This is a genomic window from Endozoicomonas sp. OPT23 (genome assembly GCF_009653635.1).
In the GTDB taxonomy this organism is placed as follows: Bacteria; Pseudomonadota; Gammaproteobacteria; order Pseudomonadales; family Endozoicomonadaceae; genus Endozoicomonas_A.
This window is the reverse complement of the sequence record NZ_PPFD01000008.1, coordinates 1-57671: the sequence shown is the minus strand read 5'-3', so window position 1 is coordinate 57671 and position 57671 is coordinate 1. Positions and strand designations below refer to the sequence as shown.

The following is a 57671-nucleotide window of genomic DNA, read 5'->3' as shown; positions in this document are numbered from 1 at the left end:
TCCTGTTATAACCGGCACTTACCCATACGTTACCGACATTTAACTTGGCGTTCAGGTTGTAGTACTTGGATTTATAGTTGGCGTTACCGTACAATTTACCATTCTCTTTGGCTGTACCGTAACGACCATCAACGGCAACGGCCATCGAGTTATCGAGATCGAAGGTGTAACCAGCCTTGAAAAAATTCTTGGTGAGATAATCTGTTGAAGCTGCCGTTTCTGCTGTCAGGCCTACACCTGCCACAGAATAAGTAGCACCGAATATTCTTACATTATCAATCTTGTCTGTGCCATTGGTCAGGTCACTACTGAACTTAGAATCATTTCGAGCACTGAAACCATCAATTTGTGTCGCGTAAAGCCCCAGACCAGCAACGTTTACGGCCAGATCAATACCATTCGTGCTTGAACTCAACAAACGAGAGCCATTGTCCCCATATTGTTCAAGCGAACGGTTTTTAACACCAATATCCGCCTTCAGTTCAACCTGATCAAAAGTGTACCGGGTCTTCACATAAGCTTGCTGAAATCCTGCTATACCATTGGCTTTACCATCACTTCCCCGTTCAGTGTTAGTAATGCCAATACCTTTGCCGTTCTCTGTACCTTTCTTGACACTCAAAGGACTGACAAAACCTGCAGTGACCACTGCACCAACCATGTCGTTTACATAACCGCTGTCAAAGTCAGCGACTAAACCATGAACCCACTCATCAAGGTTGTAGCCAGAGTCACTTTTATGGTCATCGTCAAAATAGTAGTTTTTGTAGGTTACTTTCAGGCTTGGATCGATGGTCATTGCTTCAGCCTTGACCTGTATAGAAGCACTGGACACTGCAGCAAGGATCGCAGCACTCAGCAGGTGTTTCTTATAGTTATTTTTCACTGAATAATTCCTGGTGTGTGTTTTTATTGTTGTATTGACCAGTTATTCAAACTTCAAAAAGAAGTCGGGCTATTCACTGCTTAAACCGACAAACTCTGATTACTTCTATATTCACATCGACAACAGTCTCAGTCAGGACTGTGACCTGACTCTCTTTACCGAACAACTCTTAATATGATAAAAATTTCTATCAATGAAATAAATATCAGAAGAAGAAATTAATATCGCACAAAAGTTCTGTCAACAATATTTCATAAAACGGTCACTTTTACTTTCCATTCAAAAGAGGAGGAACCACCGACTCAAAACCACCTGACAAAACAATGCACCCACCACTATCCATGGTGTTGAAAGATAAAGACGCTGTTCAAAATCAACCACTGAGAATAAAAATAATGAACCGAAGATGGTTAAAAGCAGCGATGGCATCAGCCATACTCTGCTCTGGATATGCAACGGCTGATGTACAAGGCCCGGGCTTGGGAAACCTGACTTATAGCTCCAGCGAACTGTTCAAACCCATTTCATGGATTGACCGAAACAACGGTATTCCCGCTACCTACCCAAGCCGAAAAGCTTTTGGTGCCAATGTCGGTATCATGCTGAACGGCTACTTTATGACTATGTTTGCTCCGGACAGCGGTAAAGGTCCCGGTGGCTGGCTGGTGTACGACGTCTCTGATCCACGAAATATTTCTTTAAGAAAAACGGTATACGAACCAACGGGGCGTACCCGTGAGTTCCGTGAGCCTCATGCATTCGGTGTCAGTGAAATCAATGGCAAATCATACGTCGCCGTGCAAACAATTAAGGGCGTGGAGTTCTGGGATTTCACCGATGTCGATAACATTCAGCAGGTCTCCAAACTGGTATTGCCGGGTGTTAACGGTGGAGACTATTCCAGCGTTTCCTGGCAGTTATGGTGGCAGGCACCATACCTCTATGTGTCTAACGCCAATCAGGGCATGTATATCGTTGACGCTTCTGACCCGGAGCAACCTTATATAGCGAACCGAGGAAATAATCGCCCCAATCCTGTTCCTCCCGGTGAACTTGGCGGCTTTAGAGTTGGTCCCGTTTTTAGCATAGGTAATCAGCTGGTATTGACCAGTATGGACAACACCAGTGGTTGGGCCAGTCTGGATATTTCAGATCCGTTAAATCCTGTTCTGCTGGACACTGTCAGCAGTCATAATAAGTATTATGCGACCTGTTTCGACGGTACTAAAGTTCATGCTTCTACTCGTGGCTCTAATGCCAAAATGGTGACTTACGATCTGTCTGATCCCAATGAGTTCGTACTGGATAACAACAGTCTGAGAGTTGACCACATGCTCTATTGCGGGACTCAGGACGATTACGTCTTCCAGGGTGCCGAAGACTTCATGCATAAAATTGATATCAGCAATATCAATAACTATGTAGAGCTGGGTAAAGGATTTCTGCCAAGAAGTAATACTGACCATGGTCAGGTAGCCCCAATGGGCAACCTCATCTACATCGGAAACGACCATGGCACAGGTAATGCTTTCATGGTTCACGATGTAAATCCGGACACTACACCGCCTGCTATTAAGCAGGTATCCCCTCGCGACGGAGCTGCCAATCAGGCGATTACTTCCAGAATCGGTATCGCCTTCTCTGATACTGTGCTCTATGAGTCGCTCAATACTAATAGCATCCAGTTACTGGATGACGACAGCAATCAGGTATCAGGTACCTTCAGTGCCCAGCTGGGTATTGTGAATTTTTCACCTGCTGCGCCTTTGAAGGCTAATTCTGAATATACGATTAAGATCGTTCAAGGTGGTGTTTCTGATTATGTTGGCAATACTGTTGCGGCAGAGTTTACTTCTACTTTTACAACAGCATCGTCTTCTACAGTTCCTGTCCAACACTGGCCGCTGGACACGGACACTCAGAATGTCGTGAGTGGTAATCACGGAACTCTTATCGGTGGGCAGTTACAGGCTGCTGGCGGAGTTGCTCAGGACGCTAATGGCGAATGGATCAGTCTGGAGCAGGACATTTCCACTTTGTTAGGCAGTTCTTCCTCTCTGGCCTTTTCCATGAGTACAACACAGGCAGGCAGCAACAATGCCTGGCTGGCACCGGGTATCGCTGGTCGAGATCATGCGGGTGGGACAAATGATGTGTTCTGGGGCTGGATTGATGGCTCAGGAAAACTGAAATTATCCGCAGGTAATGATACTGGTATTACATCACCGGAAGCTGTTAATGATGGTGCTCTTCACCACTATGTTCTGACCCGTGATTCCAGTACTGGCAGCCTTGTTATGTATCAGGATGGCCAGCAACTAGTCAGTGGCTCTGCCAAATCAGGTGTTCTGGGTGGGCAAACCTATAACAGCTATAGGAAGCTGGGCACTATTGACCAGAACCCAACCAATTTTCAGGGTTTCCTGGATGATGTGCGCATCTATAACAAGGTTTTGAATGCCACTCAGGTCAGTGAGCTGTATCAACAACTGAATGCTGGTGTCACTCAGGAGACCCGTGAATCAACACAGGAAACTGGCACTGCATCAGAGTTTACCGCGGTCACTCAAGGTGACAGTTCCACCACTTATAAGTGGAACTTCGGCGACGGTATCAGTACCCAGCCTTCTACCAACCCAATAGCTACACACACCTATACACAGGCCGGACACTATGAAGTGATTCTGACTGTGACCACAGGCAGTGTCAGCCGGAATTACAACTTTGTTCGTACTGTTTCCAACCCTCTGACAACTAATACACCCACGGCTTCATCGAAAATAACCGGCTCTGGCAGCCTTGTGTTTAACGTTAACCCTGACAACAACACGGTTACCGCGATTCACAGGCTTGGCATGAATAAGGTCTGGGAGACCAGTGTCGGTAATCACCCAGCTACTGTCGCCGTGGATAACACTGGTCTTATCTGGATAGCCGTTAAGGAAGATGACAAACTCGTTGCCCTGAACAGCTCCGGCAGTAAGGTTCGCGAAGTACAGTTGAACTATGGCGATGGTCCTTATGGCGTAGCCTTTATTCCGGGCACAGGCACAGGCCTTGTTACTCTGCAAAGCAGCGGTGAAGTGCTCAGCTTCGACGCAGCTACCGGTAATATTCTCCAGCGTCGTGCCGTAAATGCTGAACCCAGAGGTATTGCCATCAGTGGTGATGGGGCTAATGCCTGGATTACACGACTGCGCTCAACAGATCAGGGGTTGATTACTCAGATCAACACCTCTGACCTAAGCACCGTCAAAAACATTCCACTACAGGTAGACAGCTCCACCGTTGATGCGGAAGACCGCGCAAGAGGCATTCCTAATTACCTCACGCACATAGCTGTTTCTCCCGATGGCCTGAAGGCTTTTGTTCCCTCCAAAAAGGACAATATTCTTCGTGGAACCTGGCGGGATGGTGAGGCGTTGACTCACGACTCTGCTGTGAGAGCCATTCTTTCCCAGATCGATCTGAATCAGGGACAGGAGCTGAGTGATCGCCAGTTTGATTTCAACGACCGCGATGCCCCGCATGCTGTAGCCTTCACGCCACTGGGTGATTATGTGTTTGTGGCTATGCAGGGTTCCAACAGTGTCGAAATTGTTGATGCCTACTCGGGCGCTCATATGGGAGCCATCGACAATACCGGTCTTGCTCCTCAGGGTGTCTGGGTTGATGGTGAAACCAAACGAGCCTTTATCTATAACTTCACGACTCGAAGCGTCAGTATTTACGACATTGATGATGTAATCAGTTCCCTGTCTTTCTCACCAAATCGTCTGGCCAACGTAACCACTGTTGGTTTTGAACGTTTTAACAGCGAGAAACTGCTGGGATTGCAGATTTTCTACAATGCCCGTGACCCAAGAATGAGTCGAGACGGCTATCTCAGTTGCGCTAGCTGTCACCTTGAAGGTGATGATGACGGAACCGTCTGGGATTTCACTGATCGTGGCGAAGGTCTGCGAAACACCATTACTCTGAAAGGCCGTAAAGGCATGGGCCATGGCAATGTTCACTGGACAGCGAACTTTGATGAGATTCAGGACTTCGAGAACGACATTCGTAACGGTTTCGGTGGTACCGGATTCCTGACCGACGCTGACTTCAACAATACCTCCAACCCTCTGGGCAATCCAAAGGCCGGACTAAGTTCAGATCTGGATGCGCTGGCGACCTACGTTGCGTCATTGGATGAGTTTGATCGAAGTCCGAGTAAAACAAGCAGTGGCGAGCTGACCATCGAGGCAACTACTGGCGAACAACTGTTCAGTGACGTCGGTTGTGCCACCTGCCACAGTGGCCCGAGCTTCACGGATGGCCAACGTCATGATGTCGGAACCATCAAACCTTCATCCGGACAGGGAATCAGCCAGCCATTGCAGGGCGTTGGCTTTGATACACCAACGCTGCTGGGCGTATGGCGAACAGCGCCTTACTTCCATGATGGCCAGGCTGCAACGCTTGCAGATGTAATATCGTCAGGTCACGGAGCAAACAGAACACTGTCTGTCGTTGAACAGAATGCTCTGGTCGTTTATGTAGGAAGCCTTGATGGTGTCACCCAGCAAAGCCACCTGAAAATCAAACAGGTTCATGAAGACAAGTGCTGGAGCGTAAATGCTGTTGCTGGTGCCGAGATTCAGAGACTGACCTGTAGCGATGCGGCTTCCCAACAATGGAGCGAAGATACTCAGAGTCGTTTCCACCCTCTGGCCAATGAAGCACTCTGCGCAACAGCCCAGGCTGCCAATAACAGTAATTTCACCCTTGAAGCCTGTTCCGACAGTGTGAATCAGCAATGGCAAACTGACGGCAATATCATTCTTTCTTCAGCCAACAGTAACTTCGCGATTGATGCCTATGCAGGGCAACCCAGCAAGATTGGCATCTGGCAGTATCATGGCAACAATAATCAGCAATGGCAGAAGCAAACGGTGAATACCGGTGTTACTTTCAATCAGTACCGTAATGCCCGTTATGGCTGTTTGAGTGCTACAGGGCTGAATCAGGACAGCAATGTTGTCGTGAATAATTGTGACAGTTCTGATTCACAACAATGGAGTCATTACGCAGATGGCAGTATTCATCTGAAAGCTGACACTGGTTTCTGTCTTGATTACAAAGGAGAAGCTAACAACAACGGCCAGGTGGTTCTCGCCAGTTGTAATAGCAGTGACAACCAGAAGTTTGACTTCGATAACGGCCTGCTGAAGACCCGTAAGAATGACAACTATGTTGTTGATGCCTTTGGTTCCACCAACGGCTCCAATGTCGGTATCTGGACACAGAATGACGGTGATAACCAACAATGGATTATTGAGTAAACGTTAGTCGTTTCTGAACAGAAGCCCGATTTTTTTATTCGGGCTTCTTATTGACCTGTCTACAGGTGCAACCTTTAAAATATCCACTCATGACACTGTGAGTGAACTAATGGTCAACGAAATAACAAGCAAACCTGCTTTGCTTTCCCGAGTAAATATCCCATTCATCAACACACTGTCACCGACTTCAAAAGGCGTTCTACTCGCTCTTATCTCTACTGCACTTTTTGTTGCAGTAGGCGTCATTGTTCGAGTATTAAGTGAGCGAATTGACCTGTTTCAGATATTACTGTTTCGACAGCTGATCTTTGTTGCCGTTCTGATGCCTTCCGTCTTGGGATCTCTGGATGTATTGCTAAAACCACAACAAATACAGCTACACCTGTTTCGTATTCTTGGTGCTTTTGCTGCGCTTTATCTGGGATTTGTCACTGTCAGTAATATTCCATTGGCAGATGCTACGGCTCTCGGCTTCCTTCAGGTGCTGTTTGTCGCCGTTATTTCCAGACTGTTTCTTTCAGAAATTATTGGTAAAGTCCGCCTGTTTACTATTCTATCTGGCTTTGCCGGTGTCATTCTGATTGTACGACCAGAGTTTGAAGACCCTTCTGTCGTTTACACTTTGGCGGGAATAGTTGGCTCACTGGGAGCAGCAGTTGCTGTCGTCTGCGTAAGGAGAATGGCGCAAACGCAATCACGAGTGGTTCTACTGACTTATCAAGCGGTGTTCGTAGGTTTTATAGCTTTGGTTCCAAGCCTGTACGCCTGGCAGTGGCCAAACGGTTATGAACTGATGCTCCTTGTGGCAGTGGGCGTTCTCTCTTCCGTCGCACAATGGATTGGAGTTACCGCCTATAAACATGGGGAAGCCAATATCGTTGCCAATGTCGAGTATATGAAAATGATTTACTCGATTGCTTTCGGCTATTGGCTATTTGGTGAGGTACCGGATTCTCTCTCCATGATTGGAGCTGCCATTATTATTGCCAGCGCTCTTTTACCTTTTGCCTTTAATCGCATAAAGCAAAGTCGCAGCTGATGCTACGACTTTAACAAGATTACCCCTGACTGGCTTCATACCAGACAGGAGACGTCCATGCTCTTTCCTGAACGGTTTTCGGAACGCTTGGGTCAGAGCAAGCCGCAGGCTTTTCTTTATCAGACAGCTTATTGCAGTCGTATGTACTCCAGCGGCAGCTTGGGTTCTCAACGACACGAGCGTAATAAACCGCTGAAACATTCGGGTCGAAGTTTTCATCCTGCCATACACCGCAAAGACTTTGATGGCCGGTGCCAGTCTGCTCACAAGTATTAGTGTTTACAGACATGGTTGGCTGCTTATCGCCTACAACATCAATAATCTCCTGATACATTTTGCCGCTCTCATCCGTCCAGCCTTTAATGATCTGGATTTTCTGCAGTGGTGTTGCACCTTCTTTGGCATCCATCAAGGCACTCAAAAGAAACGATGGCCTGGAGCTGGCAGAAGGTGCTTCAGGCAAATCGCCGCCCATGGCAACACCAGACGCATAAGCCCGGGACACCATATCGGGGTTGCCACACATCTCTGGCTTGTAGTCCCAACCAGCAAAGAAACGCGGCAGAATTCGAGGGCCTGAAGTACCGAAGGTTTCCTTTTTCTTCATCGAGGAAAAGAGAGATTCCCGGGTATTCTCTTCGGCCCAGACACCAGCAATACCACCCGGGTTGTAGCGATATGGTTCAGCCTTTACCAGACCAGGGACATTAATTTCTTCACCAATACGATCTTTTGGTGTGGTATCACCACCGTTGTGACCGGGATAGTTGTCTTCCTCAACGGCACCACCAATGGCCAGATGATTATCCGACGCAGCTATAATACCGAACTTCATGGAGTTGGTTCCGACTTCACGCTGTTCGGTAAGGCCTTCCATTAACACTGAACGAACAAAACTGTAACGGGATACACATCCCTGTAGCTTCATATTTCCTTCACCTTTTTTGTCCCCGCAGTCTTCCGTTTCTTCCTGATAATTACGCAGTTTTTCAAAGTCACAGAGTTCATCAGGCATACCCATAATGCCGGACAGACCATTTCGGCACTCGGAATCTCCCTTGATCTGCATGATCTCAACCAGTCTCTCAACCTTGTTTCTCAACATGGCATAGCGCTGTTTATCCTTTTCGCTATATTCAGTCAGACGATATGGATAAAACATACGACCACTGCTCCAGTTACTGTTGTGAGGAATAACCAGCGCATCACAGTTACCATCAGCTTCAAGACAGTTGTTGTCCAGCCATTCCCATAGTTGTTCCGGTTTCTGAACTTCACGGGCACTCAGAGGAATAGGCGGCACAGTACCGTTGGCATAAATTACGTTACGGTGCATATTGCTGGCCTTTTCTTTCAGGCTGTATTCATAGCCAACAAAGCTGGTGAAATTGCAGGCATCACTGCGGTCATAGGCTTCCTCAGCCGCTTGTTGTGTACGCAGCCACTGATGGTTAACACCTTTCAGGCAACCCATACCATTTTCACCACAAAGCAACGCTGAACGTTCATCAAACATCACCATGGAAGCCATACGAATTAAAGGTTGTGCCGCTTCTCCCAAAGGCAGTTGAGTATCGCCACGGAAAACACTGCAAATCAGCGTGTCATAGGCCTGAGTTCCCGGCGTACTGCAAAGGTAAGCTTCCCCCAGATATTCGGCATGGTCAGTTACCGCAGCAAAATCCAGTGGCCGGTCAATAGTGACCTCTGGCGAAGAAAGATCACCAAGTCGAAATTCAGGTTTTATTGTATCGCCACGGGCAAACTTGTAGGCATCAACAGGGGTTGTCTGGTTACCCCATCCTGCGGCATCGCCAGAGAAACCGGTATGAATATGGAGAGCCCCAAAGTAGGCATTCTTATCTTTGTTCTGATCCTGACAACTTACATGCTTTGAATCTGCGTAGGATGGCGGCTTGGCAGGCTGATTAATATAGGCATGGTACTCGTCATCAGGAATCGCTTTCTGCAACTGATGATCGAGCCAGAAAAAGCCCGCAACCGAGCCAAATGCAAGTAGTATAAACGTATACTTCAATAGCCGTTTAACAAGAGTTTTCATGATTAGACTCATTATTATTTTGAGTCAATCAGACAACTTTCTTAACTTGCTAACAAGTTATAACTCTTGAAAGAAATGAAAAGCATATAAAGTTTCGAATATCGTATAAATCCTCCGAAGCTCCTATGCTTCCTGCGCTCCTGTGCACATCAGCCTACCGATCAGAAAACTCAGTCCGGATTTACAAAGGTCACTACTGTTGAGCCTACATCTTCATAAAGGTTCTTCTCTTCCGGCTTTTCACTGAGGTATTGAATGAACTCGAACTCAAACCCTTCCGGATCAATAAAGTAGGCTGTCTTCCTAAACGGGTGACCTTCTCGCATATCCACCCGAATGTCATAACCTTTAGCCGTCAGCCTTTCGACGATAGCATTCACATCATCTACAGCAAACCCGAGGTGAGCCAGCCCTGGAGTATGCCCCTGTAAGTCCCGGTTCTTTCCTGCTGCCTGACCATTCAGACTCAGGTAATAGTCATCATCACCCACATGCAGCCACTGTCTTTCAACGCCATACCAGACATTGTTTCCTCTGGCTCTCACTTGCCAGTGAGGGAAAGCAGTCAGGATAAAATCGAGTGTTTTCTCTATATCAACAACACTCAGGTTGGAATGCTCAAGTCTGACCATGGCAACATATCCTTTTCTTTATTGTTCAGGTGACAGTAAAACTATAGATCGTTTCTTCATGAGTGATAATCCGACATACTGGAAACTGACTGTCGAATAAAAGTGAACAATAAGATGAATCAGTTTGGTGCACTGGCCATTTTTGTTGCTGTTGTGGAAAGCAATGGCTTTGCTGCAGCAGCTCGCAAGCTGGGGCTATCAAAATCAGCCGTCAGCAAACGGATTACCCAACTTGAAGAGCATCTTGGTGTTCAGCTACTTCATCGTTCAACTCGAAAGCTCAGTCTTACTGAAGCGGGCGAACGTTATTTATCAAGAGCGATTGAGGCGCTAAATGCGGCTCAGGAAGCTGAAGATTCAGTCTTCGAATTACAGGGCAGTCCAAAAGGCCAGTTAAAAATTTCGGTTCCTATGTCGTTTGGTCGCTTACATATTGCCCCTTTGGTACCTGAGTTTCTGAGCAACTACCCGGGGATTTCCATCAATATGGTTATGGAAGACCGGGTAATGGATCTGGTCGGTGAGGGTTTTGATCTGGCTATTCGGGGCGGAAAGCTGGCAGATTCATCACTAATTGCCCGTAAAATTGCCCCCTGCCATAACCTGCTGGTAGCAACACCTGCCTATCTAAAAAAGCATGGAACACCAGAAACAGTGAGCGACCTGCACGACCATAACTGCCTGCATTATGTGTATTCCAAAGATTCCAGTGAATGGGTGCTAATGGGCAGGGATGAAACCGTCAGCATTCAAACAACCGGTAATTTTCTGGTCAATAACAGTGAAGCGTTGATGACTGCGATTCTGGGAAACTGCGGCATTGGTCGGCTTACGACCTTTACGGCCAGTGAGTACCTGAAGTCCGGCGAGCTTGTTCAGGTACTTCCTGATTACCGTTTACCTCAGCAAACCATGTACGCGGTTTATCCTGAACGAAAGCATTTACCGGCAAAGGTTCGGGCATTTATTGACTTTATAATTGATAAAATCGGAAAAGATAAGCCCCACTGGGATGCAGGCATTAACCTTCGTTCAGATAGGATGAACGTTAAACATTCGCATACTTCTCAGCATGTCCCAGCCATCGAAGAATAAGCGGTTCTGCATTAGAAGGGGCTTGTTCCAGCAACACCCGACCGGCATTTTTTACATCTTCCAGCAAGCCGGAATCCCTTTCCAGATCGGCAACCCGGAATGACGCCAGACCTGTCTGACGAGTTCCCAGAACTTCACCTGGGCCTCTCAGTTCAAGGTCTTTTTCGGCAATTACAAAACCATCGCTGGAATCACGCATAACCTGCAAACGTTCACGACTCTGTTGCGACAAAGGTGCGTGATACATCAAAAGACAGTGACTGGCTATGGAGCCACGGCCGACCCGACCTCGAAGCTGGTGCAGTTGGGACAGGCCAAGCCGTTCAGGGTTTTCAATGACCATCAGGCTGGCATTCGGAACATCGACACCCACTTCAATAACGGTTGTTGCTACTAATAAGTGCAGATGACCAGCCTTGAAGGCATCCATTACTTCCAGCTTTTCTGCCGCTTTCATTCGACCATGTACAAGACCAATAGAAAGTTCCGGCAAGGTTTTCTTTAAATGTTCAGCTGTCACCTCGGCAGCCTGACACTGCAATGCTTCCGACTCTTCAATCAGAGTGCAAACCCAGTAAGCCTGTCGACCTTCTACACAGGCTGTTTTTAACCGCTGAATAACCTGGTCACGACGGTCATCACCCAGCACAACGGTATTCACCGGCGTTCGTCCCGGTGGCAGTTCATCTATGATGGAACAATCCAGGTCAGCATAGGCGCTCATGGCCAGCGTTCTGGGAATCGGTGTTGCCGTCATAATCAGCTGATGAGGCTGACCACCATTGGCTTCACCTTTTTTGCGCAGAGACATTCGCTGATGAACACCAAAGCGATGTTGTTCATCAATAATCGCCAGTCCCAGCTTTTTAAAGATGACTTCATCCTGAAAAATAGCGTGGGTGCCGACGATCACCATAGCCTCACCACTGGCAATCTGTTCCAACACTTCCTGACGTTTTTTACCTTTCACTTTGCCGGATAGAAAAGCGACAGTAATTCCGAGAGGTTTGAACCAGCTCTTGAAGTTCTTTTCATGCTGTTCAGCCAGAATTTCTGTGGGTGCCATTACGGCAGCCTGAAACTCATTTTCCACGGCCTGTAATGCAGCCAGCGCTGCCACGACTGTTTTACCCGAGCCCACATCACCCTGAACCAGCCGTAGCATTGGCTCTGGCTCCATCATGTCCTGACTGATTTCGGCCAGCACCTTTTCCTGAGCATTGGTCAGGGCAAAAGGCAGCTCTTTTCGGAAAGACTGAGTCAGTTCCTGCTTCGGTGGCATTGGGTAACTTTTAACAGTACGAACCAAAGTCCGCAGTTTCTGCATACTCAGGTTGTGAGCCAATAACTCTTCAAAGGATAAGCGACGTTGTGCTGGGTGTTGGCCTTCTTCAAGCAGTTCATAGGAAACATCCGGTGGTGGCGCATGGAGAAAACGAACGGCATCCACCAGCGAACCTAACTGGTATTGCCAGCGAACTTCTTCAGGCAAAAACTCTTGCAGGGCATCAGGGTTATCAAGCTTTTCCAGCGCCTGTTGACAGAGTGCGCGAATACGCTGCTGGGTCAGACCTTCGGTGGCGGGATAAACAGGTGTCAGCGTTTCTTCAACATCAGTATCATCATCAGCTTTAATGACCCGGTATTCCGGATGGTACATTTCAAGGCCGGTAGCCGCTCGCCTTGGTTCACCAAAGCAACGAACTTCTGCACCTGTTTTCAGCTGATTCTTTTGAGCGCCGGAGAAATGATAGAAACGTAAACCAATAGAGCCGGAACCATCACTGATTCTAACCAGCAAACTACGTCGTTTACCCATCATGACATCAGCAGCCACCACTCTGCCCTGAACCACACAGTCCATTTCCGGCTGCAGGGTTCCCATAGGAGCAATACGGGTGCGATCCTGATAACGCATGGGCAGATGAAACAGCAGGTCCTGCAGATTATTAATCTGGATTTTCGCCAGTTTTTCCGCAAGCGCACCCCCGACACCTTTCAGCGCCGTAACCGGAACTTCGTTCAGGGGCTTGGCCATACTCTTCCTACCTTCAAGACAGTTTTTTACTTTGTCCGTTCTTGCCTTCTGCTGTTCATAAACTATAAACCATATGAATGTGTATTTAGTTCACGGAGTTAATGTATGAAATACGGTCTTCTATCCATACCATTAAGCTGCATGATTTCTTTAACCTGTCATGCTCAGGGCTGCGATAACCTGTTTGGTACCTGGACATCCGGATCAGGATCCACTCTTATTCTGCAGACAGATCCTACTGATAATAACGGTCTGCTAGGGTCGTTCAAATCACCTGACGGCCTATTCCCCGATAATGTTGCTTTCCCTTTATATGGCTCATTCGGTACAAATACTTTCGACTTACCTTCTAAGGGAACCGCCATCTCCTTCAGAGTTAACTGGACCAAAGAAGAAGGCTCTATCTCTTCATGGACAGGAGCCTGTCTTACGACTTCAAAAGGCCCAAAGCTGGATCTTCTCTGGCATCAAGCCAATCCAGCAGCCACCAAATCAATTTTTCATATCAATAGCGGATCCAGTATTTTTTATCCAGCTCCAGAATAAAAGACCGCAAAACCATTCAGGGTTTAGCAACCGAACATAACCGCAAGGCATCAGATAATGCATCAATAGCCTTGGGTCTCGGGAAACTCGTTCTCCAGGCCAAAGCTACGGTTCTGCTGGGAGCCGGTGAACGGAAAGGTCTGGATGTCAGAACTTCCGGAGCGTAATGGCTGTCCACCAGTGCAGACTGTGGCAAAACGCTGATACCCATACCTGAGGCTACCATATGTCTTACGGTTTCCAGAGAGGTCGCTTCAATACCACCAGACTCTTCAGTGCCCGAGTCGTCTTTCTGAGCCAGAAGCGGGCAGGCTTCCAATACCTGATCACGGAAGCAGTGTCCTTCACCCAACAGCAAAAGCTCTTCATTAATCAGCTCGGCCGGATCAACCGCTTCTTCTTTTTCCCAGCGGTGACCACCCGGCAACAGAACCCGGAAGGGCTCATCATAAAGCGGCATGGTCAGAACATCGGGCTCAGTAAACGGCAATGCGATGATGATTGCGTCCAGCTCACCCATTCGCAATTTTTTACGAAGAACTGCTGTGAAGTTTTCCTCAATATAAAGCGGCATACCCGGAGCTACCTGAGCCAGACGGGGAACCAGATGAGGAAAGAGGTACGGGCCGATCGTGTAAATAGCGCCAACACGAAGTGGACTGCTCAGCTGGTCACGGCCTGACTTGGCAATCTGCTTTACGCCAGCCACTTCTTCCAGAACCTTCTGAGCCTGCTTGACGACTTTTTCACCCATGGGGGTGACCCGCACCGAATTGCGGGAACGTTCAAACAGAGCCATGCCCAACTCTGCTTCCAGCTTTTTAACACCGACACTGAGCGTGGGCTGACTGACAAAACATTTGCCAGCAGCACGGCCAAAATGCTGTTCTTGAGCCAATGCGACGATGTAACGCAGTTCCGTAAGAGTCATGACTGTATTTTGAAAGCAGCTGTGGAGAAGGTTTTCAACTTCGCGGCAGACACTTTCACTCCACTGTAGGCATGAGAGCCAAGAATAGACAAAATTTGAAAATACTGTAAATTTAAACAGGTATTATATCAAACACTTTATTTTCTGTGGCAGGCTTTTTAAGGCATGGCTTTATATACCAAAGGCTTGCATTTCCAATGGAATGGGAGACACTTGCCACACTGTGATTTATAACCTCGGTGCTTCAACCCACGGCGACCATCATGAATAAAAAAAACGTACTCATTGCAGGTTGTGGAGACGTTGGCGGTGAACTGGCAAGACAGTTACTGGCTGACGGTAGTTTTTCTGTCTGGGGACTTCGTCGTTCCATTGATAAACTCCCGGCGGGTGTGCACCCGGTAGCCGGTGACTTAAGTGATCCTGACAATCTCGGCCAGTGGCCCGAAAGGATTGATTACCTGGTCTATTCTGCCGCAACAGACGGCCGCGGAGAAGAGAACTACCGCAAAGCTTACATCAACGGTCTCTCCAATGTACTGGCCAGAATTCAGAACGATGGTTACCTGCCCGAACGAATCCTGTTTACTTCAAGCACCAGTGTTTACCCTCACGGCAACGGTGAAGAAATTACCGAGTCCACTTTACCTGAGCCTGCGTCATACTCCGGCCTGATTATGCTAGAAGCTGAAAGTCTGATTATTGCTTCGTCTTACCCTGCTACAGCCGTAAGGTTTGGTGGTATTTATGGTCCTGGTCGCAATCGTATGATCAACAGGGTTAAAGCGGGTGAAGGCTGCCCTGCTGAACCGGTGATTTATGGCAACCGTATTCACAGGGATGACTGCGCCGGCATTCTGGCTTACCTGATCAAACGGGATATGGAAGGGCTTCCAGTGGATACTCTTTATCTCGGTGTAGATAACAGCCCTGCGCCTATGCATGAAGTTTTGCATTGGCTGGCTGAGCAGCTTGATGTTGAACTGGATGATTCACATTCTGCTCCTCCGCGGGCTAATAAGCGTTGTCTGAATCAACGGATTGTTGATGCGGGTTATAGTTTCAGGTTTCCGGACTACAAAGCCGGATACAAGAGTTTGCTTGAAGCAATGAGTGACGTATGAGCAAAACCGCCCTGATTACAGGCGCTACAGGTGCTATCGGGAATCATCTGCTGACTCTTCTACTGGCATCAAACGACTATGAAAAGGTAGTTTACATCGGTCGACAGAACCTTCCCGAGCATACAAAACTTGAACAACTGATTCACCCAATTGAGCAGTGGTTAGACATAAAGTTGGCCAGTCCTATCGATATCGCTTTCTGCTGTCTGGGGACAACCATTAAACAGGCTGGCTCAAAAGAAGCCTTTAAAAAAGTCGATTTGCAGGCTGTTCTGGATACAGCTGCTTTGGCAAAGCAATCAGGCTGTGAGCATTTTTCAGTCATCAGCTCTGCCGGTGTTGAAGGCAAATTGCCGAGCTTTTATCTGGACGTGAAACGGGAAATGGAGACTAAGTTAAAAGCTAAAAACTTTAAGACTTTGCACACCTTTCGTCCTTCGCTGCTAAAAGGAGAACGGAATGAGTTTCGGCTTGGAGAATCTGCAGCTGAACTCTTCTTTCAAGCTTTCTCTCCACTGATTCCCAAAAAACTCCTTCCTGTATCAACTCTTTCTGTTGCCCGCGCTATGCTACACCATGCTGGCAATAGTGAAATGCGTACTAAAATTATCTCTCGTGAAACAATGGATTGATGTAGGCTTCTGACAGTATTCAGCTCTCAATCCATCAGGAAACAACCATGACTGCATTAACCATCGTCGCTCATATCGAGGCACACCCGGAGAAGATTGAACTGGTAAAGTCTGAACTGACCAAACTGGTTGAACCAACTCTTGCCGAAACTGGCTGTATTCAGTACGACCTGCATCAAGACAACAACAAGCCTGAACAGTTCCTGTTTTTTGAAAACTGGGAAACCCGTGATTTATGGCAGGATCATATGAAGACCGTTCATATTGAAGCCTATAAACAAGCAGTTGAAGGCGCTGTGGTCAGCTTTGTGGTTCACGAAATGAGCAAAGTGTCCTGAGAATCAGGTGCAATTTTGACAAAACAGAGTGCCATGAGTGACGCAAAATAATCATGGCACTTGTATCGTTCATCACTCCCTGTCGTGACTAAAAGCCCAGTCCCATCTCTTTCAGAGCTTTATTCTGTCGACTAAAAAATTCGTGTCTTGGCAACATAAAGTTAAACCACTTATAACTTTCTATAAAAGAGCCCGAATCACCAACTAGATCTAGTTTTAATTCCAACTCTTTTCTCTGTTCTTCGTAATCAACCTGAACTCTTTCAGCACTTTCCACTGCTAAAGTTGAAATGATCACATGGTCCACAGTCATTCTCAGAAACTCTGTATTGATGAGCCCTGCTTCTTTATTCCAAAGCGAGAAAAAGCGGTCTTTAGCAGGCAGCCCTTTAGCTCTATTTCTCCAGGAAGTATAGAGTTCCTCAGCAGTCAGCCCTTTTAGCGAATTTCTCCAGAAAGTCAGGTATTTTGATACACCTGAAACATAACGATCTCTGATAGCCAGATTGTCTTCCGATGTGTGTAAAAACTCTTCTTCACCAAGAAGTTGTATCCATAAATAGACGATATAACTTTTATAAAAATACCAGGATTTCATTTTAGAAAATGAACAATTAGAATTACAATATTCAATTTTAAAAAACCAACTATAGAAGTACCAAAGTTTCATTCCAGAAAACCAACTACTATCTGGCAATTTTTCGACATCATCAGCCCAGTCAGGTCGGCCTTCTTCGCCAAAATAAAAATCAGTTTCATGCAAATGAACGCACATCATATCAGCGATTCCTTTACTAACCCCCTGAGCCAACAGATCCCGAAACCAGATTTCCTCAGATATTTTAAACTTATTCAGCATGTCCTGATATGAGAGACCTTCTTCTTTTGAAATATGCTCAACTCCATCCATCAGAAAGAGCTGATACGCTGTTTTTGCAAAAAAGAGTTCGGATAATGACTCATTTAATAAGGGAGTACTCTCGATGTGACCAAACCATTCTTTATTTTTAGGGGCCGTACGGTAGTCTTCATATTCATTTTCATCAAAAAAGTCTGCAAAGGCCAGATTTTTGAGCAATACCGAAACAAATACAAAAGCAAAGAGTAAACGCTTCAATATATTCACCTTTTTATATTATTTATTAGTTTGAAATAGGCTAGATCATGGAGACGTAAATAAAATTAATTTTTCTGTCGAGAAAATAGTCGAAAGCTTAGCCTAACCAGGTCAATGAGCCTTCTACCTTTAAGTTCATACAACGACATACTACCCAACGCTCTTCAGGGATAATTTATAGCGTTTTTCCTACCTTCTTTTGCATTCAACATTTCTGTTATCATCCAGCCTCACTTATCAGTAAATACAGTTGGAGGATATTTGATGATTGTAAGCAACCCTTTCCGGGCAGCTGACGTCTGATTAACAAGAAAGACTCTTTCCTGCCCGGCCGATAGCCGGGGCTACGCCCCAGAATTTTATTTTTCATGATGCCGAGTTGGCGTCAGGGGTTACCATGTCTACAGATTTATCTCTTTCTCATTTTTCTCTGCAACAAATGGGATGGCGTCCTTTTTTTCAGCAGCAACTGACACTGGATGAGTGGGAAGCTACACATCCGGCAAAAGTGATGGCTGTTCACCGATCGATTCTTGAAGTTTCAACAGAGGCGGGTGAACTTTCTATTCCTGTTCATCACAGTATGCCTTCAATCACTGTGGGCGACTGGCTGTTACTAAACGAAGACAACAGTTTTCATAGGCTGCTGGAACGCAGCTCTCTATTTGTTCGCAAGGCGGCTGGCAGCAAAGTGAATGAGCAGCTTATTGCAGCCAATCTGGATTCTGTTTTTATAGTTTCGTCTATGAATGATGACTTTAATCTGAGTCGAATCGAACGCTATCTGGCTGCTACAAAAGAGGCAGGTGCTGAACCGGTTATTATTTTAACCAAGGCAGACTGCTGTTCTGAGCCGGAGAGCTATACAGAACAGGTTCAGGCTCTTGATTCATTGCTATCTGTTGTAGCGGTTAACAGCCTTGATCCAGCCTGCAAAGAACAGCTTTCTGACTGGTGTCGTACTGGTCAGACAGTCGCTCTGGTCGGCTCATCCGGTGTGGGTAAATCAACGATCACCAACACACTGCTGGGACGCTCCATACAGGAAACCGGTGGTATTCGGGAAGACGATAGTAAAGGCCGGCACACAACAACGGGCCGGTCGCTGCATATGATGTCAGATGGTGGTTTGTTACTCGATACACCGGGAATGCGTGAGCTACAACTTGCTGGTTGCGAGCAGGGCGTTGAGGAAACATTTGCCGATATCATTGAGCTTGCTGAAAACTGCCGGTTCAGTGACTGCCAGCATGAGTCCGAGCCTGATTGTGCGGTGAACCGTGCAATTGAAGAGGAAAGACTGGAGCAGCGTCGCTTCAAAAACTACCAGAAGCTTTTGAGAGAACAGGCCAGAAATGGCTCACAGTTGGCGGAGCGACGGGCAAAAGATAAAGACTTTACCCGTTACATCAAGGATGTTGCTGGAACATCCCGCGCTATTAAAAAGGGAATGATATAGAAAACAGGTCAGGAGCCAAGGGCTCCTGATTTCACCGAAGTCCAGCCTATCGTGGGCAGCATTTTAAAATATAAAACCCATGGGCAATGTTAATTTACATGGCCCATAGACTGAGATTACTCGCCAACAGTTAAAGACTATTACGACTGTTTATATCTTCATCTTCTCACTAAAATCGTGCGTTTTTTCTATAACCGAGAAAATGCGATGTTTTCCCAGTCTTTAACTGCACAGCTGTTAAGGATGTTGGTGTTATTGGGAGTATCTCTGGTGATTGTTCATCACTCACCGGTTCTTCTGGATTCCCTGTCTCGCAATGCCGTTAATGCCGGCTGCCATCAAGGCAATGGCGAACACCACTCAATGTCCCACTCTCAGCATTCAGAGCATCATCACTAATGAGTATTTTTCGATTTCCTCTTCTTGTCTGGATGGGGATTGCCATACTGATTTTCAGTCTTGGTATTCGCCAGTCCTTTGGCATTTTTATGATGCCCATTTCAGAGACCTTCAATACTGGCCGTGAGTTTTTCAGTCTGGCCATCGCCCTGCAAAACCTGCTGTTTGGCATGTTTCAGCCTTTTGTCGGTATGGCTGCCGACCGCTGGGGTGCACGTCGTATCATCTGCTTCGGTGCGCTGACTTATGCTGCCGGTTTGTATCTAACGTCTATCGCCGTACAACCTGACTGGCTTTACCTTACGCTTGGCGCTCTGGTTGGTCTGGGTTTAAGTGGCACCAGTTATGTGATTATTCTTGGTGCCGTAGCCAAGGTAGTTCCAGCTCAACATACTGCCAAGGCTTTCGGTTTAACCACAGCCGCTGGTTCTTTCGGTATGTTTGCAGTGATTCCCGGTGCGGAAGCTTTGCTCTCAAACTTTGACTGGCAAACCGCTCTTCAGGTATTCGCTGTAGCCTGCAGCGTTATGGTTGTTCTTTCTGCCTTTATGAAAACCAGTGAGGTAAATAAGACTCAGACAACGGCGCAGGACGATGCCCCTGACAGCGTTAAAGCGGCGTTAAACGAAGCTTTTTCCCACAAAGGTTACTGGCTGATTCATGCCGGTTTCTTTGTCTGTGGTTTCCATGTCATGTTCATTGCCACCCACCTGCCAAGCTATCTGGGGGATAAAGGACTCGCCGCCAGTGCTGCGGCCATGGCACTGGCTTATGTTGGCGTGTTCAATATCTTCGGTTCTTATTTCTGGGGGGTGATGGGCGACAGGTTCGATAAACGCTATGTCATGACCTCTCTCTATTTGATGAGAACACTGGTTATTGCGTCCTTCGTGCTTCTGCCTGTAACCAACAACACTGCTTCCATATTCGGTGCTGCTATTGGTTTTTGCTGGCTCGGAACGGTGCCACTGACGTCAGGCCTTGTTCGTCAGATTTTCGGGGCAAAATATCTTTCTACTCTTTACGGTCTGGTGTTCTTTACCCATCAGGTCGGCAGCTTCCTGGGAGCCTGGGCTGGCGGCAGAATATACGACTATTACGGCTCTTATGAACCCATCTGGTGGTCAACCGTCGTATTGGCATTCGCAGCTGCTCTTCTGCATATTCCTATTAATGCCAACCCTGTCATTAGAAAACCTCTGCTTGCTTCTGCCTGATCTGGAATAACAAAAAAGGCCAGTGTCCGAAAACACTGGCCTCTCACGGGAAGTTATTTAACAAACCTGTTTAAGAGTTCGCCGCTGCCGCTTTTGCTTCCTGTTTTTTCTTCTGATCAGGGTAGTAGTGACGATTACCCACCATCTTTTCCCAGAAGAAAGGCACGATCAGCTGACCCCACCAGGTTTTCGGGAAGGTAGCATCATCACGACCCAGACCAATACCGCCCACAACATCCAGCTCACGATCTTTTGGCAGGTTGTAAGTGCCGAACACCAGATCCCATACAATCAGGTTTGAACCATAGTTGGAGTCCGCATCCTGATAGCGAACAGAATGGTGCCAGCGGTGCAGCTCTGCAGCGGAGAAAATGTAGTTCATCCAGCCCAGCTTGTAGCGGATATTACCGTGCTGCCACTTACCGTGCAGTACAGTGAAGATCGCTACGATCATCGCCATCTCTTCTGGCGCACCAAACACTGTCAAACCAAGAGCAATCGCAACACCGACCCAGATCAGGTCAAAGAAGTGTGACTGCAGGGCATTCAGGAATGTCAGACGACGTACACAATGGTGAACCGCATGGAATCTCCACAGATAGTGCTTGGTGTGGAACCAGCGATGCTCCCAGTAAACACCAAACTCCGCAACGACCAGAGCCAGAGCCGCCTGAGCCATAATTGGCCATTCTGTTGGCCAGGAGACCAGCGCCAGAGAGGAACGGCCATCAGCGTTCAGCAACCAGTAAATACTCATCATTACAAAAGGAGTAATAGCTTGAGTCAGCGTTGTGGTGAAGAAGATGTGCATCAGACTGGTTTTGGTATCACCATCATGATCACGCTTCCACTTTTCACAGTGTGGTTGAATTTTTTCAAAGGTAAAAGCAATGGTGAAACCCAGCAGCAGGAAGAAAGCAACATAGCCAGCACTTGGCTCTTCCGGTCTGAAATAAACACCCAGAGTAAAAGGCAGCAGTACACCAATTGGGTAGGCTATCCAGGTCAGTATTGTACGAAAGGTTGACCCTTCGTAATTACAGAGTCCTTCATTCACAGCAGAGAACCTCTTCTATTTATTGTTATGTGTTTCAGCCCAACAGCACGATCTGTCCGGCTATGAGGGATGACAATTAAGTTACCTGTCTTTATGTCGTTTTTGTTAGTAGGATATCTCCCCAAATATGGAGAATATAACCAGAACAATGAATGCTATTCAGGCCGCAAAGCAGTACTACAACTTCATTAGCACTCCATATATGGATGAAGTGTTTAGCACCCATTCCCCCGACCTCTTTCCGGACATGCCCAGTCTGAGCTGGCAAAAGCCTGATGAAATACAGGAAGCCGTTAGAAGAATCCTTGATCAACCCCGTATTCCAGAGCTTTCAAAACGATGGCGACCTGTCTTTGAAAAAGAACACGACATCAGTCAGGAAGAGGCCAACCAGTTTCTTCAGCAATTCATCAGTTCCATGGAAGGGATCGATTTTATTGTCGATTATCGTTGTAACTGCAGTTACACCCTTTCCGAAAAAGGCCAGTGGAGTGATTACCGTGTATACAGACCGGGTCGTAAATCAGGTTGGGGATTGCAGCTGACTGTTTCTGGAAAGGGCGTTTATAACGGTCTGAGAAGCAGTCTTGAAGTAGGACCTGGTGACCTCGTTTTATTGTCCCCCGATGCATTTTATGATTACCATCGACACCCTGATGCTGATAGCTGGGGCTGTTACTGGCTGGTTTTTCTCCCGGATACCCGCTTCAACGAGTTGCTGGACTGGCCTGATGTCGGCTCTGGAATACATCACCTTTCAGCCAAAGATTCAGCTTTCATAGATACGATCACACCTTTGTTTGAGCATATCAGAGAGATCAGTCAGGACTCTGACCCGTGGGCAATAAGGCTCAGGTACAACCTGCTCGAACAGGCTTTGATTCAGTGTAAACGACTGGTGCCTGAGTTTAAGCGCTCAGTGATTGATCATCGTGTTTTGAAAGCTATTGAATACATCGAGAAGCATTTCAGAAAGAACATCACTGTTAAGGAAATCGCTGAAGAAGCCTGCATTTCTGTTTCCAGTTTGATTCGTTTATTTAAACAACACACTGGTTTGACCGTAATCGAACTGAGAAATGAAAAACGGATGGCATTAGCCTGTGAAAAGCTGACTCACACTCGAATCTCTATTGCAGAGATAGCCGAACTTGCTGGTTACTCTGATCAGCTTTATTTTTCACGGTGCTTTCATCGGCACTTCAGAATGTCGCCTTCAGCATTCAGAAAGCAGTATTTAAACCAGTGACGTGTCTGTTTTGGTATCGCTCAATTGTTGGTGTATTTCTCAGCAGATAAGACTGCTGACCTGATCATCCATATCTTTGCTTTTATCCTCCATCAGAATAAGACAACTGATTAGTAAAATAGCCGGTCAAGCTGTCATGGTTCGACCGGTCTCATTACATCGGGCCATAGAGAAAATAATAATATTCTGGAGCCCCCAATGCTTTCCATTCTGGGTAAGGTTACTCGCTGGATCATCTATCTGATCCTTGCACTATTCCTGCTTGCCATTGGTTATTTAACCTATGTTTTAACCAGCAATGCCCCCACTCCCCTGCCTCCTGAAGAACAGGCAGTACTGGATCAGAAAATTCTCGGACAAGGTGAATTCCGTTACCGTATTCGTCGCGACAAACTGGTTGTTCCGGAAGAAATCACCAGCACCTGGAGCAACGTTCATGGTTTGACTCTGGCTGAAGATGGCTCCATCTACGTGACTTACTCTACCTGGTACGGTCACGATGAAAATACCCGGGCTTTGATCAAGTTCGACAATAATGCCGACTTCCTGGGTACTCTTGGCACCAAAGATCACGCGAAAGGTGAACCCCATGGTCTGGATGGCCGTACTGAGCAAGATGGTAAGTTCTACCTGTATCACACCAATAATGCAGGCCGTTTTTATAAAACTGATACGGACATGAACGAAATCTGGAGCAATAATTTTCCAGAGTCTCTGAGCATGTATGAACGTGGATTCTTCAACACTATGAAGGACTTCTACAACTGGGCATACACGAATTACAACAACAATATGATCGCTATTCCAAGCGGTTACTCTCCCTGTAATGTTGCCTTTAACCCTAACGGCAAAGACATTTACATGGCTGACTGCTATTCAGGTTCTCTGGTGCACAAGTTTAATGCTGAGAATGGTGAGTACAAAGGCCTGACCTTTGGAGGCAAAGGTGAGGAGGCTAATTTATATAATACGCCTCACGGGCTGATCTGGGATATACGCGAAGGCAGAGACCAGCTGTTAATTGCTGATCGCGGTAACAACCGTTTGCAATATACGGACGGAGACGGCAAAACGCTTTCTGTAGTCACAGATCCTGCAATTGTTGAGCCTTGTGATTTTGATATCTGGAAAGATTATGTCCTGATTCCCGATCTGACAGGTCACCTGGTAGTCATGGATGAGAACAACAAGGTTATCAGCAAGATTAATGTTTCTGAAGTGATTGGAGCGGCAGGCTTCCCGCATCCTCACGATGCGATCTTCCTGCCTAACGGTGATATTGCTGTGGGAACCTGGTTTAACGGCTCCCTGACCTATTGGGAAAGGCTCCCTGCAGAGGAGGGCTAAAGATCAACTAAACCTTGAAAAGGGAAATTACTTCTCTTTCTTGTGGTGATATTTATGGTGTTGCCTGGCATGATCTGGCGACACCATTTTCACACATGAGTGCTCAGTGATTTCAAACTCACCTGCTTTCAGCTTTTTCTGGAACTGTGAAGAGTAAGGACCAGGAATAACACTTCCCGTAGCTTTCATCTTGTCGTTGGCATTGATCGTGAATGTGCTGGCGACCTGCCTTTGATTCTTTCCAGAAGCATTAGGGTCATCAATCAGGGTATCAAAAATCAGCTTATCCGAACTGACCATATTCACTTCATTAGATATGCCTGTTTCCTTAAGCAATACACGGTAAGAGCATTTGTTATTGAAAGGTTCAGAGCTGTCCAGATCGACCATCTGGCCTCTGGTAATACCTGGCCAGGCCATTGACAGACCGCTGTGAAGTGCAAGTAAGGATAGTGAAACTGTTAACAGACTTTTCTTAATTAGCATCATGATGTGGAACTCCATTTCCTGAATTCATCATGTTCAAATCTAGCTACCCTCTCCATGTGAGCTGATAAATAGTACAAACGCTCCGATAAAGCCGCTCATTCTTCCGACTACACTCTTTCATAGCCAGCTTATCTGCCGGCTTGCACTCACCCATCTAGAAAAATGGCGGCAGCATGCCTGACAATAATAAAGTAGCCATTATTGGCGCTGGGCCTGCTGGCTTGATTACCGCAAGAGAGTTAGAAAGGTCAGGTCTTGATATCACGGTTTATGAACAGCGAGATTGCCTTGGCGGAACCTGGGCTATTCAGCCACTGGATGGTTTTCATGATCTTAGAAGAAGTATTCATGATATTCACAGTGCAGGTTACCCATCTTTAAGAAGTAACTTTCCCAAAGAATTGATGGCCCTGCCTGATCAACCATTTCCCGATAGCCTGCCTCTTTACCCCACTGCCAGCAATATACTGAATCATTTACAGCGGTTTTCAGACAGCAATGGTCTGACGGCTATTATCCGCTTCAAGCATCAATTCATTGGCATTGAGAAAAACATCAGCAACAGCCAACGGCTTTGGCGATTGAAGACCAGTCAGGGAGATCAGGGGCTATTTTCAGCCATTGTTTTTTGCACTGGCCGTTATGGTTGCCCAATACTTCCGGAGATAGCAGGAACAGATGATTTTTCGGGAACGATTGAACACAGCCTGAGTTATCGAGGACCTGATAAGTACCTCGGCAAAAGAGTCGCCCTGTTAGGCACCGGCCCTTCTGGTGAAGACCTGAGTAGAGAGATCAGCCTTACTGCCAGCAGGGTTTATGTTTGTGCACACAAAGGCAGCAGACAACATTACCCTGTGGAAAAAGGGTTGTATGGAAAAGGAAACAGCATCAGCCGTCATGCCGATATTATAGGGGTTAATGACAACACTGTTTTTCTGGAGGATGGAAGTCAGCTTGATAACATCGACCACCTTATACTCTGCACAGGCTATCGAACGGCAGACTCTATTCTCTCAGCATTACCCGGATGCAAGCTGTCGTCTAATGGCATGAGTGCAACGCCACTTTACCTGAACCTGTTTCACCCATTGTACCCAGAGCTCTCGATTACCGGTGTGGATGTTGGTTCATTCCCCTTTATTCTTTACTTCTATCAGGCAAGAGTGATTGCCAGATATCTGGCCAGAGAGATAAATCTTCCAACAGAAAAACAGCGAATCTTTGCAGCAAAGTATGTAGAAATAAAACAATCAGGGCGGGTTTCTTTCAATGTCAGAAGGAAGGCGGCGCTGGAACAGCTCAGAAAACTTTCCGTTCTGGCGAATTTATCTTCACCCGGAAGTTACCTTGATAACCTGGCATATAGAAATGCATTGCACCGAATGAAGTACCCTGATTGCTATCAGGATACCCCATGGGACGAGTTCTGAATTACTTCAGCTCAAGAATCGCATCAACCTCAACCGGTACACCTTTCGGCAGTTCTTTCACGCCAATAGCTGCACGAGCCGGGTAAGGCTGTTCAAAGTACTCAGCCATTACTTCGTTCACTTCAGCGAAGTTAGACATATCAGTCAGGAAAATCCCCACCTTAGCAGCGTCGTTAATCGTACCACCTGCTGCTTCAGCAATAGCTTTCACATTTTCAAAGCAACGACGGGTCAGTGCCTTGAAGTCCCCCTGCTCCAGCTCCATGGTTTCTGGCACCAGTGGAATCTGCCCAGAAACATAAACGGTAGTGCCAGACTTTACCGCCTGAGAATAAGTGCCGATGGCCTTCGGCGCATTTTCAGTATTAATTGTTTGTCTATTGCTCATTTACACACTCACATTTCTGTGAAGAAAGAGGCCAATACTAAGGGACAGTACGTATTTTTCAAGCATTACTGGAAACTTTGACCATACTTATCCGCATAAAAAAGAATATGGAGTTTTTAACTGTGCGATTTAATTTAAGACAATTAGGCTTAATTATAGGTTTGGCGTTTACTTTGCTTTCGATCAAGGCAATAGCTATCGATACAATTCTTGGAGAGGTTCATAGCCAAGTATCCTTTTCTCGAGGAGGTAATAAGGTAGCCTTAACTCTAAACGAGCTGTTTACAGGTGATGACTTTTTCTTCATTGAAGTGAGCAATGATGATGGTTACATACTGGGTACTCTCAGCCCCAACCTATTGAAGGGTATAAACACTCATATTGATCAGCTACCTCAATCAGTAAACGGGCTACTCATTCCATTTATTCCCACTGCACTTACAACGTTGACTCAGGTTTCAAACCCGTCAGTCCCTGTATTGAGTGATAATCTGACCTTGCAGAATCTACAGTCTTTCCATGGGGGAAGTATACAACTGACGCTTCAGGGTGTGAACCATTCAGAAAGCACAGTCCAAACGACAATGAACATCTCTCTTCTTCAAGGTGGAATAATTCAGGTTGCCATAAATACCGGAGGGCTAATTCCTATCACTTTCCATATTGATATGGTTTATCAACCACCGATTCCAGTTCAGCCAATATCCGGTAACTCTGCCGTACCTGTGGTAGCGGCTGCCATAGGTGCAGTCTTTCTGATTAGACAACGCTCTCAATCTCACTGATGTAAGATAAAAAGAATGAGTAATAATTCCAGTAGGATTTTTTACTCATTCTTCTCTCAGGTCTCCCAGCGTCGAGTAAAGGAGTAAAGTTTCTCGCCCCCACCCTACTCAGCTTCTAACTTTACGGGCATTCACTCTATTCAGACTAACGGTCTGGCACCCACGTCTTTTTAAGCCATACTGAGCCCACAATAAAAATAAATATGGTGTTAAAAAAGATGAGCACCCGATCGAGAAACTCACTGGCTTTCTGCTTTGCTGTCCTTCTCCTAGCAGTCAGCTCTCTGGCTAATGCTATAGAAACTCCACTGGGTAAAGTGAACAACAGACTGGAACTTAAGTCCAAATTAAGTAATCAAACCTTTTCTTTTTTTCAGGTAACCTATCAAAATACCTTTTTGAATCAGCAGGTTTTGAGTACTAATATACCAATGCCTGAAGCACAACGAAGGCTTGGAACTATCGGCTGGCAGTTATTGGTAGCTATTCATCAACTGCTTCCCACAAAGCATTCTCTTAATCACCTATACCCATACATACCTGCAGCAATAGCTAGCACTCTTTTAGCAAAAGAACATACTGCTCCGCAAATGGATGAGCATTTGTATATTCAGCAGCTAACCGCTAATGAGCATCACATCAGTTTTATATTGGGCGGAATAACAGACGAAGGGGGGTTATCGAGCATACTGATCAATCTTTACATTAATGGCGAAGGGCTACCCGGAATTTCGATTAATAATAAATCCAACCAGCTTGAATTTACTGTTCAACCGAGCATTTCAGAGCCTGCTCTTACACAACCATTTTCTGCGCAATTGCTTTTTGATGGTTATTTGCAAAGAGGGATGATAAAAGCTGTGCACCTCTTAGTGTTTGCAATGGGCTTCAGCCTTCCCTGCAAGACTCAACATAGTTTGGTGAGAAAACGCTGACCAAAACACAGAGTTTTGGCCAGTGATCAGTCAAGCTTCCCGACGGCGATTAATGGAATGAACGCCCTTAATCACACGCAGTCTCTTGATAATTCGAGCAAGGTGCAGTCGGTCGCGAACATTAATAACCAGCTGAACTACGCAGAAGCTGGCATCACGCTCTTCCATACTGATCTTTTCAATATTGCCTTCAACAGCCGTGACTGTAGTGGCAAGTGAAGCGATCATGCCCCGATGGTGTTCAAGCTCAACCATCAATTCAACGGTAAACTCACCGGAAACATTCTTGTCCCAGTCCACTTCCAGCACCTTTTCAGGACTGTGGCGAACGTCGGCAATGTTCTTGCAGCTTTCGGTATGGATAACGATGCCACGACCAGAGCTGACATGCCCGACTACAGGGTCACCCGGAATCGGATAGCAGCATTTGGCAAAGCTGATCACCATGCCTTCTGTGCCGCGAATAGAGAGAGGCTTTCCGTTATCCGAAGAATCTATCTGAGTTTTACTTTCATCGTGCAGGCCCGGCTCAACCAGCATTCTGGCCACTACATAAGCCATGCGGTTACCCAGACCAATATCTTCCAGCAGATCACCCAACTGAGTCATGCTCATGACTTTCAGTTGTTCGGCAATCACCTGTTCATCAATGTCTTCGAGCTTAACGCCAAAGGTCTGCATGGACTGATTAAGCAGTCTGTGACCAAGGGCGATGGATTCGTTTCGACGCTGGTTCTTGAGGAAGTGACGAATATTCGAGCGAGCTTTACCGGTCGTAACGAAGTTCAGCCAGGCAACGTTTGGCCTAGCGCCTGGTGCTGTAACCACTTCAACCGTCTGACCACTTTGCAGAGGCTGACTAAGCGACGCCAGTCTTCGATCAATTCGACAGGCAACACATGTGTTACCAACGTCCGTATGAACTGAGTAAGCAAAATCAACCGCTGTAGCACCCTTAGGCAACTCCAGAATATGACCTTTTGGTGTGAACACGTAGACTTCGTCAGGAAACAGGTCGATCTTGACGTTTTCGATAAACTCCAGAGAATCACCAGCGTTTTTCTGCAGTTCAAGAACACCTTTCAACCACTGACGTGTACGAGCATGGCTGCCGGACAGCGCTTCTTCACCGGACTTATACAGCCAGTGGGCAGCAATACCGTTGTTCGCCATGTCTTCCATTTCCTGAGTACGGATCTGGATTTCAATCGGAACACCGTGCATACCAAACAGACTGGTATGCAGGGACTGGTAACCGTTAGCCTTGGGAATGGCTATGTAATCCTTGAAGCGCCCGGGAATCGGCTTGTAGAGGTTATGGACCATACCAAGGGTACGGTAACTGCAGTCTGCACTTTCGACGATGATACGAAAGGCAAACATGTCCATGATTTCGGCAAAGGATTTGCTTTGGCTCTGCATCTTTTTATAGATGCTGTAGAGGTGTTTCTCTCGCCCGACAACCCGACCTTTCAGACCGACTTCTTCAAGGCGGGCAGCAATCGCTTTCTGAACCTGGGTAACCAGGTCTTTGCGGTTGCCTCTGGCTTCCCTGACAGCCTGCTTGATCATTCTTGAACGCATGGGATACATGGCATTGAAGCCAAGATCTTCAAGTTCGATCCGCAGGTTATGCATGCCCAGTCGATTGGCAATGGGCACATAAATATCAAGGGTTTCACGAGCTATGCGGCGACGCTTGTCGGGACGCAAAACTCCAAGGGTACGCATGTTATGAAGGCGGTCAGACAACTTAACCAGAATAACGCGAATGTCCTTCGCCATGGCCAGTGCCATCTTCTGGAAGTTCTCTGCCTGAGCAACGGTCTTGTCTTCAAACTGCATGTGAGTCAGCTTGCTGACACCGTCCACCAGCTCGGCAACTATGTCACCAAACTGTTCAGCAATCGCTGATTTCTCAATTCCGGTATCTTCAATAACATCATGCAGCATGGCGGCCATCAGACTGTGATGGTCCATATGCATGTCAGCCAGAATAGCTGCCACTTCAAGCGGGTGGATGATATAAGGCTCACCACTGCGCCTGGTTTGTCCGTCGTGAGCCTGCTCGGCGTAATAGTAAGCCCTGCGAACAAGATTAACCTGTTCGGGATTCAGGTAGGACTTCAAGCGGCCGGCAAACTCTTCAATAGTCAGCAAAGCCCGCTCCTCCTGTGCAGCATCCGGCCATTCAGCAACCCCTGAAGGTAGAAATGACTAGGGGTTTTAACCCTCTACACCAGCCAGGAACATGGCAGCTTCGTCTTCGTCGATCACTTTTTCTTCAACGGTCAGAGCTGTAACCAGACCTTCTGCAATTTCACGCAGAGACATTACTGTAGGCTTGTCGTTTTCCCAATCCAGCTTTGGTTCTTTACCACCAATAGCCAGCTGGCGAGCGCGTTTGGAAGCCACCATAACCAGTTCAAAACGGTTATCTACGTGATCCAGACAATCTTCTACTGTTACTCGAGCCACTGCTCACCTCTCAATTATTGATTCTGCCGGTTTGCCGGACATTACAGTTTACTTGAGCCCCCAAGCCTGAACAAGCCTGCAAAACTACGGGGTACGTTCGTGCAGCATTAATCCACCAGTACCAGCTCAAGACTTTCCAGAAGTTGAACCGCTTCCTGCCTGGAAAATATCGCGCCTCGAACGGTGTTATTTAATACATCAATTCGGTAATCAGACGCACCACTGAAGTCGGCTTCTGTCAGATTTGTATGATTAAAAGTACTGCCACTGAAGTCTGTTTCCTGAAAACAGGCTTCCTGAAACTGCCCTTCTGTGAAGTCAGCGTTATGAACCCGGCAATCCCTGAGCAACAGCTCTTTCAGCTCAAGACCGAAGAACGTGCAGTTATCCAGAATACACTTCTCAAAACCCAACGGGGATTGCACAAGAATGTTGGGCCATGTCAGACGCGTCCAATCAACCCCTACCAATTTACTCTCTTTGAAATCTGTTTCTAAAAAACGACTCAGCTGAAACGACACCAGACTCAGATTGCACTTGATAAAACGGCAATCAATAAGACGACAGCTGACAAACTCTGCATTGCTGAAGTCACAATTTTCAAAGGTGCAATCTTCAAACTCTGTTCGTTCAATCTTTTCACCAACCTTGTTCAGCTGGTTAAAGGTTTCAGAAAAATACTCATCGTTATTATTAATATCTGCAGCCAATGTCTACACCTTGATTCTTTGAGCGCCAGTCATTGAATAACCGGCAAATGCTGTCGCAGCGAAACCGGCAGGCTTTTCACAATCAGCGTACGGACCGGGTGCCAGAATGCCGACAGAAGCAGCAGTGCGCTACCAATCACAATACCAGTTAGTGCAAAGCTGTAGCTGACATAACCATAGGTTTCAAAAAAGGATGAAAGTGCGTAGAGCACATAAATCAATGATGAAACCATGAAGGCTCGACGATCAATGATCAGGGAAATCAGCGTCATCAGCAGGTAAAGAGCTACAGCCACCAGCAAACTCTGAAGACTTTCCTGATCTTTGAACATGCCGAGATTCACAAAAACAGGATGGACCAGCATGGGAGCTGACAATAAATGCAGCCAAAAAGCAGAGTCAGAGCGCCGTGTGGTTCTGGCTGGATCAGAAGCATCCCAATACATGGCTACAGAGAAGACCAGGCAACCACCTGCAAATATCAGAGGAGAAAGCCACTCAAGCAACTGCGGTAACACCCATACCGAAAGGCTGATCATAAATACGACCAGAGTCGCCATTCCAGCAGCCACAGTGACCGGCACCATGAAGCGTTTCCAGTGCAACCAGATAGCGCCCATGGTGACTAAAGCTGAAACGGTAACAGTTGTTTCATTGAGCTGTTCAAACAATGAAAAGACAGACAGAAACACGCCAGCACCAAAACTCAGCAGCAACATGATCGCGGGTAACGCCATCTTTCTTCTGGCAACGAATATCTCTGCAAGTCCCCAGGATAGAACCGTCAATGAAAGTGCACTGGCTGTCTGACTATAGGAACTCAGGACCCATGAGGAAGAAAGCAGGAAGAGCAGGCTGGCAATAACAACAAAAATATCATTAAAGCCAGAGATCAGACGGAAGTTCTCTTCATCAACAGCAGGGAATTCTTGCTCAGCTACGTTTTTGTCAGAGTCTGACCTCTCAGAGCTCAGATAATCTCGAAAGGCTTCGACTGAATCCGTAGAAAAGATTCCCTCCCTGACAGCTCTGTTCAAGTCTTCGTCTGTATACATACAGCCCCCGCTATTTATTCAGATTTCAATCATGGCACAATCTGCAAACAGCGACCTGACAAACTGCAACCTGACAAACTGCAACCTGACCAGCTGCGACCAGCCAATATGTTTATGCCCCTTCACCTGATGACCAAGTTTGATTTAATAACCCTAACAGTATCCAGCAATTCTTCCTTGTTTATTTTCTTCAACATCATCTCAAAAGCCGACTCCGCAATACCTTCAGCATTCTGACAGACAGAAACCACCTGATTGGGAATGAAGTTGAGGCTTGAGTGCTCATCATAGGTTCCCAGAAGCATATCCTGAGGGATTGAGCCGTATTCACTGACCAGATACTGCATGCACCCTTCAAAAACGGGCAGAGACGATGTCACTAGAGCTTTCGGCACGCCCCGATTCTGGCAAAGCTCTTCCATGGTCTTAATGCAGTTGTCCCAGTCAGCAACAGCCAGCCCTTTGATCACAATATCCTGTTCCGGCAATTGATAGCCTGAATCAGCCAGACCAGACTTTAAACCGGCAATTCGATTTTGAATGGTAGGTAGCCAGCCATCGGCACCAAGAACAAACAGCTCTCGCCCATTCAGCTTTTTAGCCATCACACAACCAAGTTGGTAACCGCCCTGAATGTTGTCTGTCGTTACTGATGAAATGCCATCCACGTCAAAATTACGATCCAGAAATACCACTGGTTTTTGGCATAACTTAGCCAGTTTCAGTTGACTCTCCCGACTGCTGGATACCACAAACAAACCATCCACTTCCCTTTGAATGAGATTTTCAGTGAGGTTCTGCTCCAGAGCAGGGTCATCATAAGAACAGACAGTAATAAGTTGATAACCTGCATTCCTGCAACTGACTTCAAGAATTTCGATCAACTGAGAGAAAAACAGGTTACTTAGCCTTGGTACTACCAGCCCAAGAGTCTGCGTTTTTCTTAGTTTCAGGTTTCTGGCGGTCTGATTTATGTAGTAACCGTGCTCATCAATAATGCTCTGGATTCTACTTCGAGTCTTTTCGCTGATGCGGTACTTTTGGTCCTGACCATTGATGACCAGCCTGACTGTCGTTACAGATACCTCTGCCAACTGAGCTATTTCGAAGATCGATTTCGTCATAACAACAACATTGATTTCATAAACGAAAATTTAAATTAGTTCATCATTACAATTTCGCACATAAATATTTATCATAAATATATATTTATGTATGAACCGCCGAATAGAAATAACCCATAGTCTCTAAAAATCACAATAAATAATTATTAAAAATAACAATTCTATTTAACTTCCTACAGCAGACAAAATTTTCTCTTTATCCAAAACGAATAGGTATTCATTTACATGTTGAAGTTCTTGTTCTGAAAAAACCTTGATGCTGTGTCGTTCAAGAAATGCCGCTGTGACTCCCATTCCATGAATAGTTTGCCCGGAAAATGTACCGTCATATATCAGATGACTACCACATGAGGGGCTCTTATCGGTGAGGATGGCAACCTTAATGTCCAGCTTTTGACACATCTTCAAGGCCGCTTTAGCACCATTGAGAAATGACTCAGTCACTCTGTTGCCATTAATGGTTTCTACTTCTGCTGTGCTGTCTATGACATCCCCCGCCAACCCATCCAGAATCTCCGCTGGCTCTCTGGGAACAGGCAGCCCACCCTCTATTTCCGGACAGATAGGTACCAGTCGGTCCTCTGCACGCCAACGCCTCAAGTACTCATTCTCCAGAGACTTGGACTTACCGTTATATCGCACAGGGTCTCCCAGCAGGCAGGCGCTGATGAGGATTTTATTCATGTAACAAACCGGAACGCAGCAAATAGTTCAAGAAAGGTTAATGGCTGTATGCACTTTTAACCAATCTAAATCACTGAACTATTCTGAAGTTAATAACCTTGATGGAACAAATTATGAAACCTATCTGGATGCTTTCAGGACTTGTGATGCTGGCTACCTCGCTCAATGCAGAGAACTTCTATCCATTCTCACACGACAAAACAATAGATTCGATACATCATCACGATGGTCATAAGTATCAAAAACACAGCATCGATAGCGTTATCACCGAAGCTAAGGATGATGAGTTGGTGAAACTGTCAGGGGAAATTGTAAAAAAGCTGAAATGCTCCACCTACCTGTTTAGAGACGAGTCTGGCGAAATCAAGGTTCATATCGACAACGACTCTATTCCACAGAAAGGTTTGTTATTTGGCACACAAACCACCATTAAGGGCGAAGTCGTCAAAGAGGCTGGCAAGCCACTCAGCGTTGAAGCAGACAGAGTCAGATATATGTTCTGACTCCACCTGTCTGTTGCTTTGGCTTCTTTCCCTGGAAGTCAGCTCAGCGTTTTCTGATTCCAGAAACTTTTCCAGGGCGTATTAATGTCGCCCACGACTAAAAAATCCGAGTTCAACAAGCTTTCCTTAAAGTTGTAAGAGAAGCGTTGACCTTCAGGGTCAAGCAAAAGACCACCAGCACCTTCAACCACACCTTGCGGCGCACCGGTATCCCATTCCGACGTTGGGCCGAGGCGCGGGTAAAAATCAGCAGTTCCTTCAGCCACCAGACAGGTTTTCAAAGCACTGCCAACGGCTCTGACCTCAAGGTTTGGAAAGACCGCTTGCAACTGTTGAGCAAACAGTACCGCTCGCTCTGTTTTATAACTGCGACTGCCCAGAGCCACAACTTCCTGTTCTCGCTGAAACTGTCTGGGCTTGATAGCAACAGCTGACTCATCATTCGTTTGCCTGAAAGCGCCCAGCCCCAGGCCACCCCAATAGCAAATATTGCCAACAGGAATATGAACCACGCCAAAAACCGGGTAACTGTGGCCATCATCGCTTTTTTCCATCAAGGCGATATTGACTGCGAACTGACCATTTCTGTTGATGAACTCCTGAGTGCCATCCAAAGGGTCCACCAGCCAGTAGCGATGCCACTCTGTTCTGACTTTCAACGTATCGTGTTTCGATTCTTCTGACAGAATCGGATACAAGGGCTCTAATGCCTGCAGCCCATTTACGATAATATCATTGGCTTTCAGATCAGCAATGGTGACCGGTGTTTCATCCACCTTGGATTGAATACCACGATCTTCCAGACCGTAAATGGCCAGAATGGCTTCACCGGCCTTTCTGGCGATCTGCTTAACCGCATCAATCAGATTCTGATCAGTCATTTGCTACTTCCAGCCAGCCGGATTGCAGTTTTTCTCTTACCAGAAACAGTGCAGCTAAAGCTCTGGCTTCCGAGAAGTCTTCCCGTTCATTCAGTTCCAGCAATCGATCAAATGACCATTCAACCACTTCCAGAGGTTCAGGCTCATCACCTTCCAGCCGCTCTTCGTAGAGGTCTCTGGCAACCATGACATGAATCTGATTCTTCATATAATTGGGCGACAGGGTGAACTCACTGAGGTAGTGCCACTCTTTAGCACCAAAGCCAACCTCTTCCTTTAGCTCTCTGTCGCCGCCTTCTTCGAGACTCTCTCCAGGCTCCACCAACCCTTTAGGGAGGGTCAGCTGATAGTCCTCTGTGCCTGATGCATACTCACGAATCATCAGAAACCGGTTGTTATCCAGCAAAGGTACAACCATCACGGCCTGATGGCCTGAACCAAAGCTACCTAGCCGCTCGTAGGTTCGCTCAACACCATTGGAAAATTTCAGTTCAAGTTCTTCCACTCGAAACAGGCGACTGCGGGCTACTTCCCTGCAGGCTTTGATTTCCGGTTTCTTTGACATATTTTCACAGCCTCTGTTGCAGACACCAGTATAAATCAATCATGCTTTAGGAAGTGACTTTCCCTCAAAGACAGAGCGTGATCAGAACAAATATGATTGACTGGAATGATGTAGATACAGTGCTTCTGGACATGGATGGTACGCTGCTGGACCTCCACTTCGATAGCTATTTCTGGCTGGAGTATGTGCCGCAAAAGTACGCTGAAAAGCACTCCATTTCCCTCGAACAATCAAAAACCGAGCTAAAACCAAGGTTCGAGCAAACCTACGGTAAGCTGGAGTGGTATTGCCTTGATTACTGGGGCAAAGAGCTTGATCTCGATATTGTCGCCCTTAAGCGTGAACTCTCTCATCTGATCTCTTTTCGTCCTGATGCTGACCTGTTTCTCCATAACCTCAAGGAACGAGGCAAGGAAGTCATCATGATCACCAACGCTCATCGTGACAGCCTTTCCCTGAAACTCGAACGTCTGTCGATGGCCCACTATTTCGATAAGCTGATCAGCTCACACGACTATGGTTATCCAAAAGAGCTGCAGGCATTCTGGTATGAACTGGAAGCCGCTATTGGTTTGAACAAGGAAAGAGCCCTGTTTATAGACGACAGTCTTCCTGTCCTCGACTCTGCAAAAGAGTATGGCATCAAACATCTGTTGACGATTCAGTACCCTGACAGCAAGAAAGGCGCCAAGGATATTGGCGACTATGAGTCAGTAGAAGACTTCCAGCACTTGATTCAGGCTTAAGAAGCCTCCATATAAAGGGTCTACACTAGTTTTTCGGAGCCTGCCCCTAAGGCAGGTTCGATATTTCAGAGAGTTTATGAGCCAGAAAAGTAAATCAGACAAAATCCGTCTGGATAAATGGTTATGGGCAGCCCGCTTCTACAAAACCAGAAACATCGCCAAGGAAGCCATTGATGGTGGCAAGGTTCACCTGAACGGCCAGCGCTGTAAGCCGGGGAAAGAACCAAAGGTTGGCGATGAGCTGAAAGTTCGTGTCGGCTGGGACGAAAAGATCATTCTTATAAAAGAACTGTCTGACAAACGTCAGAAAGCAGAACTGGCTCAACAGCTATACGAAGAAACAGCAGACAGCATCAAAGCTCGGGAAATGTCGGCAGAACAGCGCCGCTCATTGCGCGGAGCTACTCCAAGACCCGAAAAACGTCCTGACAAGAAACAACGTCGGGACATTATGAAACACAAGTCAGATTTTCTCTGATGGCAGTGAATTTGTTTATCTGCTGAAAGTCACAGCAGATAAACAACACCTTCTTTGATTTCAGAAGGAATGACGGTCAGCTTATCTCCGGGGCATGGGCCTGCAATACACTCCCCTGTATCCATCAAAAACAGAGCTCCGTGAGTAGCACACTGAATCATTCGTTTCTCCATATCGAGAAACTGGTCTTCATGCCATTCCAGATTAATTCCCAGATGCGGGCAGCTGTTTTCGTAGACATAAATGTCGTTGTCTCTTCGAACAGCAAATAAATGTCCTTTCTCATTTCGAAACCCTTTACTGCCAGGATTCTCTATATCTTCAACTGAACACAGCCTGTGCAAAGTAGTCACCTCGATTCCTGAAATTTTTGTTGTCTTTTTTATGGTATCTCAGGGAACTACTCATTACCTAGTTGCTCCAAGTAAGTTCTCACAGAGACAGAACATAAGCGATTTGATCTTCAAATACATGTGTCTACAGTTCCAGTCAGCATGGATTATTCCGTAATAATGAAGATAAGAAGTTCTGCTACGCCAGCTGTGATGCTATTGCTCTGCTTATTACCCACTTTTTTCCCGGCATACCAACAAGACGTTTCCTTCTATTTATCAGGTGGAGTGACCCAGTTGGAACTGGCAACAATATTGCCTCCCAACTCCCTCCATTATGGAAGTACGACTTCATTAAACCTGAGCCAGTATCACTCGGTTTCGGATCCGCTCCTTGTGAATAAGCTGGACTCTCATCTAAAAAATATTAATTCTGAACACTGCTCTCATTGGGGCTCAGCTCTACATGATGATTTCAATGGCGTGGAAGCTCTCCTGGAGTTAGAACTGGATGACTATTCTCTGTTCTACAATTGCCATTCAAATTACCTTGCTTGTTATTCTGTTAATCCATCCCACCCACTGACTTATTCTATTAGCTTGCTGGGGACAGAAAGGTATGGAGAGTACCTTCAGAAGCTGAGACTGCCACTGGAAGCTTCAAGTATGGAAGCGCCTGAATCCGCTATTTTTAAAGCTCTTCCAAATTCTGACAGTTGCAAAAGTATACTGGGGGAATCCCTGTATAACCGGGAAGCTTATTACCTGGATCCGGTTTTTCATTTACCCACTCTGCTCGCCCTGGGGCATATCCTACGCGAACTGGTTGCCCTAGAGCACCCTGAGTTCTCAGTCATTCAGTCCAGAGCTTCGACTCAAGGCCAGTTACTCTACTTCTCTGACAGTAGGTGGCGATTCAGAAGGTTTTTCATGCACGACGATTTTTTAACCTTCACTCACACAGAACAAAAACCAGCTTATTTTGAAAGCATTTTTATGCCGTCTTCAACACTGGTTCCAGCAGAAGCCGAGGTTCAACAGTATGCCTCTGGCAACGCAATGATTAGCCTGAGTAATAAAATTGATGCAGAGACTGAACACTGGGAACAGGTATTTGAATTATTAACCCTGGTTATCCATAAGAGTCTGGGTGACACAGTCCAATCCAGAGCGCCTTACTTTATTGGCTTCATACCTTCTGAAAGAGCAACACCCATTGCCCAAAAGTCCGGTTTTTATGATCTTGCATTAATGTCCGGTCACTTAACCCATGGCACTATCCCTCATATGCTTCAACTGCTATTTCTGAAGCTTGAGGGACTTCAAAGCCATCACCTGAACAACATGACTACACATTGCTGGAATTACCTTTTGGACAGCAGCAATCAAGCAATATGGCCATTTGGCGTTGGATTTATATCTGCTACAAATAATGGATTACCAGCTCCAGTCTACGCCTTTCACGAGTTCCCAACATTTGACTCGCCGGCATCGATCCAGAGAATTTTGACCCAACGAGTATTTTCAACGCTGATCCGCTCTGTCAGCGAGAATGCCAGTAAAGCAGAGTTGGATTACTTCAAATCAAACTGGCTAAAAAGTCAGCGTTCAATTGAAGCGTTAATCAATGATATGGAAGTACTTGAAAACACCCTCATTGCACAACAGTTGAACTCCTGGAGGCTTATATTGAAGCATCAGCCAACGCTTCAATTGGAAGGCCGGAAACATGGCAATGATTTGAATTTTGTACAAGAATTTCTTTCACATCAAACACAACAGGATCTGATTTCGCATTATCAAGACAGAGGTTATACCGTTGAAAACCTTGATGATGGCTATATTTTATGGCCACCGGAATCAGATGATAAAGAATCCTTTCTGCTGGAGAAAATAGAGCAGTTGATACGAAATGTGCCTGAGTTAAGCAAGCAGAAAAACCGTGCTGATAATCACGCCACTGAACAGCAAGTGCATAATACAGAATCCCATAATATCTCTGGCCTGTAGACCTGCTACAGCCAAAGCAGGCAAAGCCCAGAAGGGCTGTATCATATTGGTCCAGGCATCGCCCCAGGCAATCGCCATGGCCGCCTTCGCTGGCTCAACACCCAGCTCTATAGCGGCAGGAATCATAATCGGCGCCTGAATAGCCCACTGGCCACCACCGGAGGGGATAAACAGGTTTAGCAGACCTGCACTGAGAAACGTAAACAAAGGAAAGCTGTCTGCTGATGAAATACTGATGAACCAGTTGGAAATACCTTGTCCTAACCCGGAAGACATCATCATTCCCATAATGCCTGCGTACAGGGGAAACTGGATGATTATGCCACCCGCACCTTTCACACCTTCATTAACTGCAGACAGAAACTTACCTGCATGACCGTGCAGCATCAGGCCAAACATCAGGAACATAAAGTTCACGATATCCAGCGTCAGGTTAAGCCCTTCTCTGGAAAAATAACCCCATAGGTACATCAAACCAAAAGCACCAAGAACAAGCGCCAGCGTTCTACTGTGCTCCAACTGTCGTGCAGGAGAATCAGGAATCTCTGGCTCGGTAGCAACAGGTTCTGCTAATAACTTTGGGTCAACAGTAACGCTGTGACTGATGCCTTTCATCATCAGCCAATTAAGCAGCGGCATAGCCACCAGCAAGCAACCAAGAATGATCAGGTTATAAGGAGCAAAGATGGTTGCAGAGCTTTTGATCAGGCCCATGCTCTCAGCCATAAAATGGCCAGGGGTCGCTATGGTCAAAGGTACAGAGCCGGACAAGCCTCCATGCCAGATCAGAAAGCCACTGTAGGCACTGGCAATCAGCAACCGGTAATCAATTCCTTTCACCTGACGGGCAACATGCCTTGCGAACAGAGCACCGGAAATAAGACCAAAGCCCCAATTAATCCAGCAGGCAATAAAAGAACAGAGCGTCACCAGAATAATGCCCTGCCCGGGAGTACGAGCAAGACCTGCAAGAGATTTCAATAACTTATGCACCAATGGAGCAACAGCCAGCACATAGCCCGTTACCAGAACCAGAACCATCTGCATCGTAAAAGGCAGAAGCTTCCAGAATGAGCCGCCCCAGTAACTCACCATTTCAGATGGCCCGGAATCAGTGGCTATTAACCCAAGAGCAAAGGTCAAAAAAGTCAGTAGAACCGCCAGAACAAAAGGATCTGGCAGATAGCGACGCATCAGATGATCAAAGAATCCTGTCAGCTTGTGCATACCTTGCCTTTATTGGTTATTTGAGAAGTATGACCTCTATCCTTAGATAACATTCAATCGAGGCTTCAGAATAGCAGAGGGCCTTCAGGTCATATTTTTTCGAAAGGAGAGCAGCAATTTCAAAGATGCCGATGGATTTTTCACCATCAGGGATGGATCAAAGCCTGAATTCAGAAACTCGGAATAACCTTCGTTATCCGCAAGACCGGATTTAGCAGACTGTTTAAAGCCCATTGCCCAGTTAGAAAAGTTCCTGTTTTCAATGCCCGACTCCAACAGAACGATCGCTCCGTGATGACGAGGGTCTCTGGCAATCAGCTCATAGGTTTCCCGAACAGCCTGTTCAGGCCCTTCAAGAACCTGAATAAAGACGCCTTCGCTGTAGAGCAGCATGCCTGTGACCTTGTTATTGGCGTTATTCTTTCTGGCCGAAGCAAGAATTATTTCCAGCTCAGCACTTTCCATCAGCTCTGAAGACGAACTGGTATAAACGATCTGATATAGATTCCTTTCCATAGCAGCACACTTCTTAGTTATAAGATTTCAGTTATGAGATCTTAATTATGAATGTTGATTAAGATAATGTCAGTGTAGTCCGTTCAGTCCCCGGACATGCAAACTCAAAGATTGCCCTTTTCTACATCCCTGAAAAAGCCGACCAATGCCTGCTGATAGTTCGTTGGGTCGTCCCACATAGAGCAGTGACTGCCATTTTCACAAATGACTAACCGGCTGTGAGGAATAATAGACTGCATCTGCTTCTGATCAGCAGGCGCCATGGTGTCGTAGCGACCTGCCAGAATAAGCGTTGCCACACGAATTGATGCCAGTTCATTCCATCGGTCCCACCCAAGCAGGTTGCCGGTAAACACAAATTCATTATTGCCCTGCATGGTGTTGTAAACCTGATTATTCATATGATCGAAAGCACGATTCAATGGGTCAGGCCATTCAGATAAACGACAGATATGCTGATGGTATAAGTGCTCCATCAGCAGGGTTTGATACTCTTCGTTTTCAAGGTCACCCGCTTCTTCGTACTGCTTCATCCTTTCAACAATATTCTGAGGAAGTTGCTCTCGAATATGGTTTATATGGGCCATATAGGACTGAATGCTACCCGTGATACTACCCAGAATCAGACCTTTAAGGTTCATCTGATATTTCAGGGCATACTCAATAGCCCAGAGCCCGCCACACGAGTGGCCATACAAGTAGAAATCTTCCAGGTCAAGCGCAACACGCACCTGCTCTATTTCTTCAATGAACCGATCGAGAATCCACAGAGACTCATCATCAGGCTGATCCGAACACCAGGAACCCAGTTGGTCGTAAAAGATGACCTCAATACCTTCAGGAATCAGAAAATTTTCCAGACACTCCAGATACTCATGTGTACAACCCGGACCACCATGCAAGGTAAGCAACTTGATAGGGCCTGAACCTACCCGTCTGGTCCAGACCTTGTAACCATTATCAAGAGTTACCCATTGCACACCAGAGGCTGTCAGCTTTTCCTGTCGAGTCATCATTCACGATTCGTTGTTTGCCTGTTTAGAACAGTCAGTTTAGGCGTAATTTTCGGAATGGACTTTTGAAAAGCCAGAGAGTGAAAAAGCCAGCAAAGGAGAAAGCTGGCTTTGATAATATTAGAAATCGTAGCGGAATTTAGCGTTCAGACCGTGGGAACGGTATGTCTGGCTCCAGTTATAGTCATAGCCGGTGCGGATATACCAGTTACTGCCCATGTCAAAGTAGAGGCCAAAGCTGGCCTTATATCTCTGTGAATCCCTTGCAGGACCTTTCAGAAACTCCTGAGCATCTATCCCAAGAAAACTGTATTCGACTTTTGAACCTGTTGTTTGCAGGTCCCGGTGCATCATCAGGGTAAAGTCCGGCTCTATATATTGCTTACCCGAGTTGATTAACCCTTTAATAGTAAAGCCAAGACCCAGTTCCAAAGCACTGTAGTCATGAATATCTATTTTATCAGGATGAATCGGATGGCCTTTTGGCTTATAGGATTCGAAATAAACCTTGCCATAATTCAACTCGGCCAGAGGTGTAAATTCCCAGCTACTACCTAGTGCAAATCGATAGCCGACCACTGACTTCAGATTCCACTGGTAACTGTTATAGTCACCCGTTACTTTTTCATCTATGAATGTATCTGGCTCTGAAGGATTCCCGCTAACGACTCGTACGTTCCTGACCACTTGATCAACAGAGTTACTCGCTGTTCCTCCGGAGAACATAACGTCTGCAAAAAGGTTTCCACGCTCCATACTGCCGTAAACAGTACCCAGGAAGTTATGGCTCTCGGTTGAACGGTCATTTTCAGTATTTACAACACCATAGCCGTAAGTAGCGGCAACGCCCAACCTGAATCGATCCAGAAGAATAGTATCTATACCCAGAACAACTCCACCCGCTCGGTTGTTGTAGCCATCCGTGCTGGGTTTAGCATCCTGATTACCTTCCAGAAACATCATCTGCCCCCAGAAAGAGCCGCCATTTAATAAGGTGTAATCCATGTGGCGGATTTGTCTGTCTCTCTTTTGAGATGTATTGATGCTGTATTCATGGTCTTCTGCTTCATCACTTGCCTGCTGAGCTGAAGATTCACCACTTTCATAACTGTTGCCATAAAGACCAAAGCCAAACCCATCGTCACCAAAGTTGAGGCCAGAGCCTCTCAAACTGTTAATCCGGTCAAAGACTATCGACTGTGTAGCCATCGTTATTGCCCTTGGTGCCGTATGAGTTGAACCTGAAGTATCAGGGCGTACATCATCTTCCAGTTCACCCACTACTTCTTCTGAACGGTTTAGATTAGAAATAACTGCATGGGAATCATCCGGATGAGCATCCTCATGTAAAGCAGCCAATAGCGCCTGCCCCATAACACCGTTTACGTCTTCCGATGTGCTGGCTTTTATTTCAACTTTAATATCTCCATTTTCTGAGTACACTCTGGTTTGTAGCAGTGCGCTGCCACTATCAGCTGAAATCAACGCCATAGCACTGCCATCAATAGCCTGGGCATCGACAACAGTAACGACCGGTCCATTGTTGTACAGGCTTAAATAAGCTTCATTATCCTCCGGCATAAAATTCAGCGTACTGCCTGTAGCTTCAGCAAAAGCAGTTCCGGAAGCTGTAATTAAAGATTGGCTAGCATCTAATGAACTATCGAGATAGATAGACGTTTTCTCTGGAAGGGTAAAGTCACCATCAATGGTGATGTCAGAGTCATCACTGATAACAAGATGCTCAACAGCACTGAGGTTGCCGTTAAAGGAACCTTCCCTGAAGTTAACCGTATCATCATGGCTACTGCCTGTGATTCGCCCTCTAATATCAGCTGAACTGCCATCTTGCATGAGGTTCAGTGCAGAAGCAGCCCCGGTAAAATCAATAACATTAGAGCTTGAAGATAAACCCAGTGTGTCTCGGTTTATGATTTGCCCATTCAAAGTTCCCATACTCTGAATGGTGCCATTCACGGTGCCACTATTAATGACATTTCCGTTAAGGCGCCCTGTATTTGCAATGATGATGTCGCCTGTCATTTGCCCAGTGTTGTTTATTGCACCTGTCGTGATACCTGAAACGGTAATATTGCCTGTAAGATTGTTTGTATTGGATATATCGCCATTTCTTGTTCCAGCACTGACAATATTTCCTGTTAGAGTTCCGGTATTTTTGATCAAGCCATTATGTGAACCAAATGTGCTGATGTTACCTGTTTGGGTTCCGCTATTAAGGATATTTCCGCTCATTGTACCGCTGATAACAGTATTGCCAGTGATCGAGCCACTGTTTGTGAAATTCCCTGAAAAGCTACCAGCAGCATTAACACCAAAACCACCGTTGGACATCACACCACTGTTAGTGACTGCTCCTGACATTGAGCCAGAATTAATAACAATGCCACCTTCGACTCTGTCCCGATTAAGAATATCGCCACTGAATGTTCCAGAAGTCACTATGTTTCCCGTAACTCTTTCATCATTGATAAAGTCACCGGTAAATGAACCGTTGTTAGTGAATCCGGTCATAGTGCCATAGTTTGCAATGTCGCCTGTCAGCGTACCTGTAGAACCAACAACCAGAGCACCACCAATTGTTCCTCTATTGCTGATGACACCGGTTACACGTCCATCAATTTTTATAGCTGAACCACTGTTTGCAATTAAACTACCAGAACTGGATATATCAATAACGGTATCAGTGACTGAACGAATAATGTCGCTACTTAAGTGCCCACTGCCCACTTTGGTAGTGGCCAGCGTTCCACCTAACTGGCCATTGGCACCAATATAAATACTGCCTGAGCTTGCCCCCGTTGAGTGAAGACTTCCCTCAACCAGAATTGAGTCAATGTATGAGTAACTTCCTACTGATACCGTATTGTTTGCTGAAGTAACCGTGGCGCCATCATCTACCGTATAACCACGACCATTGTTATCCACCCCACTCAAAACAGCCCAGTCAGTATTTGAACCACTAGAACGATAGGCAGAATGAGTAGTTAATGTCTGATTGGTATCTATATATATTTTGCCCTTTATCACCCCGTGGTTCTGTATCACTGCTTGATGATTCGCAGAGCTGTCGGAACTATCGAAAAGAATCGCAGCATCAGTCGAACCACCTCTGCCGGAAATCAATCCTGTACTGCTGACTAAAATAGCACCGGTAATATCACCTTCTACTTCAAGAGCAGAGCCCTGTGTCGATGACAGCTCACCATTCACCTGCAGAACAACATCTGCTTCATTATTGGTTGTACCCAATGAAGCATCTTCCGCAATGTAGATAGCCCGTTTATTACTTCCGGTGCTGCTCAATACTGCGCCGACACTGATACCAATCTTTTTAATATCAGAGTACTCACCGATCTTTACAGTGTCTGTGGTAGAGGAAACAGTACGGTTGCTGCTCAGTTGATACGTACCATTCAGTAAGCTTCTATCACCAGAGGTTCCTACTGAGTAATAAGCCGAGCGGGAGGAGGACACCAACGTTGGATTACCAGATACTGTGATATCTCCGTTAATGGTTCCTTCATTTCTAATATCAGAGTTGGAGCCACTCGGAGAATTATTCTGGGAATTATTAATCGCCAGGTCACCATTAATTGTGCCTGTATTAATAATTGCTTCATTAGCTGCTGCGTGAATACCACTCAGGTTAATTCCACCAACAATAATTCCTTCATTATGAATTGAGCCTGTTAGTGTGGAGCCCGTTCCAGTCAGGTTAATTGCAATTCCATTTGATGCTTGTGAACTCAGGGAACCTGTTGACGTTATGTGGATGGCACTTCCTGAGCTGGTGCTGGCACTTCCGACGCTACCACCATTGGTAATATTGATGCCTGTTCCGGAAGATATATGAGTACCGGCAAGGCTGAAACCATCGGCAACTGAACCACCTTCAATATCGACGGTGCCTCTATAGTCACCGTCATTTGTAATGTTTATCTGTCCGTCTGAGATAGCTCCATTAACAAGGATTCTACCGCTGCTATCACCTTCAATCTTGATGGCGTCCCCTGCAGACGATGAAAGATTTCCATCAACTTCGATAATAGTGTCTGCTTCAGTGCTGCCAAGTCGCCCGGTTAAGCCAACATCAATAGCATCATTCGTTGCCGCCAGGTTACCGATTAAATGTACTTTCCCGGTAACCAATCCATTATTTTCAATGGAGCCAGTCAGGGTTTTTCCTGTACTAATAACCAGAGAGCCTGTTGCAGAAGAGCCATTAAGAGTGCCTCCGGTATTAATCAATATCTTGCCGGTAAGGTCTGTCTCAATATTAATGCCTGTACCTTCAGCAGATGAAACCGTTGCACCGCCGCCAATCGTAATCAGAGCTTCTGATTCAACAGGTGTGCCGTCCCCCAGAATGGCACCATCATCAATCTGGATAGCATTATTGCCAACTCCGGAAGCACTTAATGTTCCGCCTGACACCTCAATGCTGTCTACAGTTGCTCCACTTTTCACATGCACTGTATCGCTGTCTGTTGAAGTGACTGTTCCACCTGTTACTTCAAAGCCACCAGCCAAGACTGAACCATTTTCACCGATATAAGCTGAACCGACACCAGATTTTCCAGCGGTTTCAATACCACCGGATATGGTTCCACTGTTCACAATACTGCCGTTTATGGAGCCGCTATTTCGGATACCTGCAGATATTTGATTATTAGCAGTAACAACAATCGCCTTATTGTCTGTGCCTGTCGCAGTCAGAGAGTCACCAGAGTTGACTGTGATGGTATCAATAGAATTGGTATTCGTTGTTGTTCCATCACCAATAACAATTGCACCGGCAGCTGCTGAGGAAGTAATAGCACCATCAATCGTTAGACCTCCCGTAAGAGAGCCTGATCCGCTGGATGAATAAATAGAAGAAGCAGCTGTATCCGTGAAACTGACAGTAAGGCCGCTACTGATTGAGCCACTGTTAGTAAGGGTTCCATTCAGTGCGCCGGAAATGGAGATAGGACCACTTATTACGCCTGACGCTGTGTTGTTAATATTTCCGTTCAGAGTGCCATTACTGGTTATTCCGCCGGTGATGGTTCCCATATTGTTAATAACATTGGTCGCACCCGTCAGGCTGCCAGTTGTCGCTATCGTAATGGTTCCGGCACTGGTACCTGCACCAATACTAACGGCATCAGCATGAGTTGTAGTGACATTGCCGTTTACTGTGTAGCTGTTAAGAGTGGCGGTGCCTGTGGAGGAATAGGCTGATTCAGAGCCTGGAGTCTGATCCTGAACAGTGATACTGCCAATTGAGCCGGTGTTTTTGATTACACCAGTGAATGTACCGGTGCTGGTGATTCCGCCAGTGATGGTTCCTGCGTTGGCAATATTGCCCGTAATTGTTCCGGAATTAGTGATGTTGCCACTTATGGTTCCTCCGGTATCGATTCTTATGGCGTTACCATCAATATTCGGGTCTCCATCACCAACAGCACCGGTAGTGCTGAGAGTTGCACCATTGCTGACAGTAATATTGTCTATGGAAGCATTATCACCAAGAACTATCGTATCTTCGTCAGAAGTTACAGTGCCATTAATCGTTAAACCACCAACCAGAGAGGCTGTACTCCCTGCAGCGACTGAAGAGTTGTATGCAGAAGCACCAGCTGCAGTTAAATCATTTAAGCTGACACCTCCGGTTATATTGCCTGAGTTATCAATATAGCCAGTGATAGTGCCAGTACTATCAATACCGCCGTTAAATGTGTTGTTATTATCAATACTGCCAGTCAGCGTACCACTATTGGTAAAACCGTTATTGATGGTGCCGTCGTTAGTAATATTCCCGGTGATTGTTCCGCTATTATTTATTACGCCATTAATGGTTCCACCGGCTTCGTTGGCTATGTTTCCGGTGAAGGCAGTGCTGCTGTTGTCTATGCCACCATTAATAGTACCGGAGTTTTCAATATTCCCGGTAAAAACATTGTTGTTGTCTATTCCCCCGGAGATGAGCCCGTCGTTATCAATATCTCCGGTAATAGTGCCATCATTTACAATACCGTTGGTTATCTCGGCACCCTGATTACCAACAACAATAGCGACACCATTAGACCCTGTATTTCTTAGTATCCCACTGTTAGTGACAGTAATTGTATCGACAGTAGAGTAGTTGCCAATGGATACTGTTGGCTCGGTGCCAGTGGTATCAGCTGTTCCAGAAATAGTCAGCCCTTCGAGAACTCTGGCAACATTCCCTGCTGAACCTGAAGATTGATATGCAGAGCCCGTTGCTGTCTGCGTACCACTAATCAGAATGCCGTCATCAATTTCGCCATTATTAACAATCGAACCATTGATGGTTCCACCCAGATTGATCGAGTAAACCGTTGCAGAGGGGGAAGTGGTAGTGACAGAACCATCACTTCCAACTTTGATAGCAGTTTCTGACGTACTATTGCCAAGTGTACCCGTTGATTTGATGGCATCGGAGGAGGAGCTATGGGTGCCGGTCACAACAATGGCATCTCGAACTTCACCGGTATTTTCAATCATTCCGGTATAGGTTCCACCAATGGTAATCGCACCAGAGTTACCACCGGTTGTATTCTCTGTTCCGGAAACTGTGCCGGTTATGGCTATTTTACCCGTTGCAGTTCCGTCAATATTGATTGCAGAACCATTATCAGAACCAATAGTTCCTGAAGCATCAATTATGGTGTCTGTTTCTGATCGGTTATTAATCGCAGTACCACCACCGACACTGCTGTTATTGAAATCTCCGCCAATCTGTCCCTGTGTATGAACATCAATCGCATGATTGCCTGTGCCACTTGCGCTCAGGGTTGAACCGCCGGTAACAGTTATAAAATCGATATAGCCACTTTCACCAATATAAACAGTATCAGCCATTGATGAAGATACAGTTTTATTGCTGTTTATTATCAAACCATCATGAAGGCTTGCCTCTTCACCGCTGTTCGTATTTTCAATTTTTACAACACCGTCAGTGGCAGAGCTGGTGACATTACCGGAAATAACTATGCCGTCATCGATATGACCATTATTCAGAACTGTACCGGTGAAAACATCATCTGTATTTATCAGGATGGTGGGATCGGAGTTGGTTGTTTCAAGCAACCTTCCCTGATTAACCGTCACGCCATCTTCAGGCTCTACAACAGTATCATCAGAGTTGTTAGGGCCTGAGATGGTGATTGCAGTCGAAGTATCAGCATCAATGATCTGAGGGCTGGCCCACACCTGCCCAACAACCATTGCCGCCATTAACTGCGGAACAATCAAACATCTGATAACACGGCTTTTCAAAATCTGCACAATCCCTGTGCTCCCTATTCAGCTTGCTGTTAAGTGCTGACGAACAGGCAAAAACTCCGGAGGGGAGGCGCCTTGTGATGTGATCGGCGCTCTGTGGAAAACTTTTTATAACGATTGTGGATAACTTATGCAGCCGCTAACAGCAATTCTTAATATGAAATCAGATTAATTAATAATTACGATATGAATCAGTAAGATGGGTTTTTCAAAAGTGAGGAGGCTATTAACCAGAAACACAGAAGGCCTGTGCATAATCTGGTTAATAACTATTGAATAGTTTTATTAGAGCTCAATAGATTGAGGAGGTTTTCTGTTTGCTCTCATTACCAGCCCTACAATGAAAAACAGCAGAGTCAACGCCACCACATAAAGAGAGTCGGCGCCTAAAGCGATTAGAACAGCGGCACATAATAACGAGCTAAGAATCGCTAGCCACTTCTGCCAGCCTTTCAAAATAAGAACACCCGCCAACATCGACAGAAGATAAACAACAATAAAGTTGCCATTGGCAAAGCGGATCATTGATTCCAGAGGAAGCCCTGTCAGCTCAAGAGTCAGAATACTGAGAACACAAACACCTGAAACAACCCAGAGTGCTCGGGCTGGCACCTTCCTATCATTCAGCTTACCGAGAAAACCCAGACCTATCCGTTTAAGGGAGCCTTCTTCAGCCATGCTCCACAACAATCGGGAGAAGCCCTGAATATAAACATTCATACTGGCAAAGCAGGCCAGATAACCAATAATGGCTGCCAACCACTGCCCTGTAGGACCAAACATCAATGCCAGAAGTCTAGGGATAGCGGTGGTATTTTCCTGTTCACTGCCATAAACACCAAATTTCAAAATAGCTACCGAACAGCCCCAATAAACCAGTCCAGCCAACAACACTCCAAGAATCAGAGCGATGGGGAAATCCCGCTCAGGGTTTTCAAATTCCTCCCCCATATGGGTGAAGGCTTCTATTCCGACAAAACACCAGAACATAACAGACAGAGCCGGAACGATGGATGAAGCATTGCCTTCTTCAGCTCTTGATAATGAAATATCTGCCAACTGAATATCCCCCTGCCACCAGAGCACAGCGACAAGTGCCACTATTAATAACGCAATTCCACCCTGAATACTGCCAGATAACTTAGTACCACCTAGCCCCAGCATCAGAATCAATGCCAGCGTAGCCAGCTGAATAGATAGCTCAGCAAAGTGAGTAAGATCCATAACGGAATGCCAGAAACCCGTTGCCATTACCAGGGCTGCAGGCAATCCCACAGGCAAAACGGCAAGAAACAGAAAGGCAGTCAGCTTCTCAAACCTCGGCCCTAGAGCCCTTCCCACTATGTGCGCAGAGCCTCCGGCATGAGGGAAGCGTTTACCCAATAGAGCAAAAGTAAACGCCACAGGCATTACTAAGGCAATCAATACTCCCCAGGCCAGTAGAGACCAGGCCCCTGCAATACTGGCAGCAATGGCGGGAACAACAAATATACCGGTTCCCATTAATGAAGTGGCTAACAAGGCAACGCCTTTTCCCACGCCTAGTTGTTTATGAAGACGACTCATTCTTTACTGCCAGATTGAAAAACAGAGGTATTGTTATTTAGGAACTGTTAATAAGGGCTATGTTCTATTTCTTCCTGGCTTCTTTTTCAGCATCAGGAAGGACGACATCAAAAGGCAGCCCCTGCCTGAGAACAATCTGGCTGAAATAGATATTAATAGCCTGGGAGGTAGTGATGCCCAGTTGTTTCAGAATCACTTCCGCTTCTTCTTTCAAAGATTCATCAATGCGTGCTCTTACAGTCGTTTCTTTCGCCATGATATTTACTCTTGTTGTTGCTCTATCCGGTACCCGTACATACGAATTCATAAGTTGTTTGCCCGCCTGCGGCGGGCGAACAACTATTTAATATTCAATTACGTGTGTCTACACACTTAGTTGCTGCAGCTGGCTTTAGACAGGGTAAAACAATAGTTCAGTTTATGCCGGATTAATACGCTTTCATGGATAAGTGTTAAACTAATCGTCTACTTTTATTTTCTGGCACAAACACCCTAGCTGTGTCTCACTGATTCGATATAGTTTTTCGGAGGAATGAAGTTAATGGGCCGACATCAAACCCATGCTGTTCAGGTTGGACACATTACCCTTGGTGGTAATGCCCCTGTTGTTGTCCAGTCCATGACCGATACCGACACAGCTGATGTAAACCGCACCGTAGACCAGATCAAACTGCTGGCCGATGCAGGTTCTGAACTGGTTCGAGTCACTGTTAATACAGAAGAAGCTGCGGCAGCAATTCCAGAGATTTATAAAAGGCTGGAAGCCGATGGATACACCGTACCTATTGTGGGCGACTTTCACTACAACGGTCACACCTTGCTGACCAAGTACGATGAAACAGCCCGTTTGCTGGCCAAATACAGAATCAACCCGGGCAACGTTGGCTTTGGTAACAAGAAAGACGATCGTTTCAACACTATGATCGACGTTGCTATCAAGTACGATAAACCCGTTCGCATTGGTGTTAACTGGGGCAGCCTTGATAAAGAGCTGGCCACTCGACTGATGGATGAGAATGCCAACGCTGAAAACCCGAAACCTTCTGAAGAAATTCTTCAGGAAGCGCTGGTGCTATCCGCTTTGACCAGTGCTGACGCCGCTGTAAAACGTGGGCTGGGAGCAGATAAGATTGTTATCTCCTGCAAAGTTTCCCGAGTTCAGGCTCTGATCAGTGTTTACCAAAAGCTGGCTGAACGCTCGAAGTACGCGCTCCATCTGGGTCTTACAGAAGCAGGAATGGGCAGTAAGGGTATTGTTGCTTCCAGCGTTGCCATGGGCATTTTGTTACAACAGGGTATAGGCAACACCATTCGTACGTCACTGACACCTGAGCCAACAGGCAGTCGTGACCGAGAAGTCATTGTTTCCCAGCAGATTCTGCAAGCCCTGGACGTTCGCAGCTTTTCTCCTGAAGTTACCGCCTGCCCAGGCTGTGGTCGTACTACAAGCACCTTCTTCCGTGTTCTGACTGATGAAGTTGATGCTTTCCTACGCCAGAAAATGATGAACTGGCGTCATGAGTTTGTTGGTGTAGAAGATATGAAAGTTGCCGTTATGGGTTGTATCGTAAATGGCCCCGGCGAAAGTAAACACGCAAACATCGGCATCAGTTTACCTGGTACTGGGGAAGCACCTTCTGCGCCTGTCTTCGTTGATGGGGAGAAAGTAACCACTCTTAAAGGTGGCAATATCACGGAAGAATACAAGCAGATGATCGAGGACTATGTAGCTAAGACATACTCTCGTCGTGACGATATGATTGCCAGCCAGTAATTAAGAAACAAGAGGAGCTACGTTTTCTGTAGCTCCTTCTTTCCTTAATTATTCTGCAAGCATTAGATGCAACTCATGCAACGTCTTTCCCGGCAGAAAAGTGCTTTTCTTACCTTCCACCCAATCCATATAACCAGCCTTATAAAAGGGTGATAATGGATGTCCGCTTTGCCCACCTGGCATATGAAAAATCCCTTGTTCTTCATGCCCGGGAGAAACAATCATCCTTTCTGAAACACCTGCAGCTGGTTTCTGAGCTTTAGGCATCCAGACATCGCCTGTCAGTTCTGCCTCAGGCATATTCAGCCACTGACCTATAACTGGCAGCGCTTTGCTAAGAGGATGATTTACTGCTGACGTATTTCGTTGTCCCCAGGTAGCTTCTGCTAGCTTGTCAGCGCCTCCCAGATCAGCAATGACTTCATCAATGGTTTCAAGGTATAACTCATTCCAACTGCTGTATTTAGGATTTAGCCAGTTTTCAGGCTGTTCCTGATACAACCTCAACAGCATTTCCTGATCATGGTTCAGGCTTTGCAGCCAGCTATCTTTAAATTCCACACGCGCATCAGCAGATAGAGTACGGAAGTAACGGCCAAGAGACTGGTGTACTTTCAGATTAAGAGCATCATGAAACTCTCTCACCAACCTGTAGCCAACATCGTTTGTTGACGCTTTTCCTGACCAGTTTTCCACATAAGAAAGAAAAGCCTGTCTTTTAGAATCCGTGTCGGTCTGTAGTGAATCAAGAATCAGCTGCCGCCAGTTCTCCATATAAAGGGCTCTGTGATCAAGAGCCACTTCGAGAAGCTTGTTTTCACTAGCTGTGGTCAGTTTTTTCAAACTGTCCTCGATCTGTTTTTGTCTAGGCCCAGGCAGATATCCACCATCACCAATCTTCTCAAGATTTTCACCTGAAGCGATGCGAGCATTGGCCGTCCATATTCTGCCGCTTTCCGGATTCACCACTCGAGGATAGTTATCAACGGCTAACCATCCCAGCCAATTGTCTTCAGCCTGCTCCCAACTCAAAGGAAACGTTGAATCAACACCTGAACGAAGAGGTATTCTACCTGCAATGGTCCAGGCAATATTTCCCTGACTGTCGCCTACAGTGAAGTTCTGAGCGGGTATGCCTGACTGATTAGCAACATCCATAGCTTCAAAGACAGTGGTCGCTTGCTCCAGTTCAATCAGCTTTACATTAGTTGCTGAAGGGTTATGAGCCGTCCAACGAAGAGCGTATCGAGAACTGTCATATCTTGAATTAACAACAGGTCCCCAACGACTCTGCTGATATTCAACAGTGACTGCCTCTTCTCCTTTTACCTTAATGGTTTCCTGCCATGTTTCCAGCTGCTCTGGCCCCGTGCTGGTCATATAACGATTGTCATCAGCCATTTCCAGAGAAACCAGGTCAACCCAGTCTCCATAACTGTTGGTAAAACCCCAGGCAACATGGCCATTACTTCCAACAACAATAAGCGGAGCACCCGGAAGCGTAACACCGGTAACCTGAACACCATCGCCTTTAGCATTAGGGTAATTAAATTGCGCTCTGTACCAGATGGTTGGAACCCTGTGAGCAAGATGCATATCATCTTCAACAATCGCAGCTCCAGACTCCGTTAAGCTGCCAGCAACAGCCCAGTTATTACTGCCAATAAAACTGTCAGGTATCGTTTCGCCATTGAGCCCTGCATAAAACTCAGCAGGCTTTGACCTCAGGTCAACAGCAGTGCTGTCTGGAGTAGTGGGAGTTGGAAGCTCCATCGGAATAAGAGAAGAATCCCAGCGAGTGCGCAGAGGTGACAGAAACTCAATCACTTCTCTGGAAGCAATCTTCGCTAGAAAGCCTTTAACATCATCCAGCTTGAACTCATTATCATTCAGATCCATATACATACTGAATACGGTCAAGAAAGTATCTTCATTTTTCCAAAGCTGAGGCTCTACATTCAACAGCCAGTATTCAAAAGGCTTACCATCCAGATCTGCCAGACCTTCATTGACACCTGCCGTGTAAGAATTAAGCACTACCCGTTCATTAAACGACATTTGTTCAACAACTTGTTGAGCTACTTTTCTAAACCGGTGCTTTCGCTGGGTTTTATCATGATTCAGAGCAAGGCTGCCGACTAGTTCAGACAACTCACCCGCTGAATTCCTTCTATTCAGATCCATTTGAAAGAAGCGATCTTGAGCGTGCAGGTAGCCTGTTGCAAAGGCTACATCCTGACGATTGCTACCGCTTATTACGGGAACACCAAGGTTATCTCTTTCTACAGAAACAGGAGCGGTAAGTTCGGAAGAATGGTAGTTGCCATCGAGCCTGGCTTTGCTTGATGACAATAACCAATAGACCGTTATCAATAGAATTGCACAGAGGCTGAGGGCAAGCAGTAGCCCTCGTTTCAGCCATAGGAACATATCAGATACCTTTTTCTTTTATTCTTATCAGGTAGTTTTATTGTGTCAGGTAGGAAAAGCTTACTCGCTTTCAGGCTCTTTTACAGGCTTTTCTGCTTCAACCAGCTCTGGTGTTTCCAGGCTGAGTCTGCCCAAATTGCCACTTCTGAATTCATTTAGCAGAATTTCAGACACTTTATGAAGATCAGAAATTCCACCTCTACGCATGCAGTTTCTTTTAGCTGCAATCATATCCATCAGCTCAATATCCGTCGCTGGTAGTTCATCAAGCAGAAAGCGTGACCTAAGTGCTTCGGGGTAAACCTTTAAAAAGTACTCTGCGGCAAAAAATGCTACATCTTCATATTCGATTACAGCGTCTTTTATTGCACCGGTAACGGCGAGACGATAACCACAGGATTCAGGTTCCAGCTTTGGCCAGAGAAACCCTGGAGTATCAAGAAGAATCATTCCATTTGGCAATTTTATTCGCTGCTGCTGCTTGGTAACCGCAGGAACGTTACCTGTCTTGGCGATAATACGGTTTGCCAGTGTGTTGATCATCGTGGACTTACCAACATTGGGAATACCCAGAATCATGGCTCGCATGCCCTTGATTTCAAGGTTTCGTTCGCTCCCAATCATTCCTTCTGCCAGTTTTAGTACACTGCGAACTTTCTCAGGCTGGCTTTGGGTCAGAGCAATAGCTTTAACGCCTTCTTCCTTTTCCAGCTCTTTTATCCAGAGCTCTGTTACTTTCGGGTCAGCCAAGTCTGCTTTGTTGAGGACCTTCAGAAAGGGTGTTTTACCACGCAGAGATGGAACCAGTGGGTTACTGCTGCTGTAAGGAATGCGAGCGTCCAGAACTTCGATGATCAGATCAACTTCCGGAACAACCTTTTTGATTTCCTTTCGAGCTTTATGCATATGCCCGGGAAACCAGTTAATCGCCGCCATACTTGAGCCTCTGAATGATTAAGTCGTAAATCGGAGTAGTGTAAACCTTCAAAGCTGTTTAGTAACCATAAGAACTACAGCTCTATTGCCTTGAAATAGGTTCATTAAAATCTATAGTTTCTTCATGAATCACATTCAGGCTATCCGGCTCAGTAAAGTTAGCCTTAACATAACCGTCGCCATCTTTAGTACGCTCGTTGTTTTTAATAATCTCGTGGATTACCAAAGTAACTTCGACTTTGTAAAACATGTGATGTCTATGGATACAACGGGCAACCCGGCTCAGACATCCTGGAGAGCCATCGATTCCGAAACTCTCTGGCACAGCGCTTATACACTTATTATCGCTACCGAAGCTTTAATAACTATTCTCTGCTGGCTTGGAGTCATTGAGTTAATCAGAGGAATGAAGGTTCGAAACTACTCTGATTTTAAAGGATATGCCGTCTATGGCCTGTCATTGGGTATCTGCCTTTGGTTTCTCTGCTTTATGGGCATTTCCGGAGAGTGGTTTCTGGCTTGGCAATCAAAGAGCTGGAACGGTATTCAACCGGGGTTTCGGATTTCAACTGTCCTGCTTCTTATTTTGATTTATACGACTATGGATAATGACTCACTAAACTGATTTATTGTTTTGGGCAGTCATAATTAAAAAGCCCGATAGGTTTCTCTATCAAGATAGACCTACTTTGTTCGAACTGTTCCCGAAACAATTTTTCTGCACAAAAAGAAAAACCCCAGAAGATTGCTCTTCTGGGGTTTTCTAATTCAATGCCTGGCGATGACCTACTCTCACATGGGGAAACCCCA

Annotated in this window: 48 protein-coding genes (1 of these 48 running past the window's edge); 21 read left to right on the top strand and 27 right to left on the bottom strand. The window is 46.1% G+C overall.

Annotation, left to right across the window (positions count from 1 at the left end):
* Nucleotides 1-886, bottom strand: the 5' portion of a protein-coding gene (locus EOPP23_RS19340) for an OprD family outer membrane porin (RefSeq protein ID WP_153767643.1). The gene continues 404 nt to the left of window position 1, outside the view; 886 of the gene's 1290 nt are visible here — the first part of the coding sequence; it begins with the start codon at nucleotides 884-886; the stop codon falls past the left edge of the window.
* Nucleotides 887-1209: 323 nt separating this feature from the next.
* Between EOPP23_RS19340 and EOPP23_RS19335 the strand changes: the two genes are divergently transcribed.
* On the top strand, nucleotides 1210-6210 hold the full coding sequence (locus tag EOPP23_RS19335; RefSeq protein ID WP_153767642.1) for a ricin-type beta-trefoil lectin domain protein: 5001 nt from the start codon (nucleotides 1210-1212) through the stop codon (nucleotides 6208-6210).
* Between the two features lie 109 nt (nucleotides 6211-6319).
* Nucleotides 6320-7249 carry a DMT family transporter gene (locus tag EOPP23_RS19330; RefSeq protein ID WP_153767641.1) on the top strand — a complete coding sequence of 310 codons (930 nt, stop codon included), beginning with the start codon at nucleotides 6320-6322 and terminating at the stop codon, nucleotides 7247-7249.
* A 19-nt stretch (nucleotides 7250-7268) separates the two neighbouring features.
* Here EOPP23_RS19330 and EOPP23_RS19325 read toward each other — a convergent pair whose 3' ends face one another.
* Both EOPP23_RS19325 and EOPP23_RS19320 read right to left on the bottom strand, forming a co-directional pair.
* Nucleotides 7269-9311, bottom strand: a complete 2043-nt coding sequence (locus EOPP23_RS19325) for a DUF3604 domain-containing protein (protein ID WP_194842684.1) — start codon at nucleotides 9309-9311, stop codon at nucleotides 7269-7271.
* Between the two features lie 170 nt (nucleotides 9312-9481).
* Nucleotides 9482-9943 carry a VOC family protein gene (locus EOPP23_RS19320; RefSeq protein WP_153767639.1) on the bottom strand — a complete coding sequence of 154 codons (462 nt, stop codon included), beginning with the start codon at nucleotides 9941-9943 and terminating at the stop codon, nucleotides 9482-9484.
* A gap of 114 nt (nucleotides 9944-10057) precedes the next feature.
* On the opposite strand from EOPP23_RS19320, the gene EOPP23_RS19315 reads away from it, so the two are divergent.
* A complete protein-coding gene (locus EOPP23_RS19315) occupies nucleotides 10058-11038 on the top strand; it encodes a LysR family transcriptional regulator (RefSeq protein WP_153767638.1) in 981 nt (326 codons plus the stop codon).
* Here EOPP23_RS19315 and recG read toward each other — a convergent pair.
* Nucleotides 10992-13142 (bottom strand): ATP-dependent DNA helicase RecG, encoded by a 2151-nt coding sequence (gene recG / locus EOPP23_RS19310; RefSeq protein ID WP_370514833.1) that lies wholly within the window; start codon nucleotides 13140-13142, stop codon nucleotides 10992-10994. The genes EOPP23_RS19315 and recG overlap by 47 nt on opposite strands.
* Nucleotides 13143-13181: 39 nt before the next feature.
* On the opposite strand from recG, the gene EOPP23_RS19305 reads away from it, so the two are divergent.
* Nucleotides 13182-13622, top strand: coding sequence for an avidin/streptavidin family protein (locus EOPP23_RS19305; protein WP_153767636.1), 441 nt, complete (start codon nucleotides 13182-13184; stop codon nucleotides 13620-13622).
* A 16-nt stretch (nucleotides 13623-13638) separates the two neighbouring features.
* Here the strand turns inward: EOPP23_RS19305 and EOPP23_RS19300 are convergent, their stop codons facing one another.
* Nucleotides 13639-14553 carry a hydrogen peroxide-inducible genes activator gene (locus EOPP23_RS19300; RefSeq protein WP_153767635.1) on the bottom strand — a complete coding sequence of 305 codons (915 nt, stop codon included), beginning with the start codon at nucleotides 14551-14553 and terminating at the stop codon, nucleotides 13639-13641.
* A 263-nt stretch (nucleotides 14554-14816) separates the two neighbouring features.
* Between EOPP23_RS19300 and EOPP23_RS19295 the strand changes: the two genes are divergently transcribed.
* Genes EOPP23_RS19295 through EOPP23_RS19285 form a run of 3 tightly spaced genes read left to right on the top strand, consistent with a single transcriptional unit; the run spans nucleotide 14817 to nucleotide 16647 of the window.
* Nucleotides 14817-15677, top strand: coding sequence for an SDR family oxidoreductase (locus tag EOPP23_RS19295; RefSeq protein WP_153767634.1), 861 nt, complete (start codon nucleotides 14817-14819; stop codon nucleotides 15675-15677).
* Nucleotides 15674-16309: an NAD-dependent epimerase/dehydratase family protein gene (locus EOPP23_RS19290; RefSeq protein WP_153767633.1), complete on the top strand. Its 636-nt coding sequence runs from the start codon at nucleotides 15674-15676 to the stop codon at nucleotides 16307-16309. Before EOPP23_RS19295 ends, EOPP23_RS19290 begins: the two co-directional genes overlap by 4 nt.
* A gap of 47 nt (nucleotides 16310-16356) precedes the next feature.
* On the top strand, nucleotides 16357-16647 hold the full coding sequence (locus EOPP23_RS19285) for a putative quinol monooxygenase (RefSeq protein ID WP_153767632.1): 291 nt from the start codon (nucleotides 16357-16359) through the stop codon (nucleotides 16645-16647).
* A gap of 88 nt (nucleotides 16648-16735) precedes the next feature.
* On the opposite strand, the gene EOPP23_RS19280 is transcribed toward EOPP23_RS19285, so the two are convergent.
* Nucleotides 16736-17764 (bottom strand): hypothetical protein, encoded by a 1029-nt coding sequence (locus tag EOPP23_RS19280; RefSeq protein ID WP_153767631.1) that lies wholly within the window; start codon nucleotides 17762-17764, stop codon nucleotides 16736-16738.
* Between the two features lie 397 nt (nucleotides 17765-18161).
* Between EOPP23_RS19280 and rsgA the strand changes: the two genes are divergently transcribed.
* The 3 genes from rsgA (at nucleotide 18162) to EOPP23_RS19265 (ending at nucleotide 20839) form a co-directional block, all read left to right on the top strand.
* The gene (rsgA, locus tag EOPP23_RS19275) at nucleotides 18162-19223 is read left to right on the top strand and encodes a ribosome small subunit-dependent GTPase A (protein WP_153767630.1); all 1062 of its coding nucleotides are present in this window, start codon (nucleotides 18162-18164) and stop codon (nucleotides 19221-19223) included.
* A 207-nt stretch (nucleotides 19224-19430) separates the two neighbouring features.
* On the top strand, nucleotides 19431-19622 hold the full coding sequence (locus EOPP23_RS19270) for a hypothetical protein (protein ID WP_153767629.1): 192 nt from the start codon (nucleotides 19431-19433) through the stop codon (nucleotides 19620-19622).
* Nucleotides 19622-20839 (top strand): MFS transporter, encoded by a 1218-nt coding sequence (locus tag EOPP23_RS19265; protein ID WP_153767628.1) that lies wholly within the window; start codon nucleotides 19622-19624, stop codon nucleotides 20837-20839. The genes EOPP23_RS19270 and EOPP23_RS19265 overlap by 1 nt, the downstream gene beginning before the upstream one ends.
* A gap of 70 nt (nucleotides 20840-20909) precedes the next feature.
* On the opposite strand, the gene EOPP23_RS21865 is transcribed toward EOPP23_RS19265, so the two are convergent.
* Entirely contained in the window at nucleotides 20910-21896 is a 987-nt protein-coding gene (locus EOPP23_RS21865) for a sterol desaturase family protein (protein WP_153767627.1), read from the bottom strand.
* Nucleotides 21897-22023: 127 nt separating this feature from the next.
* Here EOPP23_RS21865 and araC point away from each other — a divergent pair, with 127 nt between their 5' ends.
* Nucleotides 22024-23145, top strand: coding sequence for an arabinose operon transcriptional regulator AraC (gene araC, locus EOPP23_RS19255; RefSeq protein ID WP_153767626.1), 1122 nt, complete (start codon nucleotides 22024-22026; stop codon nucleotides 23143-23145).
* A 198-nt stretch (nucleotides 23146-23343) separates the two neighbouring features.
* Nucleotides 23344-24492 carry a hypothetical protein gene (locus EOPP23_RS19250; protein WP_153767625.1) on the top strand — a complete coding sequence of 383 codons (1149 nt, stop codon included), beginning with the start codon at nucleotides 23344-23346 and terminating at the stop codon, nucleotides 24490-24492.
* 27 nt (nucleotides 24493-24519) lie between these two features.
* Here the strand turns inward: EOPP23_RS19250 and EOPP23_RS19245 are convergent, their stop codons facing one another.
* A complete protein-coding gene (locus EOPP23_RS19245; protein ID WP_194842683.1) occupies nucleotides 24520-24981 on the bottom strand; it encodes a hypothetical protein in 462 nt (153 codons plus the stop codon).
* A 173-nt stretch (nucleotides 24982-25154) separates the two neighbouring features.
* Here EOPP23_RS19245 and EOPP23_RS19240 point away from each other — a divergent pair, with 173 nt between their 5' ends.
* Complete coding sequence (locus EOPP23_RS19240; protein ID WP_153767623.1) at nucleotides 25155-26414, top strand: NAD(P)/FAD-dependent oxidoreductase; 1260 nt, start codon at nucleotides 25155-25157, stop codon at nucleotides 26412-26414.
* A gap of 1 nt (nucleotide 26415) precedes the next feature.
* Here the strand turns inward: EOPP23_RS19240 and EOPP23_RS19235 are convergent, their stop codons facing one another.
* Entirely contained in the window at nucleotides 26416-26802 is a 387-nt protein-coding gene (locus EOPP23_RS19235) for a RidA family protein (protein ID WP_153767622.1), read from the bottom strand.
* A gap of 107 nt (nucleotides 26803-26909) precedes the next feature.
* On the opposite strand from EOPP23_RS19235, the gene EOPP23_RS19230 reads away from it, so the two are divergent.
* Together EOPP23_RS19230 and EOPP23_RS19225 are read left to right on the top strand one after the other, a co-directional pair.
* Nucleotides 26910-27587 (top strand): hypothetical protein, encoded by a 678-nt coding sequence (locus EOPP23_RS19230; RefSeq protein WP_153767621.1) that lies wholly within the window; start codon nucleotides 26910-26912, stop codon nucleotides 27585-27587.
* 218 nt (nucleotides 27588-27805) lie between these two features.
* Nucleotides 27806-28522 carry a hypothetical protein gene (locus EOPP23_RS19225; RefSeq protein ID WP_153767620.1) on the top strand — a complete coding sequence of 239 codons (717 nt, stop codon included), beginning with the start codon at nucleotides 27806-27808 and terminating at the stop codon, nucleotides 28520-28522.
* A gap of 30 nt (nucleotides 28523-28552) precedes the next feature.
* On the opposite strand, the gene spoT is transcribed toward EOPP23_RS19225, so the two are convergent.
* The 6 genes from spoT to EOPP23_RS19195 form a co-directional block, all read right to left on the bottom strand.
* Nucleotides 28553-30682, bottom strand: coding sequence for a bifunctional GTP diphosphokinase/guanosine-3',5'-bis pyrophosphate 3'-pyrophosphohydrolase (spoT, locus tag EOPP23_RS19220; RefSeq protein ID WP_153767619.1), 2130 nt, complete (start codon nucleotides 30680-30682; stop codon nucleotides 28553-28555).
* Between the two features lie 66 nt (nucleotides 30683-30748).
* Nucleotides 30749-31000, bottom strand: a complete 252-nt coding sequence (gene rpoZ / locus EOPP23_RS19215; protein ID WP_370514832.1) for a DNA-directed RNA polymerase subunit omega — start codon at nucleotides 30998-31000, stop codon at nucleotides 30749-30751.
* 107 nt (nucleotides 31001-31107) lie between these two features.
* Nucleotides 31108-31710 carry a pentapeptide repeat-containing protein gene (locus tag EOPP23_RS19210; protein WP_153767618.1) on the bottom strand — a complete coding sequence of 201 codons (603 nt, stop codon included), beginning with the start codon at nucleotides 31708-31710 and terminating at the stop codon, nucleotides 31108-31110.
* Nucleotides 31711-31739: 29 nt separating this feature from the next.
* Complete coding sequence (locus EOPP23_RS19205; protein WP_153767617.1) at nucleotides 31740-32765, bottom strand: hypothetical protein; 1026 nt, start codon at nucleotides 32763-32765, stop codon at nucleotides 31740-31742.
* Nucleotides 32766-32887: 122 nt separating this feature from the next.
* Nucleotides 32888-33889 carry a LacI family DNA-binding transcriptional regulator gene (locus tag EOPP23_RS19200; RefSeq protein ID WP_153767616.1) on the bottom strand — a complete coding sequence of 334 codons (1002 nt, stop codon included), beginning with the start codon at nucleotides 33887-33889 and terminating at the stop codon, nucleotides 32888-32890.
* A 165-nt stretch (nucleotides 33890-34054) separates the two neighbouring features.
* Nucleotides 34055-34573, bottom strand: coding sequence for a DUF523 domain-containing protein (locus EOPP23_RS19195; protein ID WP_153767615.1), 519 nt, complete (start codon nucleotides 34571-34573; stop codon nucleotides 34055-34057).
* A gap of 113 nt (nucleotides 34574-34686) precedes the next feature.
* Here EOPP23_RS19195 and EOPP23_RS19190 point away from each other — a divergent pair, with 113 nt between their 5' ends.
* Nucleotides 34687-35076, top strand: a complete 390-nt coding sequence (locus EOPP23_RS19190; protein ID WP_194842682.1) for a NirD/YgiW/YdeI family stress tolerance protein — start codon at nucleotides 34687-34689, stop codon at nucleotides 35074-35076.
* Nucleotides 35077-35114: 38 nt separating this feature from the next.
* Here the strand turns inward: EOPP23_RS19190 and cysQ are convergent, their stop codons facing one another.
* Nucleotides 35115-35957: a 3'(2'),5'-bisphosphate nucleotidase CysQ gene (cysQ, locus tag EOPP23_RS19185; RefSeq protein ID WP_153767613.1), complete on the bottom strand. Its 843-nt coding sequence runs from the start codon at nucleotides 35955-35957 to the stop codon at nucleotides 35115-35117.
* Nucleotides 35950-36522 carry an ADP compounds hydrolase NudE gene (nudE, locus tag EOPP23_RS19180; RefSeq protein WP_153767612.1) on the bottom strand — a complete coding sequence of 191 codons (573 nt, stop codon included), beginning with the start codon at nucleotides 36520-36522 and terminating at the stop codon, nucleotides 35950-35952. The genes cysQ and nudE overlap by 8 nt, the downstream gene beginning before the upstream one ends.
* Before the next feature lie 77 nt (nucleotides 36523-36599).
* Here nudE and yrfG point away from each other — a divergent pair, with 77 nt between their 5' ends.
* Both yrfG and EOPP23_RS19170 read left to right on the top strand, forming a co-directional pair.
* Nucleotides 36600-37268, top strand: coding sequence for a GMP/IMP nucleotidase (yrfG, locus tag EOPP23_RS19175; RefSeq protein ID WP_370514831.1), 669 nt, complete (start codon nucleotides 36600-36602; stop codon nucleotides 37266-37268).
* A 76-nt stretch (nucleotides 37269-37344) separates the two neighbouring features.
* Nucleotides 37345-37746: an RNA-binding S4 domain-containing protein gene (locus tag EOPP23_RS19170; protein ID WP_153767610.1), complete on the top strand. Its 402-nt coding sequence runs from the start codon at nucleotides 37345-37347 to the stop codon at nucleotides 37744-37746.
* 29 nt (nucleotides 37747-37775) lie between these two features.
* On the opposite strand, the gene EOPP23_RS19165 is transcribed toward EOPP23_RS19170, so the two are convergent.
* Entirely contained in the window at nucleotides 37776-38099 is a 324-nt protein-coding gene (locus tag EOPP23_RS19165; protein ID WP_370514830.1) for a Rieske (2Fe-2S) protein, read from the bottom strand.
* A 462-nt stretch (nucleotides 38100-38561) separates the two neighbouring features.
* On the opposite strand from EOPP23_RS19165, the gene EOPP23_RS19160 reads away from it, so the two are divergent.
* A complete protein-coding gene (locus tag EOPP23_RS19160) occupies nucleotides 38562-40088 on the top strand; it encodes a hypothetical protein (RefSeq protein ID WP_153767609.1) in 1527 nt (508 codons plus the stop codon).
* Here the strand turns inward: EOPP23_RS19160 and EOPP23_RS19155 are convergent.
* The 6 genes from EOPP23_RS19155 to EOPP23_RS19130 form a co-directional block, all read right to left on the bottom strand.
* Nucleotides 40002-41315, bottom strand: coding sequence for a short-chain fatty acid transporter (locus EOPP23_RS19155; protein WP_153767608.1), 1314 nt, complete (start codon nucleotides 41313-41315; stop codon nucleotides 40002-40004). The genes EOPP23_RS19160 and EOPP23_RS19155 overlap by 87 nt on opposite strands.
* Before the next feature lie 84 nt (nucleotides 41316-41399).
* The gene (locus tag EOPP23_RS19150) at nucleotides 41400-41831 is read right to left on the bottom strand and encodes a BLUF domain-containing protein (protein ID WP_153767607.1); all 432 of its coding nucleotides are present in this window, start codon (nucleotides 41829-41831) and stop codon (nucleotides 41400-41402) included.
* 104 nt (nucleotides 41832-41935) lie between these two features.
* Entirely contained in the window at nucleotides 41936-42847 is a 912-nt protein-coding gene (locus tag EOPP23_RS19145; RefSeq protein WP_228550800.1) for a proline iminopeptidase-family hydrolase, read from the bottom strand.
* A 117-nt stretch (nucleotides 42848-42964) separates the two neighbouring features.
* The gene (locus EOPP23_RS19140; protein ID WP_194842681.1) at nucleotides 42965-50158 is read right to left on the bottom strand and encodes a hypothetical protein; all 7194 of its coding nucleotides are present in this window, start codon (nucleotides 50156-50158) and stop codon (nucleotides 42965-42967) included.
* A gap of 282 nt (nucleotides 50159-50440) precedes the next feature.
* Nucleotides 50441-51721, bottom strand: a complete 1281-nt coding sequence (gene yjeH, locus EOPP23_RS19135; protein WP_153767605.1) for an L-methionine/branched-chain amino acid transporter — start codon at nucleotides 51719-51721, stop codon at nucleotides 50441-50443.
* 64 nt (nucleotides 51722-51785) lie between these two features.
* A complete protein-coding gene (locus tag EOPP23_RS19130) occupies nucleotides 51786-52028 on the bottom strand; it encodes a type II toxin-antitoxin system RelB/DinJ family antitoxin (protein WP_228550799.1) in 243 nt (80 codons plus the stop codon).
* A gap of 234 nt (nucleotides 52029-52262) precedes the next feature.
* Between EOPP23_RS19130 and ispG the strand changes: the two genes are divergently transcribed.
* Entirely contained in the window at nucleotides 52263-53495 is a 1233-nt protein-coding gene (ispG, locus tag EOPP23_RS19125) for a flavodoxin-dependent (E)-4-hydroxy-3-methylbut-2-enyl-diphosphate synthase (RefSeq protein ID WP_228550798.1), read from the top strand.
* 48 nt (nucleotides 53496-53543) lie between these two features.
* On the opposite strand, the gene EOPP23_RS19120 is transcribed toward ispG, so the two are convergent.
* Together EOPP23_RS19120 and ylqF are read right to left on the bottom strand one after the other, a co-directional pair.
* A complete protein-coding gene (locus EOPP23_RS19120) occupies nucleotides 53544-55925 on the bottom strand; it encodes a penicillin acylase family protein (protein WP_153767603.1) in 2382 nt (793 codons plus the stop codon).
* Between the two features lie 60 nt (nucleotides 55926-55985).
* Entirely contained in the window at nucleotides 55986-56861 is an 876-nt protein-coding gene (ylqF, locus tag EOPP23_RS19115; protein ID WP_153767602.1) for a ribosome biogenesis GTPase YlqF, read from the bottom strand.
* Nucleotides 56862-56985: 124 nt separating this feature from the next.
* On the opposite strand from ylqF, the gene EOPP23_RS19110 reads away from it, so the two are divergent.
* Nucleotides 56986-57486 carry a DUF2165 family protein gene (locus tag EOPP23_RS19110; protein ID WP_153767601.1) on the top strand — a complete coding sequence of 167 codons (501 nt, stop codon included), beginning with the start codon at nucleotides 56986-56988 and terminating at the stop codon, nucleotides 57484-57486.
* Nucleotide 57487: 1 nt separating this feature from the next.
* Here the strand turns inward: EOPP23_RS19110 and EOPP23_RS21590 are convergent.
* The coding region (locus EOPP23_RS21590) for a hypothetical protein (RefSeq protein WP_228550797.1) at nucleotides 57488-57671 on the bottom strand (184 nt) is incomplete at its 5' end.

What these genes read in the sequence shown, in the direction of transcription:
- EOPP23_RS19335 (WP_153767642.1), top strand. Translation starts at nt 1,210, where the DNA reads ATGCACCCACCACTATCCATGGTGTTGAAAGATAAAGACGCTGTTCAA.
- EOPP23_RS19330 (WP_153767641.1), top strand. Translation starts at nt 6,320, where the DNA reads ATGGTCAACGAAATAACAAGCAAACCTGCTTTGCTTTCCCGAGTAAAT.
- EOPP23_RS19325 (WP_194842684.1), bottom strand. Translation starts at nt 9,311, where the DNA reads ATGAAAACTCTTGTTAAACGGCTATTGAAGTATACGTTTATACTACTT.
- EOPP23_RS19320 (WP_153767639.1), bottom strand. Translation starts at nt 9,943, where the DNA reads ATGGTCAGACTTGAGCATTCCAACCTGAGTGTTGTTGATATAGAGAAA.
- EOPP23_RS19315 (WP_153767638.1), top strand. Translation starts at nt 10,058, where the DNA reads ATGAATCAGTTTGGTGCACTGGCCATTTTTGTTGCTGTTGTGGAAAGC.
- EOPP23_RS19305 (WP_153767636.1), top strand. Translation starts at nt 13,182, where the DNA reads ATGAAATACGGTCTTCTATCCATACCATTAAGCTGCATGATTTCTTTA.
- EOPP23_RS19300 (WP_153767635.1), bottom strand. Translation starts at nt 14,553, where the DNA reads ATGACTCTTACGGAACTGCGTTACATCGTCGCATTGGCTCAAGAACAG.
- EOPP23_RS19295 (WP_153767634.1), top strand. Translation starts at nt 14,817, where the DNA reads ATGAATAAAAAAAACGTACTCATTGCAGGTTGTGGAGACGTTGGCGGT.
- EOPP23_RS19290 (WP_153767633.1), top strand. Translation starts at nt 15,674, where the DNA reads ATGAGCAAAACCGCCCTGATTACAGGCGCTACAGGTGCTATCGGGAAT.
- EOPP23_RS19285 (WP_153767632.1), top strand. Translation starts at nt 16,357, where the DNA reads ATGACTGCATTAACCATCGTCGCTCATATCGAGGCACACCCGGAGAAG.
- rsgA (WP_153767630.1), top strand. Translation starts at nt 18,162, where the DNA reads ATGTCTACAGATTTATCTCTTTCTCATTTTTCTCTGCAACAAATGGGA.
- EOPP23_RS19270 (WP_153767629.1), top strand. Translation starts at nt 19,431, where the DNA reads ATGTTTTCCCAGTCTTTAACTGCACAGCTGTTAAGGATGTTGGTGTTA.
- EOPP23_RS19265 (WP_153767628.1), top strand. Translation starts at nt 19,622, where the DNA reads ATGAGTATTTTTCGATTTCCTCTTCTTGTCTGGATGGGGATTGCCATA.
- araC (WP_153767626.1), top strand. Translation starts at nt 22,024, where the DNA reads ATGGAGAATATAACCAGAACAATGAATGCTATTCAGGCCGCAAAGCAG.
- EOPP23_RS19250 (WP_153767625.1), top strand. Translation starts at nt 23,344, where the DNA reads ATGCTTTCCATTCTGGGTAAGGTTACTCGCTGGATCATCTATCTGATC.
- EOPP23_RS19245 (WP_194842683.1), bottom strand. Translation starts at nt 24,981, where the DNA reads ATGATGCTAATTAAGAAAAGTCTGTTAACAGTTTCACTATCCTTACTT.
- EOPP23_RS19240 (WP_153767623.1), top strand. Translation starts at nt 25,155, where the DNA reads ATGCCTGACAATAATAAAGTAGCCATTATTGGCGCTGGGCCTGCTGGC.
- EOPP23_RS19235 (WP_153767622.1), bottom strand. Translation starts at nt 26,802, where the DNA reads ATGAGCAATAGACAAACAATTAATACTGAAAATGCGCCGAAGGCCATC.
- EOPP23_RS19230 (WP_153767621.1), top strand. Translation starts at nt 26,910, where the DNA reads ATGGAGTTTTTAACTGTGCGATTTAATTTAAGACAATTAGGCTTAATT.
- EOPP23_RS19225 (WP_153767620.1), top strand. Translation starts at nt 27,806, where the DNA reads ATGAGCACCCGATCGAGAAACTCACTGGCTTTCTGCTTTGCTGTCCTT.
- EOPP23_RS19205 (WP_153767617.1), bottom strand. Translation starts at nt 32,765, where the DNA reads ATGTATACAGACGAAGACTTGAACAGAGCTGTCAGGGAGGGAATCTTT.
- EOPP23_RS19200 (WP_153767616.1), bottom strand. Translation starts at nt 33,889, where the DNA reads ATGACGAAATCGATCTTCGAAATAGCTCAGTTGGCAGAGGTATCTGTA.
- EOPP23_RS19195 (WP_153767615.1), bottom strand. Translation starts at nt 34,573, where the DNA reads ATGAATAAAATCCTCATCAGCGCCTGCCTGCTGGGAGACCCTGTGCGA.
- EOPP23_RS19190 (WP_194842682.1), top strand. Translation starts at nt 34,687, where the DNA reads ATGAAACCTATCTGGATGCTTTCAGGACTTGTGATGCTGGCTACCTCG.
- cysQ (WP_153767613.1), bottom strand. Translation starts at nt 35,957, where the DNA reads ATGACTGATCAGAATCTGATTGATGCGGTTAAGCAGATCGCCAGAAAG.
- nudE (WP_153767612.1), bottom strand. Translation starts at nt 36,522, where the DNA reads ATGTCAAAGAAACCGGAAATCAAAGCCTGCAGGGAAGTAGCCCGCAGT.
- EOPP23_RS19170 (WP_153767610.1), top strand. Translation starts at nt 37,345, where the DNA reads ATGAGCCAGAAAAGTAAATCAGACAAAATCCGTCTGGATAAATGGTTA.
- EOPP23_RS19155 (WP_153767608.1), bottom strand. Translation starts at nt 41,315, where the DNA reads ATGCACAAGCTGACAGGATTCTTTGATCATCTGATGCGTCGCTATCTG.
- EOPP23_RS19150 (WP_153767607.1), bottom strand. Translation starts at nt 41,831, where the DNA reads ATGGAAAGGAATCTATATCAGATCGTTTATACCAGTTCGTCTTCAGAG.
- EOPP23_RS19145 (WP_228550800.1), bottom strand. Translation starts at nt 42,847, where the DNA reads ATGATGACTCGACAGGAAAAGCTGACAGCCTCTGGTGTGCAATGGGTA.
- yjeH (WP_153767605.1), bottom strand. Translation starts at nt 51,721, where the DNA reads ATGAGTCGTCTTCATAAACAACTAGGCGTGGGAAAAGGCGTTGCCTTG.
- EOPP23_RS19130 (WP_228550799.1), bottom strand. Translation starts at nt 52,028, where the DNA reads ATGAATTCGTATGTACGGGTACCGGATAGAGCAACAACAAGAGTAAAT.
- ispG (WP_228550798.1), top strand. Translation starts at nt 52,263, where the DNA reads ATGGGCCGACATCAAACCCATGCTGTTCAGGTTGGACACATTACCCTT.
- EOPP23_RS19120 (WP_153767603.1), bottom strand. Translation starts at nt 55,925, where the DNA reads ATGTTCCTATGGCTGAAACGAGGGCTACTGCTTGCCCTCAGCCTCTGT.
- ylqF (WP_153767602.1), bottom strand. Translation starts at nt 56,861, where the DNA reads ATGGCGGCGATTAACTGGTTTCCCGGGCATATGCATAAAGCTCGAAAG.
- EOPP23_RS19110 (WP_153767601.1), top strand. Translation starts at nt 56,986, where the DNA reads ATGAATCACATTCAGGCTATCCGGCTCAGTAAAGTTAGCCTTAACATA.